A 57,671-nucleotide genomic window follows, 5' to 3' on the forward strand; every position below is an offset into this window, starting at 1 on the left:
TTCTTCACGGCACCGCCATCGACGCGCAGCGTTTTCAGCTCGATGCGGGAGTCTGCTTCCATCGCCGCCAGGACATCCTTCGTCTGATAGGCAAGCGATTCCAGGGTTGCCCGGACGAAATGTTCCTTCGTCGTTCCGCGGGTCAAGCCGAATACTGCTCCTCTGACGTCGCTGTCCCAATAAGGGGTTCCGAGTCCAACGAAGGCCGGAACGACATAAACTCCTTCCGTCGATTCGACCTTTTCGGCATACGCCTCGCTATCGCTGGCGCTTTTCAGCATTCTCAAGCCATCCCGCAGCCATTGAAGTGCCGATCCGGCAACGAAAATACTGCCTTCGAGCGCATATTCCACCTTGCTATTCAAGCCCCAGGCAATCGTCGTCAACAAGCCGTGTTCCGATTTTACCGCCTTTTCCCCGGTATTCATCAGCATGAAACATCCGGTGCCATACGTGTTTTTGCCCATGCCTTCCCCAAAGCAAGCCTGCCCGAACAGCGCTGCCTGCTGGTCACCTGCCGCCCCAGCGATCGGGATTTCCTCCCCGAAGAAATGATAAGGCACCGTTTTTGCATACACTTCAGAGGAAGGCCGAACCTCTGGCAGCATCGACGCTGGAACACCGAGGATGTCGAGGAGCTCTTCGTCCCATTTGAGCTCATGGATATTGAACATCAATGTCCGCGAGGCGTTGCTGTAATCTGTCACGTGGGCCCGGCCGCCGGATAGCTTATAGATCAGCCAAGTATCGATCGTGCCGAACAGAAGCTTCCCTGCTTCCGCCTTCTCCTTCGCGCCCTCCACATGGTCTAGAATCCATTTCACTTTTGTCCCGGAAAAATAAGCGTCAATCAGCAAGCCAGTTTTTTCCCGAAAAAGCTCGTTATGACCGGCGGCCTTCAACTGCTCGCATATTTGGCTTGTCTGCCTAGATTGCCAAACGATCGCATGGTAGACAGGCATTCCCGTTTCTTTATCCCAGACAACGGTCGTTTCCCGCTGATTGGTGATTCCGATTCCCGCTATTTGTTCTGGTTTTACATTCGATTCCGAAAGAACGCTCGCAATAACCGCGAGGATCGAACCCCAGATTTCATTCGCATTATGCTCGACCCAACCAGGCTTGGGAAAAAGCTGGGTAAATTCTTTTTGCGCAACGTGGACGATTTCCCCTTTTTTATTAAAAAGAATGGCCCTCGAGCTCGTCGTCCCCTGGTCCAATGATAAGATAAACGTTTCCATTCCCTATTCCTCCCCCATTAATGAAAAGAGGAGAATCGCTACAGAAACAGCCCCAATGAAAGGATTTGTCTGTGTGATTCTCCCCGACTCCATCACGTTGATTAACTTATTTGCAGTATACCGCAACTAGAAATCGCTTTCAATATTTTTACTGGAAATGGATCCTCTGGATTACTTCCTGATTTCGTATCTGTTTCTTCCTTCTCCTTCACAAATCATCAGACCCTTTTTCGGCTCGACACAGAAATTCAGCTGTCCTTGGGAATTTTTCAGCATTTCCTCCCGCAAGTCATTTGCCCTCTGCTTCCGATCTTGGAAGGTGGACTGCTTCATATTGACGATAAACGTATGATGATAGCTTAAATACACTTCTGTTTTGCGGATTCCAAGTGATCTCGTTTTTTGCACATGTTGAAGCGAAAACCAGACGCAAAAGTCATGATTGTATGACTTCGTCGGAAACAGCCAAATTCCAAGCTGGCAATTGACTTTAATCGGGCACATATGGACATCGCCAAGTATTTCTCTCGCGCTTTTTCGGCCAGCATGAAAATTGGACCCGAGGCCAAGCATCGTTTTGTCGATCACTTCAATCGGTTTTTTATCGACGAGAAAGGTGTGCTCGCCCTCAATTACCCTTGTACATAATTTTCCGTTTTCGTTATACTCTCCAGTCAGCAACACTGTTTGCTGATTCATTTTATACTCCTTTAATAGGCTCATTGGTTAGCCCTCCTTGTTTTAAATTTTTCAACAAAAAGGTATACTAACAGAGTTGGCATACCCAACACCCGTCCTCAGGATCGTCCGCACGACAATGTCCTGAGGATTTTTACCGTTTAAAAATCACATAAAAACCTCCTGTCCTTTTAACAGGGTTACGCAGGTTTATGTCTTGGTGTCGGATTGAACCCCTCTAGGTATTATTATATTAATCTTGGCAATTAAATGTAAATCTGTAATTTTCATTGCCTTCCAATCTAGTACTAATGAAATATTGCCAATTTTTCATTTTATTAGTATAATAAATAGTTCTTCAGGTCTGTATTTGGGCCTGTTTTTTTCGTTTTTTGGCTGTGGAGCGTCCGTATTTGCCTACTTACTCCTATCAACATGTGAAAAATAAGGCCAGAAAAAACTTTTCGACACGCACGGCAAAAATTTCACATTTCTGCCCTATTTTGAACGAAACGGACGTTTGTTGCTCGAAAATTGAGTTTTCGAGCGGTTTTTTGCGTTTTTTTGCGTTTTTGCCAGCCAAAACTCATTTTTCACTATTGGTGTATATGCGATATCCCGCAGTATGGTAAAGCTACCCGGGAATACAATGAACGCGCGCGGTCCCGAAAGGATTGCAAAATGGAAGGCTTTGAACACCTAGCAAAGCAATATGAACCGATGATTCATAAAATTATCTCGTCACTGAACATCTATAAAAATAAGCAAGACTATTTTCACATTGGACTGGTCGGCCTTTGGGAGGCTGCCGAAGCATTTAAGCCGGAAAAAGGCGAATTCACCAATTACGCCTATTCGTACGTAAAAGGCCAAATCCTGAATGAAATGAACCGCACCAACCGGTTTGCCGAAAGGAGCATCTATCAGAAAGAGGAATATTGGGAAACCGTCGAAGATACCCACCCAGATCAACCGCTAGAACTCGAATTCCTGCTCAGCTATTGCCAAGGTCTCACGGAAAAAGAAACAAAGTGGGTCGTGTACACCTGCATTGATTTCCTGTCGATTCGAGAAATCGCCGAGACGGAGAAAGTCTCCCTATCCGCGGTAAAGCAATGGAGAAGCGGCGCAAAAAGGAAGCTTAAAGAGCAGGTATTGACGATTCTGGATTAATGGTGCAATCAAAAAGCCTGAAACCCTTTGCTTAGGTTTCAGGCTTTTTAATTTCTCCCTATAATACGTCCTTCCAGTTGTCCGAAGTCAATTCCAGGAATCTTTTTTTATCCTTATTCTCCAATGCCAAATCGATTTCTTCCACCCTTTTCCGCTCTAAAAACTCATTCTGAACCTTTTCAATAATCTTGTTTGCACCGTTCGTATACCTCGTTTTTTTACGTGTCAAAATCAATTCCGTATTATCCCGAGCATGAATCGAATCCATGGACAGGTTGACATCTTCATTTTGTTTATAGGAATGAGAGTTCTTGTCATTATTCATGATTATCCCTGCCTTTTGTCGTATTGTATTAATTCCTATTTACCCCATTCCGCTGAAAAATAACTCATTATGCTGATTCTTTCCAAACAACCGCCGGAATCATGGGTGAGTTGACAAGATAGGGAGTGGAAAGCGGGAAGCTGACAAGAATTCTGCGTTTTTTTACATATTTTAGGGGAAAGGCCGAAAGTTGTCAAGAATCCGGTGTTATTTTGACAGGTTTGGGGGTGGAGAGAGGAAAATTGTCAAGAAAACACCTTTTTTTTGACAGGTTTGCAGGAGATTGGCCGGAAGTTGTCAAGAATCCGGTGTTATTTTGACAGGTTTGGGGGTGGGAAGCCCAAAGTTGTCAAGAAAACACCTTCATTTTGACAGGTTTGCCGGAGAATAGCACAAACCTGTCAAGAATCTGACGTTATTTTGACAGCTTTGAGGGTGGAAAGCCCAAAGTTGTCAAGAAAACACCTTCATTTTGACAGCTTTGCAGGAGATTGGCCGGAAGTTGTCAAGAATCCGGTGTTATTTTGACAGGTTTGGGGGTGGGAAGCCCAAAGTTGTCAAGAAAACACCTTCATTTTGACAGGTTTGCCGGAGAATAGCACAAACCTGTCAAGAATCTGACGTTATTTTGACAGCTTTGAGGGCGGAAAACTCAATGTTGTCAAGAAAACACCTTTTTTTGACAGGTTTGCAGGTGATTGGCCGAAAGTTGTCAAGAATCCGGTGTTATTTTGACAGCTTTGAGGGTGGAAGGCCCAAAGTTGTCAAGAAAACACCTTCATTTTGACAGCTTTGCAGGTGATTGGCCGAAAGTTGTCAAGAACCCGGTATTATTTTTGACAGCTTTGAGGGTCCAAAGCTCAAAGTTGTCAAGAAAACACCTTTTTTTTGACAGGTTTGCAGGAGATTGGCCCAAAGTTGTCAAGAATCCGCCGAAATGTTTTCCTGTCCACCCCTAGATGCTCTATTCCCCACTATATATTCAAGATTTCCCGGATTTCTTCCTCGCTAATTTTTGCTAGGGCTTGATCTCCATGTTCGATGACTGTTTCGATCAGTTCGCGTTTGCTTTGCTGCAGTTCATATATTTTCTCTTCAATCGTGCCTTGGGAGATTAGCCGGATGACTTGGACGACTTTCTTTTGGCCCATGCGGTGTGCCCGTCCTGCTGCTTGTTCTTCCACGGCCGGGTTCCACCAAAGATCATACAGAATAACCGTGTCTGCCCCGGTCAAATTCAATCCGGTGTTTCCTGCCTTCAACGAAATCAGGAAAATGTCCGCCTCTCCCTCGTTGAATCGATCTACCAACTGGACCCGTTCCTTCGAGGCTGTCTTGCCATCGAGATAGAAAAAGCGGAAGCCTTCCTTGTTCAAGTGGTCGCTGATCATCGACAGCATGCTAGTGAATTGGGAGAAAATTAGCAAGCGTCGCCCATTTTCAACGGCATTGGAGACAATCTCCATTAGTTGCTGCAGCTTCCCTGATTCCCCTTGATAATTGTCCAAAAATAAAGATGGATGGCAGCATAATTGCCGCAGCCTTGTCAAACCGGCGAGAATCTTGATGCGGCTTTTCTGGAATCCTTCTCCATCAAGCGACTCCTTTGCTTCCGCTTGGATTCTGCTTAAGTAAGCAAGGTATAGTTCTTTTTGCTGTTTGGTCAGCTCTGAATAGTTCACACTTTCAATCTTGTCCGGCAATTCCTTGAGGACATCCTTTTTAACCCTCCGCAAAATAAACGGACTCACCATTTTGGCTACTTTTTCAGGTGGAAGCTGACGGAATGCCTTTTGGTTCGGGAAAAAATCAGGCATGATTGTTTGGAAAATGGACCACAGCTCGTCGATGGAGTTCTCGATTGGCGTCCCGCTCAATGCGAAACGGGTTCCAGCACGGACTTCCCTTACTGCCTTGGCCGCTTTCGTGGCATGATTTTTGATCATCTGTGCCTCATCCAAAATCAGCGTCCGGAACTCATACTGTGCATATTGTTCGATATCCTGTCTTAACGTTGGATAAGATGTAATCCAGACATCGAGAGAATCCGCCTCTTTGATCATATCCGTTCTTTCCTGCGGCGAACCAATCATCACCGCCACCTTTAAGGAAGGGGCAAATTTCTGGAATTCATTTTTCCAGTTGTACACTAAGGAAGCTGGAGCAACGATCAGGACAGGCTTATTGTCTTCCGTCCTGTCTTTTTCGGATAAAATAAAGGCGATGCTTTGCAATGTTTTTCCGAGCCCCATATCATCTGCCAGAATTCCGCCAAGGCGATAATGATTCAACGTACTTAACCATTGGAATCCATAGTTTTGATAGTCCCTCAACGTTGCCTCGAGCAGTTTTGGTACATCAAATTCTAGTTGCTCCGGATTTTTCAGCGAACTAAGCAGCCGGCGGAAATGCTTCCCATACTTTGCGTTGCCGCCATTCTCCTTTTTCATCACCTCTTCCAGCTGCATTCCTCGGTATAACGGCAGCTGCAGCGATTCATTTTTCAAATGAGATGGCTTCATATGGAATTCCTGCACCATGGTTTGGATGCTTTCATATTCCTCTGATTCAAGCGAAACAAAAGCGCCATCTGGCAGCCGGTAGTATTTCTTTTTTTCAACCGCCGAGAGCAATATATTCTGTACATCCTTCTGGGCAATTCCTTCGATAGTAAAGCTGACATCCAGCCAATTTCCAGAGGAATTCACCTCAATGTTCGTCACCGGTACTTGTCTGCTCGGCAAAATCAGCGATTTTACAGCATTTGTTAAAAAGATATCTGCATAATCCTCTAGTTTAGGCAGCGTGTCATATAAGAAGTCATATACATTTTCTTCGCCCTTCAAATACAAATCGTTCCCAAAAATCCGCAGGCTGCAGCTTTCAAGGATATTCATGATTGCCTGTTCCTTTCCAGCCTCTCGTATCAAAATCACTTGATTTGGATCTGCATTTTGATCGGGTTGAAATGGATTCAGGATTTTATCACCATAATGGTATTCCAATTGAATTTGCAGAGTTTCATCATCCCAGTCGACAAAAACCTTCGCCTTTAAAGGTTCGTTCGAAATTCGGTTTGTGACCTCATCAGCAATTTTCAATTTGCCAATCCTGTTCATCTTTGGAACGACATGGGAAAGGAAGGGTTCCATTTGTTCGTTGTCAATCATTACTATCGGGTTGCGGTTTAGACTGGCTAAATTCTTCAAATCGCTCATATACCGTTGCTGATCATCTGAAAGTTTATAAAAACGATTGCCCTCTACCAGGTAACCATAAAGCGCAAGGTACTCGCTAAAAAGCAGTTCCGACAAGTCCAATTGATAGGATTGATCGTTCGATCCCTGATTCAAACTTAGAGTAATTGGCAATTCATCCTCGTGAACTTCCACTCCCTCATACGTATCGCCGCCATATTCAAGCCGAACGTTCCCTTCCGCCATTTTCGCTAAGAAGGAATCTGCCAGCATCGGCGAAATCGTAATGCTTCGCTCCTCAGAAACAAAGCCATTTCCGTAGTGCTCCCTCTGCATTTGCTGATAAATTTCCTCGTATTTGACCGATTGCAGCAGCAGCTCAATGATTTCTTTATCTCGCTCTGAAAAACGATGCTCGCTAGGATCATATGTAAAATTTTTGGTAAATTCATATTGACACTGCGTTCGGACCGCATTTAGAAACCCGGTAATTTTCCGGACAACATACGTCTTTTTCGGTCCTGCTTTCATTTCCATCAGCAAAACTCGACTCCCTGAAAATGGTTTATGAATTCTGCAAATCCATTCTACCATCAGCTCTTCTTTGTCTCTGCTTTCTTTCTGAGACAATTCGGGCAGAGACTGATTTGCGAACGCTTCAATAAACTTGTCGGTAATATGTTTCGTATAGATTCTTTGTCTTTCCTCAGCTCGCCTTTTCTCCTCCTCCATCCTTTTCTGTGCTGCTAGCCGAGTGAATTTTTGCTCGAAAGACGGCTCGGGACTTGGAACACGGAATCCAGAACCAGACTCCTGTCCCTGAATTTTAAGCAAAACAGCCGCCACATGCTTGCAAGGGCTTGAATAATTGCCGAACGCTGGACACTCACAGTCGCATTCGATTCCATCTTCATCCATATGAATAGTAACTTGGTAAACCATTGATCCTCTGACGCTCGCCTTCCATAATTCTCTCGCGGGATCAAAAGTCAAGTTTCCCACATAACCCTGTTTATAATAAGCCAGACCACGACGATAAACCGCATCCGTGAATAACTTCCTTATCTCACGCTGTGTTAGTACACTAGACATTGATTTCCTCCCATTATTTGACTACTAGTAATGATAACCTCTCAAAAAAGGAAAATCCCAATTATTGCGATTCTATTATAAACCAGTTAAACACAAAATCGTTAAAAAAAAACAAAAAGAAGGCACAAACCTTTCATTTGTGCCCTGAATGCTAGTTAATTTTTTGAAAAGGTATCTTTCAATATCTTTAATCGTTTTTCGAGTATGTTTATTTTTAGGTGAACTCCTTCATTGTTTTCTTCTCTTTAATTTCCGGTTTCTATCATTCTCATTAAATCTTCCAATGTATGATTCTGCAAAATCATTATCCTTGGCAGTTCATACCTGTCACTCTGATCAGTGCTGAGTCCGCCGCCTACTTTGAATGCGCCTTTAAATCCTAATTCTTCTAAAACGGAGGTGGTATCGGCGTTATAGCTGCCATAAGGATAGGCGAAGGTATTGGTTGTTCTGCCTGTCAGATCTTTAAGGGCCTTGGTTGCTTCATTGATTTCTGTGTATTGCTTCTCTCTGGTTAGATCGGCAAGGGCCGGATGTGTTACTGAATGATTTTGGATGTCTACACCCTTTTCCATTATGGTCAGAAGTTCAGTTGAAGTCATATTCCAGCTGCCATCGACCCAATCTGACACCGTAAATTGAGTGGCTTTCATTCCATACTTCTGCAAGACTGGATACACATATGGATAAAAATCATTTGAATTGTCGTCAAAAGTCAGCAATATAGGCTTCTTTGGCATGGCCGCTTTATTATCAAGAATGTTGAAATATTGCTTCATTGTTAAAGTGCGGTAACCATTTTCATGAAGGTAATCCATATGTTTTTCAAATTCTTCTAGACTGAATTGATAAGGATTATCCGGGTCGGGATCTGGCTTCACGACATGATAAAGCAAAACCGGGATCTCAACCTTTTCAGTTTGTTTTGCGCTGACTGGCAGCTGGTATTGAGTACTCGCAATTAGTAATAAGATCAAAGCCATAAACAGTCCTTTTAATTTTTTCATTAGCCTATTTCTCTCCTAATTTTTGGCCGCCTACACTTTGTTGAACAAAACAACAAAGCGTAGGCAAAAAGCCAAGGAAATGCAATCTACTAAGCTATTTATTCTTTTAGTCAATAATCGCCCAATAAGCCAGTTTTACATTGTACTCGTTATCAAAAACAAATGGTGCGTCGACTCCAACTCCGTCATTGTACTGTTCTGCGCGGTCGTTCAACCAAGTATGATTATCTGCCACTCCCCAGAATGTCACGCTGCTGATCTTGTCTCCCAGACTTTCGTATAGTTCGAACAGCTGGTCATAGCGTTCTGCCTGGCGTTCGAATTCGCTTGCAGGGATATCTTCATAATCTGGATAAGCAGGTCTTGGCGGCCAGCCATAAAGGCTTACATCCAGTTCCGTAATTTGGTTATCAAGGCCTAAATCAGCAAACATGTTGATGGAATCCTCGATTTCGGGAAGTGAAGGCCAGGCGATTTGGATATGTCCTTGATGCCCGACTCCATCGACTGGAACTCCCTCTTCAACCAGTTCCTTCACAAGGGCATATAAGTAATCTCTTTTCGGTTGTACCTCGGTGTTGTAGTCATTGATGTAAAGCTTGGCGTCCTTTGCAGCATAGCGGTTCGCTGTTTTAAACGCAACCTTGATATATTCTTTACCTGTGATTTGATACCAAGGAGATTCGCGTAAGCCCTCGGCGTTTGGCGCATACTCATCGATCACTTCGTTGACTACATCCCATGAGTCCACATCATTTTTATAGCGTTTGACGATCGTTTTAATGTGCGTTTCCAATCGTTTAAGCAATAATTTTTTATTCCTTTCGCGCTGTTTAGGATCTGTTTCATCGACCATCTTGTTTCCTTCTTCATCCAGGAAGAACCATTCAGGAACTTGACTGTGCCACACAAGATTGTGGAAGCGTAGCTCCATGTCATTCTCTTTCGCAAACTGAACAATTTTATCTGCTTCCTCGAAGGTGAACTTCCCTTCTTCAGGCTGAATATTAATCGGTTTCATGACATTTTCGGCGACAATGCTGTTAAAATGGCGCTTTAGTACATCAGCGTCCTTTCCTTCAAGCATGCTAGGTTCAACAGCTGCACCAATATCGAATGAATCTGCATACCTTTCATCCAGTTCCACTTCGACATCCAGGGCACTAATCGGGCCAGCTGCTGCAACATTGGACAATCCGGCAGGTAAAAATAGGGACAAAGCCAGTCCAGTAAGAAATGGTTTACGCAATACTTTTAACATATTAGGAGTTCCCCCGCTTTCTAAAATTATCTTTTTGCATTTTACTCAGTTCTAACGAATGATCCCCCCTCATCAGTTTGCTTGGCCAGGAACAAAAGAAAGGGCTTTCATAAAGGTTTAAAAAAATAGACAGCTGTTACCTGACGTAATAAGATTATATCAGCATCAATCTTTGTTTATCCACTTAATAAACTAATAATTTAAAGTTTTCTTTAAAAATGATAAAATAGGACTAGATGAAAATTGATACTTCACATAACTTATCTGAATAGACATCTTACCCGTTCGTTAGAAAGATATAATAGTAAGGAAATTTAATCCTAGAAAAGAAAGGCGAACCGACCGTGCTGAAACAACTTAAAAAGTGGAACACATTACGCAACCAGATTCTTTTTATCTTTTTGCTTGTCATGGTGATTGTCTTATTGATCGTCAGTCTTTTAACATTAGGACAAGTCTCGGCACTCCTCCAGAACAACGCCGAAACGCAGATCCAGCAAGTAGCGATTGAAGCCAATGGACGAATTGAATCTCTTTACGAGCAGATCAACATGAATTCAAAGCTAGTTATTACAGATGAAGGGGTTCAAAGAATCTTAACGGATGTACATGACGGAAAACAAGTATCTTTTAGCGACAGGCAGCAATTAATGGGGCATATCAACCGGATTATCGGAAATACAGATGGGATTTTTTCCTTTCAATTGTTTTCCGAAAAAAGGCAGCGTGTCCTCCCCCTCGACGACGATGAGTTAATAAACCGTGTAGGTCGGAAATGGATTGAGAAAGCGAACCAGGCTAGAGGACGAATCGTTTGGATTGGTGAAGATCCAAATGATAAAAACTACTACCTCGCCATCCGGAGAGTTAATTTGATGGAAAGACAATATAGAAATGGCGGTTATCTTTTAATCAGTATTAACCGGAGTCATTTCCATTTCGCTAATGAAAAATATGAGAACGACCAGTATTCAATTCTTTTGGATCAAGATCAAAATCCAATCATCCAGAATTATAACGGTGAAATCAAGAGCATAATTGATAGCAAAGAAAACGTCGTGCAACTTCATGAGCGGGACTATATTATAACAAAGCAAACATCAGACCTTACAGGATGGACAGTCTTCATTTTAACCCCTGTAAGCGCGCTAACAGAGGGGATGTCTTGGATCAGGAACGGAATTATTTTATCTGGGTTCGTCGGCCTCATCATTTTTTCCATCAGTTCTTTCTTCCTCTCTACATTGATTACACGACCTATATTACGATTGACAAAAACCATGCAGCGAGCTGGGGATGGGTCATTAACACTGAATCCTGAAGTGTACTCAGTTAACGAAATCAATGAATTGAACAGTACCTATAACCAACTGGTAAAAGAAACGAACCATTTGATGCAGATGGTTTATCAGAAGGAGATATTAAGAAGCCAAAGTGAATTGAAAGCGCTCCAAGCGCAAATCAACCCGCATTTCTTATTTAACACGCTGGACGCGCTTCATTGGTCACTTGATGAAAAAGATGAGGAAGAACTTGCTGAACTTGTGGTCTCCATGTCGGATTTATTCCGTTATACCATTACCAAAGAAACCGATGATGACTGGGTGTACTTGAAAGACGAAATCAAGCACATCAGCGACTATATGGAAATCATGAAAATGCGTTTTGGAGACAGGCTGCAATGGCATGTCTCGGTCCCGGAAAAATATGAGCATGTGAAGATTCCTAAACTAATCATACAGCCTCTGGTAGAAAACGCAGCACTCCATGGAGCTGGAAATAAAACAGGAGACTGCCTGATTTCTGTAGTCGTAGAACCTGTTGAACATGAAAACCAAGAGCGAATTCGTATCATCATAAAAGATGATGGATCCGGGATAGACCAAGAGCGGCTTTCACAGATTGTCCATTCGATTGAAGGTGGCAGTACATCCTCTGAGAGCGGAAAAGGGATAGCCATTTCAAATGTCTATAAACGCTTAAAGCTATACTACCAGAGCATTTCATACACAAACCTTTTGATTGAGAGTGAATTAGATCAGGGAACTCGAATTACGTTCGATCTACCAGTTGAAGGAGGAGATAAAAATGTTCTCTAAAAATATATTGATTGTAGATGATGAGCCCAGAACGAAACAAGGCTTGCAAAGAACATTGGAAAGCTGGAACAACGGCGATTACACAATCCTCTCTGCGGAAAGCGGTGAGGAGGTCTTGCGCATTGCACAGGAAAAGAAGATTCATATTTTACTATCCGATATCCGGATGCCCGAAATGACAGGTCTGCAGTTATTAAAGACACTGAAGGAAAAAGGAATGAGGCCCGTAGTGATTGTCATATCCGCCTATTCCGAATTCGAGTACGCACAGCAAGCATTACAGCTCGGTGTCATCAATTATCTTTTAAAACCCATTGGAAAAAAGAAGCTGATCGAAGCTGTCGAAGATGCTGTGAAAGTCATGGAGAAACAAGAACGGGCAGGCTTGATCGAAAAAGTGGTCGACGAGAAAATCGTCGATGCCAGCAACAAGATGGATTCAACCAAAGATACCATCCGCAAGGCGATTATTTATATCGACCGCAATCTCAAGGAAGAACTCACATTGAAAGATGTTGCTGCCCATGTACACTTGAATTCCAGCTATTTTAGCGTATTATTCAAGGAGCAAGTCGACCTTAATTTCAGTGAATATGTGACCAGAAGAAGAATCCAACGCGCAAAGGAATTAATCCTATCGACGACCCTCCCAATTAATGAAATAGCGGAAGAAGTCGGCTATAAAACCGCAAAGTACTTCAATAAAATTTTCAAGGAATTAGAGGGTATAACACCGAGTGCCTACCGGAAAACAGGAAATGAAAGTGCTTTCTAAAAATAGTAGTATTTTTCCTAAACGCAGTTGCCTTTTTTGATTTTCTCCCTGGTGTTAGACTTTAACTGTAACACGTAGACACACAAACATTGAGGGGGGTTTATGATTGATGAAAAAGAAAGCGTTTTCCTACGGGATGAGCTTGGCATTGGCAGGCGGACTGTTTTTGGCAGGCTGTTCTTCCTCTACTGGTTCCACTAATGATACGAAGGAATCCAGCGGAGATAAAACCGTCGTAAAAATGATGCATCTATGGCCTGAAGGAAGTTCAAATGCACAATACACTATTGTGGATGACATTATCAATGCCTATGAAACAGAACATCCTGATGTAGACATCCAGACCGAAATCCTAGGGAATGAGCAGTACAAAGAGAAAATCAAAGTATTATCTGCTTCAAATGAACTGCCGGATGTCGGGATTACCTGGGCGGCAGGGTATATGAAACCTTTCGTTAATGGAAAGATGTTTGCTCCATTAGATGACATTGCCAAGGAAGAGAATTTCGTTGCCGGTACGCTTGACGCTTTCTCAGTAGACGGGAAGCCATACGCAGTACCTCTTGAACTAAACATCACCCCGGTTTATTACAACAAAGAAATATTCAAAAAGTATAACCTAGAAGTTCCAAAGACATACGATGAATTTCTGAATGTCGTTAAAACACTTTCTGATAACAAGGTTACTCCGATCACTTTAGGTAATAAAGACCGCTGGACTGGATCCATGTGGTATATGTACCTTGCTGACCGCATTGGCGGACCAGAGGCTTTGAACAATGCGATCAATCGTTCTGGAAGCTTTGAAGATCCAACTCTAGTCCAGGCAGCGGAAGAAATTGAAAAGCTTGTCAAAATGGGCGCATTCGTTAAAGGCTACAACGGACTTTCCAACGATGAAGCAAAAGGTTACTTTATGAATGAACAGGCTGCTATGTACTTAATGGCTACCTGGGAACTTCCAAACTATACAACAACTCCTGATGTCTCTCAGGAATTCAAAGATAAAGTTGGTTACTTCAAATTCCCTACCTATGAAGGCGGCAAAGGCGATATTGACAGCTATGTAGGGGGTCCTGGTGTTGGACTGTTCGTTTCTGAACAATCAAAGGTTAAAGACGAAGCGAAAAAATTTGTCTCCTACCTTGTAGAAGAATGGGGCAAGCGTTCAGTTGTAGACGCTGGAGTCATCCCGGCTACAGTCGTTGATACATCCAATGGAGAGCTTCATCCAATGTACATTGACATCCTGAATGACTTAGGGAATGCAACAAACCTGACTTTATATGCAGATGTTCAGATGTCTGCCAGCGTAGCAGATGTACACTTGAATCAGATTCAAGCATTATTCGGCGGACAAACAACTCCTGAAGAGTTTGCAAAAACGCAAGAAGAAGCACTTGCTGCTGAGAAATAATACTTGCTTAGAAAGAGGGCATATTGCTGATGAATATGCCCTCTTCATTATAAGAAAGGATGGCGGCTAACCAACATGAAAAATGTTATGTCGAATAAATACGTGATCGCCCTTTACACACTTCCAGCATTACTTCTAATACTCGCCCTTATCTATATTCCAATTGTACTATCAGGCTATTACGGCTTCATGCAATGGGACGGAATCGGTGAGATGACCTTTATCGGGTTTGATAATTACATTACCCTTGTACAGGATAAAATGTTCTGGACAAGTACCTATCATTCTTTTCTCTTAGCCATTTTTTCCACAGCAAGCTTATTGCTGTACTTGGCAATCTCCCTGGTTTTAGCGAGTAAAATCAAAGGTGCGGATTTATTGAGAAAGATATACTTAATCCCTATGTTATTATCCTCTGTCGCTATCGCTCAGCTATGGATGAAGATTTTTGATCCAACGAATGGTATGGCCAATAAATTACTTGAAATGTTTGGGGTGGAAAATACACCAATTTGGCTGGCTGATCCCGACATTGCGCTTTATGCCATCTTCATTCCGATTATCTGGCAGTTTGCGGGATTTTATATTCTTATTTATTATGCTGCATTAAAGAATGTCCCTGACGAAATCATTGAAGCAGCAAAAATTGATGGAGCAAGCTCTTTGCAGATTGCCTATAAGATAAAGCTGCCATTGATATCCGGAGTTTTTAAAGTGACCATCATGCTCGCAGTAGTCGGTTCACTGAAATATTTTGACTTGATTTATGTTATGACAGGCGGAGGGCCTAACGGAGCCAGCGAGGTAATGGCTTCCTATATGTACAAAGAAGCATTTAAATTGAATAATTTCGGTTATGGCAGTGCAATAGGGTTTGGACTATTAGTGATCGCACTCATCATGACTTTTTTAATTTCGAAACTAACGAAATCTAAAGATGATGTTCAATTTTAAGGGAGTGAAACATAATGAACGAGGTTAGCACACAACCAGCAGCAACGACCCTTACCACACCCCAAAAAACAAAGAAATCTTACTTGAACAAAATCGGATTTGGATTTCTTTATCTAATATTAGGGTTATTTGCTGTAATTCAAATTTATCCATTAGTATGGCTTTTGTTCTTTTCACTAAAAACCAATCAGGAAGTTTTCGGGATGTCTCCTTTCTCGTTGCCACAGGATCCGCAGTGGGGTAACTATACAAAGGCCTGGACTTCAGGCAATATCGGGGTCTATTTTTTCAATAGCGTATGGATCACCCTGTTATCCGTTGTCCTTACGATCATCCTGGCCAGTTTCGTGACATTTGCTGTTACACGTATGACTTGGAAGCTAAGCGGCCTTGTTCTTGGACTATTCCTGGTCGCTTACATGATTCCTTTGCATTCGACGATCATACCTTTGTTTAATATGTACAACAAAGCTAACTTAATTAATAGCCCTGTATCGATTGTCTTATCGTATACAGCCTTCAATCTGCCTTTGACGATTATGATTCTGTTAGGCTTTTATCGCACCTTCCCACGGGAAATTGAAGAAGCTGCGGTTATGGACGGATGCTCGGTCCACAGAATTTTCTTCCAGATTACCCTGCCGATGACCGTACCTGTCTTGTCAACAACTGCAATCATCAATATGATCTACAACTGGAATGAGTTCGTGTTTGTTAACACCTTCATCAGTTCAGACAAATGGAAGACCCTGACGGTTGGGATCAATAACTTCGTAGGACAATATCTAACAGATTGGGGAGCGATCGGGGCAACTCTAGTAATCAGTATAGTACCAATTCTTTTAGCCTTCTTGTTCTTAAGTGACAAGATTGTTGAGGGGATGGCAGCTGGATCTGTTAAGGGTTGATATGGGAGAAGACAGCTACAAAAGGATTTTAACAAGACCTTTTGATATCTGTCTTTTTTTATACGGCCAAAAAAGTGTGCTTATTCTCGCTTCACGGGCACATGTTTGCCTTTTTTATGACCGTTAAACACCCCAATGTCCTCATTAGGTCACAACTAATATTTTTACTCAGTTACCCTTCTTTTCCTGTCCATTTTTCCGAAAACGAGATAGGCGACGGACATGATGATGGCTGCCGTGAGACTACCCCCAAAAAAGAAACCTAAAGCGGGGATTAATTTAACCACGAATAATACTGCAACAACTCCTGCGATCATCACGATATTTTCAATTGGGCTGATCAGCATCATCAGGAATGAGTTTTTAACCATCTGGAACCACTTCAACTCAAAATGGACATATACCGGGAATAGATACAAAATAGTCATGATGCTGGCAAACATAAACAAATAGATGGAAATTTGAATAGCACTAATAAAACCGTTTCCTGATCTTTCAACAAAGACCAAGTTAAAAACAATCAGCCCAACGACTGTATCTACTAGTAATCCAAATCCATTGCTGCGGAAAAACTCCGATTTCCAGGTTGTCCAAAAGGTCCGGAAGATCGGGATATCGGACTCTCCTTTCAGCCATTTACGGATGATTGTAAACATCGCAATCGTTGCCGGGAAGAATCCCAAGACAATGAGACCAGCGAGTGAGAACCCAATCCAAAGAATATTTATATAGGCAAATTTCGTAATCCATTCAGTAGCTGCAAAAGCCCGGTTTGCCAGTGAATTCATCTAATCCCTCCAACGACATATATATCCCTTTTCAGCACAATCAAAAAGCTGTGCAACTGAAGGAAAACAGGCTAAAACCAGTGTTCTTATCCGAATTAGCCCCTTTCTAACATTATAAAACAGTTTGACCAAGCATCCACCACCGAAAATCAAAAAAGAAAGCACAAAATTAATATTTGTGCCCCGACTGCGCATTGATTTATTTAGTAAGGATTTCATTCAGGCTCTGAGATACCCTTATGCAACCCTTTCCTTCTTCATAAGGGTACCGTCGACTGGTTTCTCTGAGTTGATTCAGATTATAAAATGCTATCAGTACGGCCCTCTGATAAAGTCCATCACGTTCTCTTGATAAAAACGCTGGGTTGTCTGCAGTTCTTCTTCTGTGAATGGTGTTGTTTCGAGAGCGCCGAGATTGTCCTTTACTTGAGCCGCGTTTTTAAAGCCTGGAATGATACAAGTGATCTCCTTTTGATCGAGAATCCAACGCAGTGCGGCGCTCGCCATCGATTGGCGACCTTCGGCAATCCACTTCAGCTGGTCGGCCAGTTCCACACCTTTTTTGAACCCAAGACCCGCAAATGTTTCGCCAACATTAAACGCCTCTCCATTTTCATTAAAACGGCGATGATCATCCTCTTCAAATACATGCCCAGCTGAAAATTTACCAGTTAGCAGCCCACTAGCTAGCGGCAGCCTCACCAGCAGCCCTACTCCTTTTCGATAAGCTTCAGGGATCAATGTCTCCAGCGGCTTCTGCCGGAACATATTAAAAATGATCTGCAGGCTTTTCACATTTGGATTTTCCATGCTGATCAGCCCCTCTTCCACCGTTTCGACACTGACTCCATAATGGCGGATCTTCCCTTCCTCCTGGAGACGGTCGAGCACGTCAAACACACTACCATCCCGCAAAATCTCAGTAGCCGGGCAATGAATCTGATACAAGTCAATGGATTCCCTGTTCAAACGACGGAGACTATCTTCGCAATAAGATCTGACAGTTTCATAGCTATAGTTTTTCGGATCGTGTATATCACCCTTGCGGCAAAATTTTGTCGCGATATGGATCTGGTCTTCCTTGCCTTTGGTAGCCTTCGCTAACAACTCTTCACTATGACCGTCACCATATACATCGGCTGTATCAAAAAAATTGACACCATGATCAATCGCGTACTCCAGCGACCTTAACGCTTCTTGATCATTCGTCTTGCCCCATGAACCTCCAATTGCCCATGTCCCAAAACTCACTTCACTGATCTTGATTCCAGTATTTCCTAATTCACGGTAATTCATTTCATCATCTCCTTATTCCAATCCAAATTTATATCTTGTGATCGATGAATACATTTCCCCTTTTTCCAGAACCATCGATGGAAAGTTAGGGTGATGGATGCTATCAGGATAGGCTTGTGTTTCCAGACAGATTCCCAAGTACTTTCTGGAAAGAACACCTCTGAAGTCTCCTTCCGCTTTTAGAGAATTCCCCGAGTACACGACAACAGCATGTTCATCTGTTTCAACCGTCAGGGTACGCCCGCTTTCTGGGTCCTTCAGTACAATCTCTTTATCATGGTTATCATCCAATATAAATGGATGATCATATCCGTTTCCTACGAGAATATTTTGGGGATGGTCCGATTCAGCCCCCGCTTTTATTTTACCACCTTTCGTAAAATCAAAAGATGTATCGTTGACATCTAATATACTGCCGGTCGGCAGGAATTCCTCGTCCAGCTCAAGAAAACGCGAACTTTTTAGATACAACGAATGATTTAAAACATCCCGTTTCAGGTTACCACTCAAATTAAAATAGGAATGATTTGTGGCAGTAAGCAGCGTTTTTTGATCTGTTTGCGCCCGATACTGGATCGATAATTCATTGTCATTATTCAGCCTGTATGTCACTTCTATGTACAGATTTCCCGGATAGCCTTCCTCTCCGTCCCTGCTTAAATAGGAAAACAGAACACCATCGTCAATGAACTTTGCATCCCAGACTACCTTGTCAAAGCCCTTTAATCCGCCATGGAGATGGTTGGTGTTATCATTTTGGGCCAGAGTGAAGTTTTTCCCATCCAGTTCAAAACTGCCGCCATTGATTCGTCCAGCCACCCTCCCAACGATAGCACCGAGGAAGTAAGGGTCGTTCAGATACTCATCAAGCGTGTCATGGCCGAGAACAATATTTTCAAATTTCCCATCTCGATCCGGAACTTTCATTTTGGTGATAATACAGCCATAATTAATGGCCGTCACTTCCATCCCATGGTCATTTGTCAAAGTAAATGAATAGACAGGCTGGCTGCTGATTTGTCCATATGTTTCTTGCAAAACTTCCACAGCAAAATCCTCCTCTCTTTTTTAAAGGCTCTTTTCTCAAACTTTGTTGCTATTGACTACAAAATAGGATTGAATGACCTATCTTTCTTCGCAAAGCACTCTTTCATGAGAAAGCGCATGCCAACTTTATACCGACCTGCAAAACGGCTTTATATTTCGCTACAATCGGCTTTAGGATTTTAACAACAATCTTTACGAGTACAGCCTTTTTAAAAAGAAAGCCCCACATTACGCGGGGGAGCGTGTAACAAGATTATTTTCTGAATTCTCTTAACTGGTCATTAAGCGTCTTAGTTTGTGTGTATACATTCTGATAAATCGAAAAGAGTTTCTTATATTGTACAACATTTTCCTGAATTGGCTCATAGGTTTTAGAGACTCGAATGAATGCTTCGGCGCACTCCTTCAGTGATGGAAACCAGCCGCAGCCATATGCAGCGAGCATTGCCGCTCCCATTCCAGGTCCCTGTTCACTTGCCAGCTTTTCAATTTTAGCATTGAAAATATCGGCCTGCATTTGCAGCCACGTTTCGTTTTTAGCTCCGCCTCCGATAGAGATGATTGAGTCAATCGTCTTTCCGCTACTTCTGAAGATCTCAATGGATTCATTCAGGGAGAATGTGATTCCCTCAAGCACTGCCCGTGCAAAGTGCTTGCGCTCATGTGAAGCATCAATGCCAACAAAGCTGCCGCGGATGGCTGAGTCGGCATGCGGCGTTCTCTCCCCGACGATATAAGGAGTAAATAACAGCCCATTGCTTCCGGCTGGTACCTCATTCACTCCTCCTAAGAACTGCTCAAATTCTTCCTGTTGTCCAAAGGTATCCTTGAACCAGCTTAGACTGTAACCCGCTGCCAACGTCACGCCCATCGTGTAATAAGCATTCTCTTCTCCATGATTAAAATAATGAACTTTTCCTGCAAAATCGAGGTCATTTCTTTCTTCATAAGATAGAATAACACCAGAGCTGCCGATACTGCACATGCTTTTTCCTTCCGATAAAATCCCAGAGCCAATCGCGCCGCAAGCATTATCAGCACCGCCTGCAAACACTTTTGTTCCTTCTAATAACCCGGTTTCCTTCGCAAATTCAGATGAAATATTGCCAACGAAATCATGGGATTCCACCAATGGAGGACAAAACTCAGCAGAAAGTCCAAATGCCTTGAGTATCTCCAGGCTCCATTGACGCTCAGCCACGTTCAACAATAAAGTCCCGGCAGCATCCGAGTATTCCATCTGGACTTCCCCGGTAATGCGATAACGCAAATAATCCTTAGGAAGCAAAAAAGTGCTTGCACGTTCAAATACCTGCGGCTCATTTTCTTTTACCCAGAGGATCTTTGGCAAAGTGAAACCTTCCAACGCAGGATTCTTCGTTACCTCCAGCAGCCTCTCTCTGCCAACAACACTGTAAATCTCCTCACATTGCTTAGTAGTTCTCGTATCATTCCATAAAATCGCATTCCTTAATACCTTATGGTTTTCGTCCAATAAGACAAGTCCATGCATTTGCCCGGAAAAACTGATGCCTTCTATTTCATTGACATCTCCATCAAATTGCTCTAATAGTTCAGCAAGCCCCTCAGTGGTTTTATCCACCCATTCCTCAGGGTTCTGTTCACTGTAACCAGACCTTTCAATAATAAGGGGATAAGATTTGGATACTTCCCTGCTCACTTCTCCATTTTGATTAACAAGCAAGATTTTGACCGCACTTGTACCAAGGTCCACACCGATGACGTATTTCATCGAGATCCTCTCCTATTCTATGAAAATGGGGCTGTCTAACCAGGCTGGTCCTCATTTCGAGGATTTAGCACTTCGTTTTTTAGACAACCCCAATGTTTATGTTTTCAAATCAGGAACATTAAACTCTTACACTTGAAAGTGTTTCTAGTAAATATTGATTGATTAACGCTTTTAGGCGTTCTGTTCTGCCAGATTGATTTTTAATTTCCGTTAATTGATGGGCATATTCTTCAAGCTCACGGAAGTTTGTTTTACCCTCTGCGATTTTCAAGCCAATTCCTGTAGTATAGCTGCTGTATCGTTCTTCAATGAAGCTATCAAGCACTTTATCTTCAATTAATTTGTTTGCCACTTTTAGACCGACTGCAAAAGCATCCATTCCTGCAATGTGAGCGTAGAAAAGATCATCAGCCTCAAATGAACCTCTTCTTACTTTTGCGTCGAAGTTCAGTCCGCCGCTTCCCAATCCGCCATTTTTCAGAATCTCATACATTGCCAGTGTGTTTGTATACAAATCTGTTGGGAATTCATCTGTATCCCAGCCAAGCAGTGTATCACCCTGGTTGGCATCCACTGAACCAAGCATTCCATTAATCCGAGCCGTTCTTAGTTCATGCTCAAAAGTATGGCCGGCAAGTGTAGCGTGGTTCGCTTCAATATTGAACTTGAAGTAGTCTGTAAGATCATATTTTTGCAAGAATGCAAGACCAGTAGCCACATCAAAGTCGTATTGGTGTTTAGTAGGTTCTTTTGGTTTTGGCTCAATTAGAAATGGAATATTCAAACCAATCTCCTTTGAATAATCGACTGCCATATGGAAGAAACGGGCCAGGTTATCCTGCTCTAGCTTCATGTCCGTATTAAGCAATGTTTCGTAACCTTCACGTCCGCCCCAAAATACATAGTTTTCTGCACCGAGTTCTTTTGCTACTTCAAGGCCTTTTTTCACCTTAGCCGCAGAGTATGCGAATACATCAGCATTTGGAGAAGTCGCAGCACCATGAGTATATCTTGGATTAGTAAACATATTAGCCGTGTTCCAAAGCAATTTCGTCTTGCTTGTTTTCATGTATTCTTTAATCATTGAAACAATTTCTTCCTGGTTTTCGTTTGTTTCTTTTAAAGTGCTGCCTTCTGGAGCAATGTCCACATCGTGAAAAGCAAAAAATGGAACATTCAATTTATCAAAAAGTTCAAAAGCAGCTTCAACACGAGCTTTTGCCAAATCCATGCCCTGTAAACTGTTCCATGAACGAACTGCAGTCCCAACACCGAATGGATCAGAACCATTCGCTGTAAACGTATGCCAATAGGCAACTGAAAAACGAAGAAGCTCTTCCATTGATTTTCCATTAATTTTTTCTTCTGGATTATAATATTTAAATGCAAAAGGATTGTTGGAACGAGGACCCTCAAATTGGATTTTGTTCACTGAATCAAAATAAGCCATGCCGTATTTCCTCCCTGATTTTTGTTTAGAAATCATTCATGTAAATGCTTACAAAATAGGTTTTTAAAAAATTGATTTATCCTATTACAAATCAAATTATAACACCACAAACTTTGTTTGTCTATATGATAAACTAAGATAAAGCGATGATACTTTTTATATTTTAGTGTAGGATTAGCGTTACTAATTAAGGTTTATCACTTAAAAAGAATTTGATTTTTCACCAGTCTCCAAAAGTTTGTATGTTTAGAAAACTAAGTTTATGATAAAATTAAATTACTATTGAATAAGGAGCTATAATTTAGTGGGAATCTTAACGTGGAATCAGCATGTTGTAAAGAAAAACAATAAAGCACTTGTCCTCAGTTTGATTATTGAAAAAGAGACTATTTCCAGAGCAGACATTGCCAATGTAACAGGCTTAAACAAGACAACCGTCTCTTCTTTAGTCACCGAACTATTAGAGGATGAGCTGATTTACGAATCTGGACCGGGGATTTCAAGCGGCGGCCGGCGACCGGTCCTCCTCCATTTTAACAGGAATACTGGCTATTCGATCGGTGTTGATATCGGTGTTAACTATATATTGTCAGTGCTAACCGATTTAAAAGGGAAGATTATCATCGAGAAAAGCCAAAGCGTGAACCGGACCTCCTATGCCGCCATTATCAGTACTGTCCAAACAATGATCCAATCCCTGATGGATGAGATGCCAGACAGCAGATATGGCATTGTTGGAATTGGAGTAGGTGTCCCTGGAATTGTAAACAAACAAGGCTCCGTTCTACTTGCTCCAAATTTAGGCTGGACTAACATCCAATTAAAAGAGGACTTGGAAAAAATCTCTAACATGCCAATCATCATCGAAAATGAAGCAAATGCCGGAGCTGTCGGTGAGCAGCAATTTGGCGCTGGACAGGACTATGAAAACATCCTTTATGTCAGTGCCGGAATCGGAATTGGTGTCGGAATTATTTTAAACAAAGAGCTATACCGGGGGAAAAGCGGGTTTTCAGGTGAAATGGGACATATGATTTTAGAAATGAACGGAAAACGCTGTAACTGTCGCAGCAGAGGATGTTGGGAAGCCTATGCATCTGAACACGCTTTGCTGGAAATGGCTGGAGAAAATATTGACTCATTGGAGTCCTTGATTGACTATGCTAAAAATGGAGAAAAATCAGCAATCGAGCTTTTTGAAAAGATTGGACAGTACTTAGGGTTTGGTATCAATAATATTATTAATACCTTCAATCCCGATCAGGTGATCATTGGAAACCGTTTAGCCTTGATCAGAGAATGGATCGAGGAGCCTATTCGTAAAACGATTGAAAATCATACACTTGCATACCACCAAAAGGAGATGCATCTGGAGTTTTCAATGCTTGGAAAATATTCAACCGCCTTAGGAATGTCCGCTTTTGTGGTAGACAATTTTATAAAAGCTGGAGAAATACAGAATTGCTAAAATAAAACCCGATTCAGTTTTGAATCGGGTTTTTCGTCTGTAGAATTTTATCGATCACCATAAGGATCAATCGTTTGAATCGTTCCATCTTCATTATATTTTAGTTCAGTGAATTTCACAGACCGTTTATGGTTAACGCCTTCGGACATCGAACAGTCATGATAGAACAAATACCACTTTTCTTTGAATTGAACAATCGAATGGTGGGTTGTCCAGCCGCTGACAGGTGTAAGAATCGTGCCTTTATAGACAAATGGCCCTTGTGGATTCTCGCTGACAGCGTAAACAATTTTATGAGTCGTGCCGGTAGAATAAGAAAGATAATAAAGTCCATTGTATTTATGGACCCATGGCCCCTCAAAATATCTGCGGTTCTCATCACCTGCAAGAATCGGATTGCCATTTTCATCAATAATGGAGATTTCATGTGGCTCCACTTTGAAATTCAGCAAATCATCCGTTAATTCAGCAACAATTGGTCCTAAAGCAGGTTCCGTCGGTGCTGGGCCTTCAGCATCAGGTATGAACTCGCCTGTTTGCCACTTTTCAAGCTGTCCTCCCCAGAGGCCGCCAAAATAAATATAAGCTCTGTCATCCTCATCCACTAACACCGCCGGGTCAATGCTGAAGCTTCCAGGAATATAATTTGGCTCAGGTTTGAAAGGCCCTGCAGGACTTTGGCTCGTCGCCACACCAATTCTGAAGATTCCCTCTTGATCTCGCGCCGGGAAAAATAAATAATAGGTGTTATTTTTATATGCGGCATCTGGAGCCCAAAGCTGCTTGCTTGCCCAAGGAATATCTTTCAGATGAAGCACTTCCCCATGGTCAATACATGAAGCATCGGCATCTTCCATCGAAAGGACATGGTAATCCTCCATCTTATACTGGTCCCCATTATCATTCGAAGGCTCATCATGATCAAGATCATGCGATGGATAAATATAAAGCTTCCCTTCAAATACATGCGCCGAAGGATCTGCCGTAAAAATATGCGTAACTAAAGGTTCATTCTGCTTAGAATTTTTCAAACTGATAACCTCCATGTACATATTGATAGACATGGGGAGGTTTCCCTTCCATGTCCCAAGAAAAGTTTTGTGTACCCAATCTTTATAATAAAGTTATCTTCTCATTCTTTTCCAAAGATGAATAGCAGGCATCAATAACACGCATATTGGCGATGGTTTTTTCTGCTGGATAAATCAAAGGTTTCTTTTCGAGGATTGCTTCTGAAAAATGATCTATTTCAGCTAAATAAATGTCTCCTTCAATCTGCTCAATTCTTTGCTGACCAGCGGATTCAACCGTTATTGTTCCTACACCGTCACTGACATCCGGACGGAAAGCTCTTGGTACGAAAACTCTTCCCTTTGTGCCTACAACCTCATATTCATTTCTGAATGAAGCTTCAAAGCTGCAATCAAAAACACCTTGAATACCTTGATCGAATTCCATGTATCCCACAGCTGAAACATCCACACCTGTATCTGGATCTTGCTTGCCACGCACATGGATATTCACAGGCTCGGCTTCTAACATAGTCCTCATTGCATGGATACAATAGCAGCCAACATCATAAATACTGCCGCCACCCAAACTTCTATCCATTCGGATGTTCGTGTCACGGTCCTCCATATAAAAGGAGAAACTGCTTTTCATCAGCTTTACTTCCCCGATTTCTCCTGAGGCAATGATCTCCTTCACACGCTTATGCTGAGGATGAAATTGATACATAAAGGCTTCCATAAATAATACCTTTTGTTCCTCGCAGTACCTCTTCATCTCGATCACTTCCCCTGCTGTTAACGCTGCCGGCTTTTCACAAAGAATATGCTTGCCATGCCTGGCTGCTTCGAGAACCCATTTCCGGTGTAGACTGTTAGGCAGGGGAATATAGACAGCATCGATATTCGGATCTTGCAGCAGTTCTTCATACGTTTCATATGCTCTCGGAATATTCAGTTCCGCAGCTGCCGCTTCCGCTTTGCCATTAGAGCTTGCAATCGCTTCAACCTCTGATATAGCCGATCTTTGAATTGCAGGAATGACTTGTGTTTGGGCAATGTTTGCGGTACTGAGGATTCCCCATTTAATTTTTCGCATGGAACATTCCTCCCTTTATTATACGACCTATCAATAAGAATTTTATTAGAAACTTTGCAGCAAAGTTTCTGAAATCGATAACCATCTTTTTACGATCAATCAATCGGACCAACTTAGCCGCTACACTAAATCTGACCTTCTTATAAAAGTCATGCAAACTGGCCCTGTCTATTTCTTGCTTGAAATATCAATCCAAACCGCAACAATCAAAATTAAGCCTTTCACAATATATTGCCAGAAGGTTTCGATGTTCATCATGCTCATCCCGTTATCAATACTTGCCATGATCAATGCACCGATTAGCGCTCCAACAATTTTACCTTTGCCGCCAATCAAGCTTGTTCCGCCAATGACACAGGCTGCAATGGCATCAAGCTCATACATGTTTCCTGCGCTTACTGTTGCGGCGTTCAATCTGCTTGTCAATAAAACACCTGAAACTCCGGCAAGGGCACCCATGGTGATAAAAACCCAGAGTGTGTTCTTTTTAATATTAATACCGGAAAGCGCAGCTGCTTCCTGATTACCGCCAATTGCATATACATATCTTCCAAATGCTGTTTTATTGGAGATGAAAATAAAGATTCCCGCCAGTACAACTACAATCAAAATAGGAAGCGGAATCCCCAGATAGCGGTTTAACATATAAGTAATCAATAGAATGAAGAACGAATAGGCGGAAATCTTCCCATAATCCAATTTAGCAGACGGCAGCATCAGCCCCATGCTCTCTCTCTTCTTTCGGTTTCTGGCAGTCCAAAAGAATAACAAGGCAATGCTGATGATTGCAAGAATGTACCCTGGAATATAAGGGAAATAGCTGTTTCCGATTTCTTTAAAGCTCGCATTCATCGGAGCAACAGTCTGCCCTTTGCTGAGACCAATTAAAATTCCGCGGAAGATTAACATCCCGCCAAGGGTAACGATGAAGGCTGGTACGGCCCTGTAGGCGACCCACCATCCCTGCCATAAACCAAAGACTGCTCCAATCACTACTGCAGCAAGCACTGCCATCAAAGTGTTCCAGTCATACCATACTTGTAGAATCGCAGCGATGCCACCTGTCAAACCGACTAATGAACCCACAGATAAATCAATATGACCAGCCACAATAATTAAAGTCATCCCAATGGCAAGAACCGCAATCACGGACATTTGAGTAAATAAGTTTGATATATTGCGTGAAGATAAGAACTCGCCGCCTGTAAAAAAGCCAAAAATAATCGCTATTAAAACTAATGCTATGATAAGAGTGTACGCTTGCAAGTCAAACTTGAAGCTGAGCCCTCTATTCACCTTTGCTGTATTCTCAACTGTTGGCAATTGATTCACGTTTCTTCCCTCCTGTTGCATATGTCATGATTTTTTCTTGAGTCGCTTCGTCTCTTGAGAGTTCGCCTGTAATAGTCCCTTCAGACATGACCAGGATCCTGTCTGACATCCCCAGAACTTCCGGCAGCTCGGAAGAAATCATGACAACTCCTACTCCCTGCTGGACAAGTTCATTGATGATTTTGTAAATTTCATATTTCGCCCCAACGTCAATCCCTCTCGTTGGCTCATCCAGGATCAATACTTTAGGGTCATTCAGGATCCATTTACTTAAAACCACTTTCTGCTGGTTCCCTCCACTTAATTGTCCTACTTTCGTTTCTAGGTTCGGGGCTTTCAACTTCATTCTGCTGTTGATTTCAGATGCGTTTTTTATTTCAAGAGCCTGGTCAATCACCTTCAGTTTCATAACCTTATTTAAAGCAGCCAATGTCGTATTCTTGGCAATATCCATGCCCAGGACAAGGCCATATCGCTTACGATCCTCGGATACATAGGCAAGTCCTGCTTTAATGGCATCTGCTGGCTTCTTAATATCCATTACCTTATTATCTATCGAAACAGTGCCCTGCTTCTTTCCTTTCAGCCCGCCAAAAAGACTGATGAATAATTCCGATCTTCCCGCACCCATCAACCCGGCAATTCCTAATATCTCACCTTTTCTCAAGGAAAAAGACACATTATCAATAACCGTTTTTCCGATCTCGTCAATCGCTGAGTAGTTTTGAACCTCAAGGATCTTTTCACTGCTGATGGGATGCGCTTCATAGGGAAACAGCTCTTTTAATTCACGACCTACCATCTTTGTGACGATTTTTTCCTCTGATAGCTGATTAATTGGATCTGTGCTGACTGTCTGACCATCTCTTAAAATCGTGACTGAATCCGCCAGTGTCATTACCTCGCCAAGCTTGTGGGATATGTAGATGCAAGTAACACCTTTTGCTCGGAGATCATTGAGTAGTTTCATCAAAATTTCTACATCGCTTTCAGTCAATGCTGCTGTCGGTTCATCAAGGATCAATATATCGGTTTTTTTTGTCAAAGCCTTCGCTATTTCAATTAGCTGCTGCTTTCCGACTGTCAAATCTCCCACTCTGGTCTGTGGGTCAATACCAAGGCCAATTTGGTCCAGCCATTTTTGTGCTTCCGAATATATCCTGTTCCAATTAATGACTTTTGCTCTCATATAGTCGTGACTCAAGAATAAATTCTCAGCCACAGACATATCCTCAACCAATGCCAGTTCTTGATAAATGATTGCTACACCAGCATCCTGTGATTCTTTGATTGATTTAAACTGAACTTCCTGGCCATTTATTAAAATCTGTCCCTCATATGTACCATGTGGATAGACCCCACTTAAAACTTTCATCAAGGTTGACTTTCCTGCACCATTTTCTCCACAAAGCGCATGTATTTCACCTTTACGGACTGAAAAGGTAACGTTGTCCAAAGCTTTAACTCCGGGAAACTCCTTCGTAATACCCTTCATTTCGAGAGCATAAGATGTCATTTCCAATTCACCACCTAAAGCATAAATTTCGTAGTTTTTTCATGATAGAAAAATCCTGGCGAACAAATTTAAAGCCAGACTGACTGCCTATCATTTGATTTGCCAGGAGTGCTAATGATTCTTCATTCCTTATATTAAGGGCGTGCTGGACGCTCACTTTCAGGAACATTTTTATAAACATCATCATAAGAGTGAAAACCGTCCTTAATGACTGTATCAACAATGTTATCTTTTCCTACCTTGATTGGATCAAGTTTGATAAAAGGTACATCTAGTTTTCCATTATTCACTGTTGAATCAGCTCCAGGTTTTTCCCCCTTAGCCAGTTGTATGGCAACCTCTGCACTTTTCTCGGCAATCGCTTTAATAGGTTTATAGACTGTCATTGTTTGAAGCCCTTCAGCAATGCGCTGAACACCTGCCAAGTCAGCATCTTGACCGGAAATAGCAACCTTACCTGCAAGACCTTGAGCCTCTAGTGCTTGAATCGCCCCACCTGCAGTACTATCATTTGAGGCAACCACCACATCAATATCATTCTTATTGGCAGTTAAAGCGTTCTCCATGATTTTAAGAGCCTCGTTTGCGTCCCAGCCTTTTGCCCACTGGTCACCAACGATTTCAATTTCACCTTTATCAACAAGCGGCTGGATGATATTCATTTGGCCCTCTCTGAACATTTTTGCATTATTGTCAGTTGGGGAGCCGCCCATCAAGAAATACTTTCCTGTTGGCACTTTTTCTACTAAATACTCTGCCTGCATTTCTCCTACTCTTACATTATCAAAGGAAACATAAGCATCAATATCAGTACCATTTATTAATCGGTCATAAGCAAGAACAGGTATCCCTTCAGCTTTTGCCTGATCCACTACTGTTGTAAGAGCATCAGAGTTGATTGCGATAATGACAAGTGCATCAATGCCTTGAGAAATCATGTTCTGAATCTGTGAAACTTGTTTTGCCTCATCACCATTTGCCGATTGAACCAATACTTCTGCACCTAATCCCTCAGCTTTATCAACAAAGAAATCTCTGTCATGCTGCCAGCGTTCTAATGTTAAATCGGAGACCGACAGTCCTATTCTTAGCTTGCCATCTCCCTTGTTTTTAACGTCATTACTACTAGCACTATTGCTGCCAGCATCCTGTCCACAGGCAGAAACAACTAACATTAAAAGAAATACAAACATTATCGTAAGAAAACCCTTACATTTTTTCATAAACCATTTTCCTCTCTTATTTTTAAATTTTAAGATACATTAATTTTAACAATTTCATCTTTGTTTGTCTATAAGATAAACAAACTTTTTTGTATTTCATATGCCCTTTAATTAAGATACGATTTTATTTTTTTAATTCCCTAACTTAACATATCAAAAAATTATCCTACAAATAGAAATAACTTATAAAAACCATTGCCGCCAATGTTAACATGGTATGTATGGAGAGGACATTATTCACAAAATTCTTGTCTTTCTCTCCCTCCCTCATGAAAATCGGTATAACAAACGGCGGAGGGAGAACAAACATCATGTAAATGGCAGCCTGGTATTCTGAACCAAGATTAAGCACTTTCTTTACCAAGACCTCGGAAATTAGGTATCCAATAAAAGCCCAAAAACTCATTCTTATCACAATTGCCATTCCGATCATTTTTAAATGGGTTCGTTCAAAAATCAGTTCATATCCAATTACAATGCAAATTAACGGTGTAGTCACATTACCAATAAGCTCAAGCGTCTGAAGTAAGGAATTAGTTAAAGATGTTTCATATAACCAGGTGCTCACTCCAATTTTATTGACCAAAACACCAAGAATGATTGCCAGAATGATCGGATTTTTGAAGAAAGCAGAGAAATGTACAGGCATGTTCTCATTACCATCGCGATGTTTGATAAGGATGCTTGCAAGGATAAAAAAGACAAAAATAACCTGACCCAGGTCAACGATTGCAAATTTTATGATTTGATCTTTCCCAAAGAACAAAGCAAAAATCGAATATCCTAGCATTCCAGCTTCAAACCCTGAAAGAAGTAGCGGAAAATAAGTTGATTCTATTTTTAGCACTTTTTTTAATGCATAACCCACAAGTAGCATAAAAACACAGGCGAAAAATACCGTTACTATAATAACCAAGTGGTCAAGATGAACTTCCGTTTTAGAAAATGATAAAAATATCAGCGATGGCAAAGAAACATTTATAATCAATTTTTTTAAATCTGCAATGGTGTCTACCTTTAAGAAACCACTCTTTCTCATGAGGTAACCTGCGATAAAAAGAATGATAATAGACAACATTTTGGATGCAATATCAAATATATCCATAGCTTTTTCCTCTTCTCCCTTAAAGGCTGAACAACTGTATATCCTTGACCCGTTCTATAATTCTTGGAATCTTTTCAGCGGATTTTTATATAAAACTAAGTTTTCTCGGTTTGGGTAAATGAACTGCTCAGTTTAAAACAGACAAACAGCTTCCTTAAATCTTTTAATAACGATACACCCTTTCTGCAATCGTTGCACCAAGAGAAGCGGCCTGAAAAAGTTTTCATCTGAGATCATATCGGGTGCACATGGCCTTTGTCAAGGCACCCAATGACCATGTTTTTCTCTCCTGCACCATCGTTTTCTGGGGTTACATATAAATATACATTATTCCGGATTTTTTCCATTATTAAGTGAATTGGTTTCAGCCTGGATATTCATTTAGCAAAAAATCCAAAAGTTTATACCAAAAGGACACCTTTCTTGTCGATTGATGTTTGCTGACAAACAAACTACGGAAGAGGTGTCCTATTGAAGAAGAATACCACATTCCACAATCTGTTTTAAAAAATTATCGTTTATCTCTTTTCAAATACAACTACTAACGATGCCTATTGACTGGCGATCTGAAATGACTGTAAAATATTGTAATTGAATTCTAATACCCTAGCCTAGGGAATGCCAGAATTAATTCGACAGAGTGAACAGTAAGCCCTCAACTTTAATATTAAAAAATACCTGGTTCTCCCATTTTATTTCGACTTCTGGAAGGTGTACACCGTCCCCATGTATTGCATAAACCTTTATGTTTTTGCGTCATGTTTATTAACTTCCGCGATTATTATATCAATTGGTACTTCTATTAATGAATCAACAATCAGGTCTGCACCTGATAAATCCATTGTAATATCTTTATGCTTTACCCCGATGCAGTACATTCCTGCTTTTTTTGCTGCTGTTACTCCGTTGAAGGAGTCTTCGACTACTATGCAGTTTTCTGTAAAACAGCCTAGTTCATTTGCGGCACGGAGAAAAATATCTGGATGAGGTTTTCCGTTTGTAAAATCCTCTCCACTGGTAATCTTGTTAAAATACGTATTTTTTACTTTGCAGTTGCCCTTCTTATCATTAAATTGTTTGCTATATTGTTTCTTCATCTGCTTTCCCAACAGTCGATGCCTCTAAAGATTGAAACAAAAACTCCATTACTTCTTAGTCAAGGAATCGTTCCAACAGTTACCTACTTTCCACGAGTCCGTACAATCTACCAGAATCGAGGGTGTACAAATAACTTTCAGTGAGATCCTGGAAGATTAAACTGAGACGTTATACTTATTTTAGTCATGACCCCCAATAAGCGGGGACATGGGGCATAATTAATTTGGAAAGGCATGAGTGAATTCAACCCACTCATGCCTTATTGATGACATATAATTATTTTTGGCGAACCAAAATCAGACTATGTATTGAACCAGTTCTCCATTACGATCAGTGTATTCTATCTCTGCGCGATTTGAATTTAGATCAATAAACAGCCAACACTGTTCCGCTCCCTTGCTCCACTTAAGTCGAATAGTATCGTCCTTGGATTCGAGGACTTCGAATTCTCCATTGAATGCACCATACTCGTTTCGGAAGCGTATCAGCTTCATTAATCGCTGGACTACCTCTTTTTTAAGTGACTGTTCAATCTCTTCAAGGGTAAAGTTGTGACGGTTGATTTCGCGCCCTTCTCCTGTTCTCTCCACATTCTCGACATCATTTTCACCTGCGAGCATTCCTACGTAATAAACTTGCGGGATGCCTGGGGTAAAGAACTGGATCGCTCTCGCTGCCAAGTACGCATCGTCATCGGCATCAAGGACGGAATAGTAGGAACATCTTATTTGATGCACATCAAACCCGTCTTCTGCCTTATGCTCATCACTCATGATCAAACTCAGGTTCGAGCCCCGATCTAAGGCAACGTCAACCAGTTTTCTTGCTGCTTTCGTATCAATCAAATCATCTAAATCCGGCTTGACAGGAATACCGTCATGGCAATCTAGCATCGTGAACTGTTTATGAGGACGGTCCTTCAAGTAAGCCTTCAAGTCTGTGCTTGATTTATTCACCAATGTATCAAGAACCCTGTATGGCAAAATGAAATCATAAATCCAAAATTCATGGTCTGCTAGCTTGTTTTGAATTAAATAATGGGCATGGACCTCCGGAAGCAATTCAATGTCTAATGATTGCGCGAGTTCCATAATCCAATCAAGGAATTCATAAATATCCGGCTCTACAAAGAAACAGCTTGTTCCTAACTTTTTCACGACATAGCCAACTGCATCTAGACGGACTATTTTCACATTATTTTCTTTGAAATTCTCAAAGAATACTTTAAGCAGTTTCCTAACATGTTCTGATTTGATATCCAGGTCGACTTGTTCTGAAGGATCTGTTTTCCCAAATGTTGTCCACACTGATTCTTCCTCGCCGGTCTCCTCTATTACAAAAGTGGAATAAGGGAGCTCGCGGCGAAGAAACATTTTGTCGATGTCTTCCTGGACTGGCTTACCATCTTTCCAGATTTTATCAAGCGTAATGAACAGATCAGTATACTTGGAATGACGCCCTTTTTTCATGAAGTCCTGAAAATACTCAGATTTCTGGGAAATATGGTTAACCATAAGATCAACAAGTAGATCAAAATTCTCGCCAATCTTTTTGAGATCTTCCCATGTTCCAAACTTCGGTTCTATTTCCAGATAGGTGAGCGGTGCAAATCCTCTATCCCCCGAGGATGGGAACGGAGGGAGAATATGGATACCACCCTTAAAAATATCCTTGAAATACTTTTCCAGGGCATGGTTCAGGGCCTTAAGATCACCACCCAGTGAATCCGGGTAGGTAATAAGCTGCACTTGGTTTTTAACTGCCATTTCCTTTCCTCCTATAATCCGTATAGTTCTTTTAAGTTTTCCAACTTTGGCAGATTTGCCACTGCACCAGTATATTTTAATTTGAAGGCACTGGAAGCAGAACCAAGCTGCAATGCTTCCCTGATAGTGTAGCCTTTAATTAAAGCTGTATAAAAGCCCGACCAGAATGCATCCCCGGCCCCGGTTGTGTCGACTACCTCAGTCGCCAATGAATCTAAACGAATGATTTCCTTTCCATTTGAAACGATTGCTCCATCTTTTCCTAAAGTCATAATGACAAGCTTTGCTCCAAGACCAAAGAATTTCTGGAGCTGGTTTTCAGGGATATCTTTCCCAAACAGACGCTCCGCATCATCTTCAGATGGCTTAATAATATCCACCTTCCTAATGATTGATTTCACATATTCGATACCGTTTTCTCCTTTTTGCCAAATCAAAGGGTGATAGTTAGGATCAAAAGAGATCAAAATTCCATTTTCACTTGCTACTTCCAGTACTTTATTAATAGTTTGCCGAGCTGGTTCCATCGAAATTGGCCAGCAGGAAAAATGAACGATTTTAGAATCAAGCAGGGCTTTTTCTAGTTTTTGCGTATATTCTATCTGATAATCTGCTCCGCGATAAAAGATTGGAATTGGGGTTCCTTTGCTCTTTGTGACAACGACCATACTTGTAGATGTGTCCACTTTCTGGACCAACCCCGATTCAATGCCCTCTTCATTAAGATGATTGATAAGGAACCTCCCCATGCCATCATTTCCGACGGCAGATGCTACTATCGAGTGGATCCCAAGTTTTTTCGCGTTCATGGCAATGTTAGCAGGAGATCCGCCAAAATAGTTCCTATAGGTAGTGGATCCATCTCCTTTCACATACTCATCCGATATCATATCTATAAGGACTTCGCCGATTGTTAAGATATCATTACCTTTTTGTTCGAATTCGATGTTTCTTTCCAATGGTGTATGCATTATTTGTCCTCCAGGCTTTACCTTGAGTGGCTTTAAATTAAACGACTGAAAAAGTCCAGGGTGGCACAAAACCCCTTATTCTTACTTCAATAAATAAACCCTCGTTTCAAATGGTTTAAGTGTAAACTGTTTCTTTAGTTTCTTTGTTGGAATTTGGTAGTTATTCAATACCAATTCACTTGTATCAACACTTTTTTCAGTGCTCGGACATCCACTGAATCATTTACATCCTTGTCCCAGAGCTTGAGGAATTCAAATGGAAAGATCATGTTGAAACAGCCATTTTCTTCCCCTACCCACCGGTCCGCATCAGGAACACCTACTCCACTCGCTTCGCCGACAGTCATCACATCACGGTTGCGAATGGTTCATTTTATTATCCTCTCATCTCTAAGTTGCTTTTTTTACTTGATAGATCCTTGCATGACTCCATTAATGATCGAGCGTTGGCCAATAATATACATCACCAGGATCGGAATGACTGTCAGAAGAATGGCAGGAATCAGCAATTCCCAGTTGTTCATGTACGTACCATTAAAGACCTTCATTTGGACAGGCATTGTATACACATCAGGATGGTTCAAAACGAGTGATGGCAGCAGGTAATCGTTCCAAATCCATAAAACATTCAGGATGGAAATGGTGACAGCAATCGGTTTTAACATCGGAAAAACGATGAGGAAAAATGTTTGCAGTGTACTGCATCCATCAATTTTTGCCGCCTCTTCTACTTCGATAGGTATCGCTTTGATGAACCCATGGAACATGAAGACTGAAAGAGCACTTCCAAATCCAAGGTAAAAGATAATCAATAGCGGAATAGGAATTGCATCTATTAATTGGAGTTTTGCTCCGTAAATATAAATAAGTGGTATCATCAACGATTGGAACGGAATGACCATTGATGCCACCAGCACCGTGAAAAAGAATTTATTGAACTTGGACGGCCTTCTAACCAAATGGTAAGCAGCCATCGCTGAGAAAAAGACGATGAAAAATGTGCTCAAAGTAGTAACGATGAAAGAGTTTGTAAAAGTGACTCCAAAGTTCATTAAATTATAAACCTCAATGAATTGTGAGAAGTCCAATTTTTCCGGCAGTGCGAATGGACTTGTCAATATCTCTCCATTGGACTTAAATGAATTAATGATGAGTAACACAAAAGGAAAGATAAAAGCAACTAACGCAATAATGGACAGCAAGTAAAGGAAGGTTGAAGAAATTATTCTTTGGTTACGCACTATGCCTGCACCTCCATTTTTTTACTCGTATAGACCTGGACACCTGTGACAATCGCGACAATGATGAAGAGAATGATCGCTTCTGCTTGCCCTGTTCCATAGTTTGATTCAATAAATGCTTTATTTACAACATGCATCGAAACCATTTTGGTAGTTCCATATGGACCTCCAGCCGTTAAGGCAAAGTTAAGGTCATAAACCATGAAGGCATTCTTCAGCGACAGGAACACAGTGACAACAAAGGAAGGAACCATCAATGGCAAGGTGACATTTAGAAGTCTTTTGAGCGGGCCAGCACCGTCAATTTTGGCTGCTTCAATCAGCTCCTTTGGCACACTGATCAAACCAGCAATAAAAATAATCATCATGTAGCCAGATGTTTGCCATATAGTAACGATGACAAGAGACCAAAAGGCCATTGTCGGATCGCCAAGCCATCCAAGTTCAAGCCAGCTGATTCCCAATTTCGTTCCCAGTGCCGGCAACGATTGGACAAAAATGAACTGCCAAATATATCCCAGCACCAATCCGCCGATGAGATTTGGCGTAAAATAGGCAGTTCTTAACGTATTCTGAATCCGTAGCCCAGACGTAACAAGGTAAGCCAATCCAAATCCCACAAGATTCACAAAAAACACGGTCGCCACGACAAACCTCACAGTCAGCCACATTGATTTCCAGAATTCCTGGTCGTTTATAGCGCTAATATAATTCAACAGACCTGCGAACTGAACCGGATCTGCAGGTGTATCCATTTTATTGAAGGTAAGAAACAGTCCATATGCAAATGGAATCAAAACAGTCATACTGAAAAATAGTAAAGTCGGACCTAGAAACAAAGCTGAATTGCCAATATCACCAAGATTTTTCCTTTTCTTCATCATGATCACATCCTGTTATTTAGCAAAAAAAGCAGGGGATAATACAATCCGCCGCTTTTTTTGTTATCTGTTTATTCCTTGTTGCTTTTGTAGTAGTTTTCAAATGCTTTTGCAAGGTCAGCTCTTGAGCTTTGCTTCGCAACATACTTTTGGACTTCAGGTCCAAGGATTGTAGTCCAATCACCTGTATTGATATAGTTCGTGCTAAATGGAAGCGTTTTGTTTTCAACAAGAGCATCACTAATGGCAATACCTAGCGGGTTCGTTACTTTATTAGGGTTATTTTTGAATGCAGAAATGATTTGTGATTTATTCACGATGAAATCCTGTCCTGCTTCACCATATACTAGCCAATCCAAGAACTTCTTGGCAGCATCTTGTTGTTCTTCAGTCGCCTTCTTATTGATGACTAGAGCCTGTGTTGGGCCAGCAATAATTTTATTGTTCAAAGGATTTTCAGGGTCGTTGTCTACAGGGACTGGCATGAAACCGAAATCCGATCCTTCTAGAGCCTTCAGTGAATCAAAAGCCCAGTTGCCGTTGAAGAGAATCGCAGAATCCCCATTGCCGACAGCAACGTGGGCAGCATCATAGTACTGGCCTGTTGGACGTTTACCGAACTTGTTATACTCTTCGGAAGCTAAAATATCCATTGTGTTATAGTAGCCGTTCCATACGTCATTCTTCATGTAATCAAATTTTCCGTCTGTTACTTCTTTAAGGACAGTGTTAGGGTCTTCTGATTGATTCAAGAATAATGAGCTGTAGTGGTTTGAAACAGACCATGCTTCAGTCTGGTAGGCAACAGGATATTCGACACCTGATGACTTGATTTTATCCAGCAGCTCTTTAAATTTATCTTGAGTATTAATGGAGTAAGGATCAAACTCTCCTCCGACAGCTTTTTCTACAACTTGCTTGTTATAAACAAGCCCCATTCCCTCGATAGCAAACGGAAAGCCAATTATCGTGCCGTCCTCGCTTTTAATTGCATCATTTGTTTCGTCGTTCCATTTTTCCCCTGATAGGTCCATACCTACATCTTTATATTTATGTGTTGCATCAAATGGAGAAAACATGGCCATTGTTACCGTCTTTCCTGATGCGGTAAGTTTGTCAAAAACATTCATCGGATCTCCGACAGCGACCGACTCAACCTGGACATTGATGTCTTTGTTTTCTGCCATAAAATCCTTTGCAGCTTGTTTGAATTGAGCGTCGATTTCACCTTTACCATTCGTCACAATAATACTGATCTTGCTATCCTTCGATTCGCTTGCACTTTGATCTGAATCGCCAGAACAAGCCGCCAGCGAAAGGGATAAAGCGGTTACAATTCCAACTATAGCCGTCTTTTTGAAGAAGCCTGTATTGCTCTTGAAATGGAACATCTGTAAATCGTCCTCCTTGATTATAAGTTTTCTGCTGAAACCCACATATAAAAATATAAAGCGCTTCCAATTTAAAAAGATTTCTAGATAAGTAGGTTGTATTTTCATCCCCTTTAAGTTTATGAAAAGGTTTTCCTCCTTTTCTTATCTATGATTATATTACAGAGATTACCCTTTTACAACCTTTTTGTGAAAACGATTTCCTCTAAATCGATAATAATTAAACACTTATATCTTTGTTCCCAAATCATCAGCAACTACCTTGACACTATCACGTATGATCAATCTATAATCCAAGTAATTTTCCAGATTGACCGGTTTAAATTCAATTGATTGCAATAAAGTTTCCATTGCTTTCGAACCCATCGTCTCAAAACAAACCTGAACAGTTGTTAATTTGGGCCTCACCAACGTAGCGAGTTCAATATCATCAAAACCTACAATAGAGATATCCTCCGGTATACGATACCCAAGATCTTCCGCACAATTTTTCGCTCCTATCGCAATGGTATCTGAAGCGCAAACCACGGCTGTCGGTATGTCTTCACACTTCAATATTTTTTCCATTGCAAGATAACCATCCTTGGACGAAAAATTGCTTTCACCCACGAATTTAGGATTCACGGATAGATTTTTCCGTTCCATTTCCTCTATGAACCCCCTATACCGCGAATCACCTGCTGACTTGTCAATCAGCGGCCCATGAATCATTCCAATTTTCTCATGGCCACAGCGTATTAAATACCTGACAATTTCTGTAATTGGCCTGTAATTGTCCACATCCACCCATGGTATTGCATGGTCTGTCGTTTTTTGGCCTACCACCACAACCGGGATTTTATTATCTTGAATTAATTGAATATGACGTTCAGACATATCGATGGAGGATAAGATAATGCCATCTACCTGTTTATCCTTAAAAAGCTGAAGGGCATTCAATTCCAAATCAGGATTTAATCTTGTATTACTCAAGATGATATTGTACCCATTCTTGTTTGCAACCCCCTCAATACCGTTGATTAATTCAGCGGAAATATAATTAATCTGCGGAAGAATCACACCGATTAAATTTGTTGACTTACTTATCAAGCCCCTGGCTACGGCATTCGGCCGGAAGTTTGTTTCTCGGATTACCTTCTCAACCTTTTCTTTTATATGATCATTTACCGGTTTACTATTATTTATGACACGGGAAACCGATGAAACAGAGACGCCTGCCATCCTGGCAATATCCTTTATGGTTAAATTCATAATCTGCTAATCCCCTTTTAGGAAAACGTTTTCACATTAAACATATAATTTATTTAAACGATTGTCAATCACATGCCATGGAAAACGGGTCTTGCAACTTTTTATGTGAAAATCCGCTTAATATCCGTTCTAAATCCATTAATGACATATTTAAAAAGCATTAGATACCACCATGGCTACGAATCCGTAGCCACCATCTACAATGAAAATGAATTTCTATTTTCATACAAAGGGTTTTGCATTAAACGAACCTTAATCATGAAAGGCTGCCTTTTTGATACTGCCGTTGTGGTAGCGGAAAAGCACCACCCAAAATTGGCCGGTGCTTTTCACATTTACCTATGTCCTTTTTGCTGCTTGTGCTGAAGGGAAATCAAATGGGTTTCGCCATGTTTTACTTGATTTGCTTTGGTTAATTTGATTTCTTCATCACTTTTCAGATTGGTGAAAGCGATAATGGTGGTGCTGGATGTTGCATGTTCATTGATGTAGTCGATGTCTGCCTGTAACAGTTCTTGTCCCCTGGTTACCTGTTGGCCTTCTTTTACGAACAGATCGAAGCCTTTTCCATCGAGGTTCACCGTGTTGATGCCAACGTGAACCAGTACTTCAAGTCCTTCTTCAGATGTGATCCCAATCGCATGCTTTGTCGGGAAAATCGAAGTGATTTCTCCATTTACTGGTGAGACAACCTTTCCTTTTGAAGGCTCGATTGCGAAACCATCGCCCATCATCTTGCCTGCAAAAACAGGATCCGGAACCTCTGAAAGGGGAATCACCCTTCCTGCCATCGGTGAACCAATTTCACTAAAGTCCACGCTTAACACAGGTGTTACTTTAACCGCTTTTTCTTGCTGATCGCTTTGACCTGCCGCTACTTCCCACAGTTCTTCCTCCAGCGAATCAGATTGGAGCAGTTCATTGATTTCATTTTTATACAGGTCCGAATTCCCACCGAAAATCGCCTGGATATTGTTCTTGATTTTCACTACCCCTGCTGCTCCTAAAGCCTTTAAATCATCTTCTTTCACTTGCTTGATTTCCTTGACTTCTACACGTAAGCGCGTGAAGCAGGCATCGGCTTGCACTATATTCTGTGGCCCGCCTAATGCGGTGATGATGTGCAGCGCCAACTCTTTATTCCTCTCTGCCTTAGATCCTGACTTGCCTTTTTTCTTCGCGTTGTAATCATTTCTGGTGAACAGCTTTGCCTCTTGCCCTCCGCGTCCCGGAGTGGCAATATTCCATTTATTGATCGCGAAGCTGAAGGTAAAATAGTAAATCGCAAAGAACGCGGCACCAAGCACGAAATTCATCCACCATCTCGGTGTTCCAGGTAAAACATTCACAAGGATGAAATCAATCAATCCGGAGCCGCCTGCCCAGCCAAGATGGACATCGAGGATGTAGGCTGCAGCAAATGAAATTCCTGTTAAAATTGCATGCAATACATATAACAAGGGTGCGACAAACAGGAATGTGAACTCAATCGGTTCCGTAATTCCCGTCAGGAAAGCCGTCCCTGCCGCAGCAATCAACATCCCTTTTACGATTGGCTTCTTGTCGGCATCTGCTCGTTTGTACATGGCAAGCGCCGCACCCAGCAAGCCAAACATGATGATTGGGAACTTTCCTGCCATGAAACGTCCAGCTGTTACTTCTACTCCGGCAGCAATTTGTGCAAGGAATAAATACTGGTCACCGGAAACAATTTTCCCGGCAACTTCCGCAGTTCCGCCGAGCCCCGTCCACAGGAATGGTGCATACCAGATGTGATGCAAGCCCGTCGGAATCAGCAACCTCTCAAGTGCGCCGTACAGTCCGATATAAATAGGATTTGTCGCATCAGATGCGATGATTTCAGCCGTTTTGTTGATGACACCTTGGATTGGCGGCCAGATCAGCATCATGGCAAATGCCAAACCGATGGAAGCGAAAACCATGGCAATCCCAACTGAACGATCACCAGCGAAAAAGCCCAGCATTTCTGGCGGCTGAAACTTATGGAACTTGCGATAGATATACACCGCAAGCAGACCAACAACTATACCGCCAAGAACCCCCGTCTCAAGGGTTGGTATTCCCAATGCCATCCCATATTCCCCGCTCTTTGCTGCCATTTCGGGGGTGATGTTCAAGGCAAAAGAAATCGTTTGGTTCATGATGAATATAGCCAAGCAACGCCGCAAGGGCTGCAATACCTGATCCTCCCGATAAGCCAATGGCAATGCCCAATGCAAAAATAATCGGCAGATTGGTAAATAAACTCAGCCCGACCTGAAGCATCCCTTCACTTAATCTGGCTATGACTGGATTCTGCAAGCCTGTGAACTGGTCTGGATCAAGGATAGAATGGGGGCTAGAACGGGGTCTGACCCCCAGCGCTTTACTGCGTTAATTCCCAGGGGGTCTGACCCCCTTGGCCCCCTGGGTGCGGAATAAGAATCTTAAATCAAAAGGCACGAGGCGCAGTTAAAACCGCTCCTTGTGCCTTCTTTTCGTAAAACTTCCGTTTGTTCGCTTAATAAAGTTCCTATTAAATTTTTAGCTTTTTCTATACACTCGCTCTGTTTCAGGTTCAGTAATTTTACCTTTAAAAGCGGCTTTATAAATCTCCCTGATGTCTTTTTCTTCTAATGGAAGAGGGCTTCTGGAGAGCAATCTCTTTTGTTTCGCTCCATCCTGGGTAAGGCTTTCGAGAGCTGAATCAGGGATGTTGAATTCTGATAAAGTTGCGGGGATGCCTACATCTTTTACCAGACGTTCCAGTTCTTCCACACATCTGTAAGAAGCTTCTTCATCTGATAGGAAATCCGAGTTGCCCCCTAATGCATTCAGGATGTTGGCCATTCTAGTTTGACAGCTTTTCCGAATATAACCCATTACGTATGGCAACAGGACCGCGTTTGATTCGCCATGGGCTAAATGGAATTGGCCGCCAAGAGGATATGCAAGTGCATGTACCCCGGCAACTCCTGCGTTAAAGAAGGCAAGACCGGCAATATAGCTTCCATTGCTCATGTCTATTCGAGCCTGTTTGTCGCTTCCGTCTTCAACTGCTTTGCGTAAAGAACGAGAAATCAATCGAATCGCTTGAAGAGCCAGTCCATCTGTTGTTAAGCTCGCATTCACTGATACATATGCTTCGACTGCATGTGTTAGAGCATCAATGCCAGTGGCTGCTGTAACCCGCGCAGGGACGGACAGGGTTAGTTCAGGATCGACAATCGCCACATCTGCGAGCAAGTGATCATGGGTGACAACATCCTTGGTTGTTTCAAGTGAAAGAACGGATATATTAGTTACTTCTGAACCTGTTCCTGAAGTAGTAGGAATGAGGATTTTGGGCAAGCCTTTTTTCTCTATTTTTTTAGTGCCGCTTAGATTCAAATAGTCCGCAGCAGGTCCTTCATGATCGGCCATCACTGCGGCTAGCTTTGCTAGGTCAAGTGCACTTCCGCCGCCAACACCCACGATCATATCAAACTCGCCTTCTCTTGTAAAAGAGACCAGCTTCTCTCCCACCTCAAGTGGAGGCTCTGGGATGACTTCAGTATAGAGAGTCACTTCATAGCCGTTTTCTTTCAAGGGTTCTGTTACTCTATCGACTAGCCCAATCTGTGCAAGCACTGGATCAGTCACGACAAGAATTTTTTTAACCTGGTATTTTTCTATTTCAGGTACAAGGTTTTGAAGTGAACCCCAGCCAGTATAACTTAATGGTGGAAAAACTAATTTTGAAATACTCATATATTACCCTCCCTCGGATAAATGTTGATTTATCACCAGTTTGACCCATTGGTGGTATATCAAAAAATTTCGACACGCTTCCTTACTCATAGTAGCCCTCAGTGGATTTCCGGAATGTTTTAAATTGGTTCGAATCATGCCCAAACCAGACCTGAGAATTAGTTTCATTTGCGATTCTCCGTATTTTTTCAACTGCATTGTTGTAACCAAGTGAGTCATAGATAATTCCTGGCGGCTTTACAGGTGGTCCGAAGCTATCAGCGGTATAGATGGCATCTGAAGCCAAAATAATTCCGCCAGTTTCAGGCATTTCCACATGAAGCCCAAGCATTCCCCATGCATGTCCACTGCCGAAGTTCAGAATACTGATGCCAGGTGCAAGCTTCAGGTTATCCTCTTGACGCTTGATTGTGCGCCACTGAAGATTGTTTTTAATCCAAGCGTCAATATCAGCCCAGACATAGGCTCCTTCTTTTTGATTACGGGCGTAAGTCTGTAGCGTTCCATTCAATTCGTCTTCATGAACGATAATTGTCGCATTTGTAAACATTTCCAGGCATCCAGCATGGTCTAGATGAAGGTGTGAAGCCACCACGTATTTAATTTCTTCAGGACGGACATTTAATTGTTCAAGGCGGTGGTGAAGGTAGCATTCTTCACTCATGGCAATAGGGAACATTTTCTGGGTAGCTTCGCCCCAGCGACCATTTTGTCCCATTGAGTTTGGATTGCAAGCTGTATCAAAGAGGATTTTTCCATCTGGGTGGTCTATCAGTACTGTATATACCGGGAATTCAACAAATTCAGCCGATGCATTGGGGTTGTCTACTGTTGCTGGATTATGCATTGCAATCATCCAATTCTTATCCATTCTCATTCGCCCATTATCCATAACATACAGTTTTGGATTTGGTTTAATAATATTTGTCATTTTGAATCAATCCTCCTACAGTACGGTTTTAATCGTAACGAATTTTAGTTCAGTCATTTCTTCAACAGCATACTTTATTCCTTCACGACCATATCCACTCTCTTTAACTCCACCATATGGCATGTGGTCCAGCCTGAAGGTCGGAATATCATTGATAATCACTCCTCCTGAATGAAGTTGTCTCGCAGCATGAAAGGCATTGGATATATTTTGCGTGTAAATACCGACATTCAGGCCGTATACAGAATCGTTGACAATTTCAATTGCTTCATCAAGCTTACTGTATGGAACAATCGAAACCACAGGTGCAAATGTTTCTTGGCAAGATACGGCCATATCATTTGTTACCTTTGTAAGGACAGTTGGCGGGAAAATAGTTCCTTCTCTTACTCCCCCCAATCCTACCTCGGCACCTTGTTTTTTGGCTTCAGTTATCCAGGATTCGATTCGGTCGACTTCACGCCCGCTGATCATGGCACTGATATCAGTCGTGTCTTCAAGCGGATCTCCAACTTTCAGATTCTTTGCTTCTTCGATAAAACGCTTACAAAAATCATCATAAATATCTTCATGTACATATATGCGTTGTAAAGATATGCAAACCTGCCCGGAAAACGCAAAAGCACCTTCTACACATCTCTTTATGATTTTTTCCAAAGGAATGTCCGGTTCAATTATTAACCCAGAGTTTGATCCGAGTTCAAGTGTCACTTTACGCAAACCGGCTTTTTCTTTGATCAACTTTCCTACCTTTGCACTGCCAGTAAAGGTTACTTTTTTGATTCTGCTGTCTTGAATCAAAGAGTCACTTAATTCACTGCCACTTCCTGTAACGACTTGAAGTGCTCCATCAGGAAGACCAGCCTTTTGAAAAATTTCAGCGATCAACAGGGCACTGAGTGGTGTCTGTTCAGCAGGCTTTAGCACTACAGTATTTCCTGCAGCAAATGCTGGTCCAAGCTTGTGGGCAACAAGATTAAACGGAAAGTTAAATGGACTTATTGCTACGACGACACCTAATGGCTCTCTCCATGTAAAACCTACCCGATTCTCTCCGCCAGGGGCTGCATCCATAGGTATTGTTTCGCCATATATCCGCTTGGCTTCTTCTGCAGCAAATTGATACGTAACAACGGTTCTCTCTATTTCACCTCGTGCTGTACGGATAGGTTTCCCAGCCTCCTTTGCAATAACTTTTGCCATCTCCTCCTTGCGTTCATTTAGAATTTTTACCACATTAAAAAGAATTTCGGAGCGTTTATGTGCTGGCATACTCTTAAATACATGATAGGTAGATTCCGCTCCATCAATCGCTCGCTTTACATCGTCCTTGTTAGCCTTACTAATTTGTGCTAGAGTTTCTCCGCTGTAAGGTGACAGCAGTACATAAGTACTCTCTTTAATTTCATACTTCCCATTAATAAACAATCCTTTTTTTTCCATACTACACCTCCTGCTTATATTTATTGCAAGATTTATGCCAAACAAATAAACGCTTATTTATTCGTAAAATTCAATTAAATGAAATATAATAATGGTGATATACATCACCGTAATTAGCCTAAAATTGCTTAATATATATGGTGATAAAATTCACCAGCTGGTGATGATTCTCACTATTAATCTAGGAGATGAGTAAATGGGTATGTCAGTGATGATTGAACCAGAAGTTATTTTTTCATCTATGCGGAATGGAATCATTGTAGTCGACCAGGATACCAACGTTATGCTTATGAATGCTTCTGCCCAGAAGCTACTTAAGATTCAGGAGAATGAATATGCCGGGGAAAAAATTCACAAGTTTGTGCCCAATACAGAGGTGCAAAAAGTACTTGAGAGTGGCGAAAGTACGATTGGTGTTAAAATGAATATAAATGGTGTTCCTTGCATGGTAAACAGAACACCCATGTACCAGGATGGTCAATTGATTGGTGTTGTGAGTGTCATTCAGGATATTTCCCAGATGGAGCATTACCTGTCTATATTAAAGAATATGGAGAGTATAATCGAGTTTTCTACAGATGGAATCTATGTTGTCAATAAAGATGGAGAAACATTATTGGTGAACTCAGCTTACGAAAACATCACCGGGTTCCAGAGAGAAGAACTAATAGGAAATCATATGGCAAATTTGATGGAAAAAGGTTATTTTGACAAATCCGTTTCTTTGCTCGTCTTAGAGAAGAAAAAGCAAATTTCAATCCTCCAGAATATTGGCGGAAGAAAGGAAGTCATTGTAACAGGGAGCCCGGTGTTTGATGCATCGGGGGATATTCAAATGGTCGTAACGAGTGTCCGTGACATAACCCAACTGAATGAACTAAAGAAAGAATTAAAAAAAGCAAAAAGCTTTTCTGAAATCAGCCAGAACCGCTATTCGTATTCGATGCAAGGAATAGATGAGAGAATTGTATTTACTAGCAGGGAAATGAAAGGAATTATTTCCAAAGTCAGACAGGTGGCAGCTTTTCCGACTAGTATTCTTCTTGCTGGCCCTTCTGGTACTGGTAAAGAGGTAATTGCAAATTTAATCCATCATGAAAGCAACCGGAAGGACAAGCCGTTCATAAAGATAAACTGTGGTGCCATACCAGAACATCTTTTAGAATCAGAGCTTTTTGGTTATGAAAAAGGTGCTTTTACTGGTGCAAGACTTGAGGGGAAAATTGGTTTACTAGAGCTCGCTGACCATGGTACTGTCCTTTTAGACGAGGTAGGTGAATTGCCATTATCATTGCAGGTAAAACTCTTAAGGGTACTGCAGGAAAAACAAATTCAGCGAGTGGGAAGCAGTAAGATAAAACAATTAAATATCAGGATAATTTCTGCAACCAACAGAGATTTAAAAGAATTGGTGGAGCAAGGTAGATTCAGAGAAGACTTATACTATCGTCTCCAGGTAGTTGAATTAAACATACCACCTTTAAGAGAACGGCCAGAAGATATAGAAGTCCTGGTGGAACACTTCTTTACCCATTTTTGCCGACTCTATAATATTGAGAAGTTATTATCCGATGAGACGAAGGCCATACTGCAAAGCTACCATTGGCCGGGGAATGTAAGAGAACTAAAAAATCTTGCTGAAAGCATGGTGGTGTCTGTTCCATCCTTTAAAATAGATCCCGAAGACCTTCCACCGCATTTTCATAAGTTTGCATCACCCGATACATCCCTAAATCTAAAGCAGAGAGTCGAACAATATGAAAAGAGACTTATCCTCGATGCCTTGCAAAAACACAGCTCCATTCGAAAAGCCGCAGAAAATCTCGGAGTCGACCATTCAACAATTGTTAAAAAACTGAAAAAATGGGGATGAGAACGGGACATTGGGACAGAAACTGATGGAACGTTTTCCCATCCTTAAACGACCACCTGTTAAAGCAAGTGGTTATAATTGCTATGACTAAAGTTGTTCGCTAAGACTGAAGTCTTTGTAAGACCTTTTGCTTATGCAAACTAAATTTTGAATAGACTCATTCTTCAATCGAGAATATATCACTCTTTTCATCAGTAAATTGGTTTGCAATATAATTCCTTATTGTTTTTCATCCACTTTTCCAAAAGGGGCACAAAAGTACCAGCTTGCCTAAAAGTTGCTCCCGATTTTTCTTTTTGGAATGGATCTTGAGTAGTCGTGATGATCTCATTCACATTTTCCTTTTACGGTCATTTCTCCTTACAATATTTTTTTGACTCTCCACGAGTCCGTTCAATCTACCCGTATCGAGGGTACACAAATAACTTTCAGTGAGATGCTGGAAGATAAAATTGATGAGCAGCAGGATTGGGAAAAGGTTGAAGTGCGAAATTATCAGCAGGCCTTAAAAGTTGGCGTCGAAACCATCCAAATCGGCTACCCACTTACAGAGCGGCTTATCCGTAATTTACATCAACTCTTGATGGAAAATGCTAGGGGTGCAACAAGTGCCGCTGGTGAGTATCGCAAAATTCAAAATTTTATCGGACCCACTAATGAATTGAAGGACGCATCTTATGTTCCACCAGAGCCGCAGTTGATGGGCCAATATATGACAAACCTTGAAAGGTATATAAATGGTCACCCTTATCTTGAAGAAGACATTGATACCATTCATCCATTGATCAAAGCGGCCATCATCCATGCCCAGTTCGAATCCATCCATCCCTTCCTTGACGGCAATGGCCGACTCGGCAGGATTTTGATTGTTCTTTACTTGCTTCAAACGAAACGAATTGATTCTCCCTTCTTTTTCTTAAGTGAAGAACTTGAACGCGAGAAGTTTCGATATTATGCGATGTTAAATGGTGTTCGTGGAATTGACAAAAAGGAACCTGATTGGAAAAGTTGGATTCACTTCTTCCTCGACGCAACCATCAGAATGTCCGAACACCATTATGAAAAATTGGATCAAGCAGAAAGACTCTATCATCAAGGAATGGGAAAACTTCAGCAACCATCTACTAAAAAAGTATGGGGGGCCCTGTTTACCCATCCAATTGCAACCGTGCATCAATTAGAACAAACGACAGAATTGGCGCCTGCAACCATCCGAAAGAGCCTAGCCCAACTAGTCGAACTAGGCATGATCTTCGGTGACAATCGCAAAAGAAACAGACGCTATTACCAATACGACCTCATTCGAATCATGACCCAATAAGCTAAGACACATAGAACGGGGTCTGGCCCCCAGCGCTTTACTGCGTTAATTGACTGGGGGTCAGACCCCCCCTGGAGGGAAAAAAGAAGTGAAGGCGAATGCCTTACACTTCTTTTTTCCTATCCTCATTTCCTTACTTCTTGATTAATTCAAGTTCAACGGGGATGAATTTTTCTACTTTGGTACCTTTTTTTACTTGGATTGCTGTGTCAACGGCCTGTTGTCCGATCAAATCTGGCTTTTGGGCTACAGTTGCGGCCATTGTGCCTTCTTCGACAGCTTTTACTGCATCGTCTGTTGCATCGAATCCAACAACGATGACGTTTTCAAGACCGGCAGCTTTCAATGCTTCTACTGCGCCAAGTGCCATTTCATCATTATGAGCGAATACAGCTTGGATATCTTTGTTGCTTTGCAGGAGGTTTTCCATGACAGAAAGTCCTTGTGAACGGTCAAAATTTGCTGGTTGTTTTGCTACTACTTCAATTCCGCTTGCTGTTGCAATTGCTTCATTGAAACCCTTGCCACGCTCACGTGCTGCGGAGGAACCTGGGATCCCTTCTAATTCAATTACTTTTCCTGATCCACCTAGCGCTTCAGCCAGATATTCTCCAGCCATCTTACCACCAGCTGTGTTGTCAGATGCAATATGAGCAACTACTTCGCCGCCTTCTGCACTTCTGTCAACTGTAATAACCGGGATACCTGCATTATTTGCTGACTCGATTGCTGCCGTAATTGCCGCTGAATCGGTTGGATTGATCAACAGAACATCAATACCTTTTTGAATTAAGTCTTCCACATCACTTACTTGTTTTGCGGGATCGTTTTGAGCATCTACAGTCGTTATGTCAATTCCTTCTTCTTTCGCTTTCTTCTCTGCTCCTTCTTTTAACGTAACAAAGAACGGGTTGTTTAACGTGGAGATGGAAAGTCCGATTTTTACCTTTTCATCTGTTGTAGGCCCCGAGTTTTTGCTGCTTTCATCAGAGCCTTTGCTTGTTTGGTCAAGTGAGCAGCCAGCCATGAACACTGAAGCTATTAATGCAAGAAATAAACCTTTAAATAGACTTTTCATTTCTTATTCCTCCTAAATTTTTTTATTATTAAGCCGCTTTTTTGCGGTCTAACAATACTGCTAGCAAAATAACTCCACCCTTTACAACTTGCTGGTAAAAAGAAGATACATTAAGCAAGTTTAAGCCGTTATTCAATACTCCAATAATCAAAGCACCGGCTAGGGTTCCAAAAATCCAGCCTCTGCCTCCTGAAAGGCTGGTACCACCTAAAACAACTGCAGCGATTGCATCGAGTTCATAGGATACACCAGCAGTCGGCTGTGCTGAATTCAATCTTGAGGTTAAAACTGTACCTGCGAGAGCCGCAAGCAATCCAGTAAGGGAATAGACACCGATTTTAATGCGGTCGACCCTTAACCCAGATAATAGAGAAGCTTCTTCGTTTCCGCCAATTGCGTATACCCCACGGCCAAATGTCGTCTTTTTAAGGATAAAATATAAAATTGCATACGCGATCAGCATCGTGATGACCGGAAATGGAATTCCTAAAAAATAACCTTTTCCAAGCATTTGGAAAGTTACAGCATCAGAAAGTCCAGTAATTGGACGACCCTCTGTATAAACAAGAGTGAATCCTCGGTAGATTGTCATCGTTGCCAGTGTTGCAATGAACGGAGCAACTTTTCCTTTGGTAATGATCAGACCGTTTGCCGCACCCATAGCTGCACCAGATATAAGGCCAATCAGTAACGCGAGAATTGGATCAATTCCTCCTGCCAGCATGCCTGCTGTCAAAGCTGAAGACAATGCGAGAATCGAGCCCACCGATAAATCAATTCCACCGGTCAAAATAACAAATGTCATTCCAAATGCAATCAAGGCATTAATAGAAACCTGGCGCAAGACATTAAATATATTATTCACAGTCAAAAAGTCTGAGCTCATGACTGATAGAATAATAGAGATTAAAATAAGTCCAATTAGTGGTCCAAGCTTTTGAAAAACATTATATTTTTTCATGAGTTTTCCCTCCTGTGGCGGCCTGCATGATTTTTTCCTGATCAGCTTCTTCCCTGTTTAGCATTCCAGTCAGTTTTCCTTCATGGATCACCATGATTCGGTCACTCATACCAAGAATTTCAGGCAGTTCAGATGATACCATGATGATGGCAACCCCTTTTTCTGTAAGTTGATTCATGATTGTGTAAATTTCCTTTTTAGCTCCTACATCCACTCCGCGTGTCGGTTCATCCAAAATCAGAATCTGTGGATCGATGCCAAGCCATTTGCCGATGACTACTTTCTGCTGATTTCCCCCGCTTAAAGACTTGACGGCCTGCTCTCCACCAGATGTTTTGATTTTAAGCTTCTCAATCATTGCCTTTACATAATCTGCCTCTTTTTTGTCAGCTGTAATTCCTCTGTTGGAAAATCTCTGCAAATTAGTCAAAACCAAATTCTCACGGACACTCAGACTGAGAACCAGGCCTTCATCTTTTCGGTCTTCTGTTATAAAGCCGATGCCAGCTTTTATCGCATCATAAGGACGTTTTATTTTGACTTCCTTGCCATCTAAAAAAATTCTGCCGGATTTAATCGACCTTTTTCCAAATATCGCTTCCATGATTTCCGTCCTGCCGGCCCCCATAAGTCCAGCGACCCCCAAAATTTCTCCGCTTTTTACAGAAAAGGAAATATCATAAAATGCATTCGCTGCCGTAAAATTTTCCACTCGAATTCGTTCTTCGCCAGGCTTGGCGATTCTTGGAGGAAAGCGCTCGCCAAGTTCTCTCCCAACCATCATTTTAACGATTTCTTCAAAATTCGTTTCTTTAATCTGCTTTGTGCCGACGGATTGGCCGTCACGTAAGACCGTGATCCGGTCACACATCGTGAATATTTCTTCCATTCTATGAGAGATATAGACAATGCCTACTCCCTGCTCCCTAAGCTTGTTCATTACCTCGAAAAGAACTTCAATCTCACGGTCAGTTAGTGCCGCCGTAGGCTCATCCATTATTAGAACTTCAGAATTTGTGGCCACAGCCCTCGCGATTTCAATCATTTGCTGCTGGCCTACAGACAGACTCCCTGCTTCTTGATCTGGGTCGAGTCCCACTCCCAGCCTTTCAAGATAATCCCTCGTTTTACGTTTCATTTCTCTCGTTTTTATCAACCCAGTCTTTCCATGTGTCAATTCCTTTCCGAGAAACATATTCTCGGCTACTGTCAGATAAGGAATAATGTTAAGCTCCTGGTGGATCACGGTAATTCCAGATAGCTCCGCTTCCTTGGCAGACTTAAAATTGACCAGGTTTCCTTTTACTTCAATGGCACCTTCATCTTTTTGGTAAATGCCAGTCAAAATTTTCATGAGCGTGGATTTCCCAGCCCCATTCTCACCCATCAGTGCATGAATCTCACCTTTTTCAAGTGCAAAATCGACCTTATTCAAAACCTGAACCGGGCCAAACGATTTTGTAATCCCTTTCATTTTAATGAACTCCATTAAAAAATCACCCCTGCATGCAAAATGATGTTTGCATATGGCGTTGCTTCTCCCGTTCGGATCACCGCTTTTGCTTGTCCTGTTTTCTTCTTGAATTCTTCATGAGTTACCGCCTGAATCTGACCTTTACTAAACTTCTTTTCAATGAAAGTCAGCACTTTAGGATTGTTCTCTTGAATTTCTTCAGCAATAGTGACTTGTTCAACCTCCATGTCTTCAAGAATGGCATCAAGCGTTTCGATAAACCCAGGCATCCCAATTTTCAGAGAGATATCAATTTTTTTCACACCATCAGGAACAGGCAAACCGCAATCCGCGATCACAATAGTATCTGTATGTCCCAAGTTAGCGAGGACTTCTGCTATATGACTGTTCAGAATTCCTTGCTTTTTCATGCTGAATCCCCCTTCCTTTTCCGCAAAAATTCTTCTACTTCTGTCCTTGTTGGCATTCCTGATTGTGCTCCTAGTTTTGTAACGGATAGGGCGCCGGCTGCTGCTGCGATTTTGCTAGCTTCTGTGATCGTTTTCCCCTCGAGGATTGCGACGGCAAATGCTCCATTAAATGTATCGCCTGCACCTGTGGTATCGACTGTCTCAACTTTGAAGCTGTCTTGTTGGCATTCTAGTCCTTTTTCGTAAAAGGTGACTCCTTTTGAGCCTTTGGTTATGATCAATTTTTCTCTTAGTGCAATGGGGTCCTTTACAGACGCCAGCAAGAGTTCTGCTTCATATTCATTTGGTGTTATATAGTCGACATTCTCAATCAATTCTTCTCGGAGAGGCTGAAAAGGCGCCGGGTTAAGGATTATCTGCTTCTCGTGTTTTTTTGCAATTTGAACGGCCATTTCTACGGACTCTATCGGAATTTCCAGTTGCAACAATAGTAGATCACTTGCTGCTATTTTCCCTTCCATGCTGTTAACAAGTTCCGGTGTAACCATGTTATTAGCACCCGGGACAACAATAATGGAGTTATCACCACCCGATAAAACGATGGTAGCGACACCTGTTCTTCCATGTGTAACCGGTTTCACATTACTTACATCAATTTGCTGTTTGCGCAAATAATCGATATACTCGTGCCCAAAAGCATCGTCCCCCACTAATCCGATCATATGGACTTCTGCTCCCATTTTTGCAGCGGCGACAGCCTGATTCGCCCCTTTGCCCCCAGGAATAGTGAAAAATTGTTGACCGAGTACGGTCTCTCCCATGTTTGGAACAATATCCGTCTGGGTGACTAAATCCATATTAATACTGCCGATGACAGTGATTTTTTTGGTCATGGAACATGCCCCTTTCTATGTTTGTGTGGAGCGTTTCACTAGTAGTTCAACTTGAAACGTAATTTCCTTCTGGTGAATCGGCTTTCCTTCTATTAAATCTAGCAGCATTGCCGCTGCGGTTGAACCCATTTGATAAACTGGTTGTGAAACCGTTGTCAATTCTGGCGTTATTATATCCCCAAACTCAATCCCGTCAAATCCAACCACTTTTAGCTGCTCGGGAACTTTATAGCCGAGGAGTTCAGCTGCTTTAATCACCCCAATGGCCATTACGTCATTGCCAGCAAAAATCCCATCTATATCAGGATAGTTTGTTAACAATTTAAAAGCTGCCCGCTTGGCTGATTCGATTTGGTATTCCGCGGGAATAATCAAATTTTCATCATACAAGCCAACTTCACTGACAACATCTTTATACCCTTGTAATCGATCTCTCGCATTCGCGATATTTTCAGGTCCGCTGATATGAGCTATCTTCCCACACCCACACTCTAGCAAATGCCGCGTTGCCTTTTGAGCACCTTCGTAATTATTGCAGGTAACATAGGGAAGCGAGGAATCCAAAGGTCGATCTAAAGCAATAATCGGAAAATGGTACTGGGATAAATGTTCTGGTTTCAGGGTATTGGATACGACCAAGACTCCATCCACATATTTTTGCTGTAACCTATCAAAATAGCGAATTTCCTTTTCAATCTTGCCATCGCTATTACAAAGAAATACGGTAAAATCCGCTTCACTCGTCACATCTTCCACTGCCCTTGCCAACTGAGGGAAAAAAGGGTTATTGATATCCGGGACAATAAGTCCAATCGTCTTGGATTGTTTTTTAAATAAACTGCGCGCCACGGAGTTTGGTTTAAAATTCATTTCCTCGATTGCAGCTAATACCGTTTTTCGCGTGTCTTCTTTGACATATCCACTATCATTTAACACCCTGGATACAGTTGCCACTGAGACTCCCACTCTTTTAGCCACATCTCTCATCGTAACCAATCTTATTCGCTCCGTTTCCTTACGCTCTATTAATGTAACCGGTTACACACAGTATAATGTCTCTCTTTCATTTGGTCAAGAGATTTTTGCGCTGAATTTCATCTTGTCAGAATTTCGTAACACTTTTTGTCATACAGTATAAAAAGCTTGTAATCAAGTTTTTAAAGGGGGAAACGTTCGAATGGCTGAAACGAAGAAAAATCGTTGGTTGATTGCCGCTGCGGCTGTGGGGATTCATATTTCGATTGGTTCTGTTTATGCTTGGAGCAATTTTACGAACCCGCTGAAAAATTTGTTTGGCTGGTCGGATTCGGAAGTGGCGCTTACCTTTAGTATCGCGATTTTGTTTTTGGGTCTTTCTGCTGCGTTTTTGGGTCATTTTGTGGAAAAGCATGGTCCGAGGAAGGCTGGGCTGCTTGCGGCTACTTTTTTTGGAATTGGGATTGCGGGTTCGGGAATTGCCGTCCTGTTAGGCTCCAAAATTCTCCTTTATCTGTTTTATGGGGTTTTAGGCGGGATCGGACTTGGAGTTGGCTATATTGCACCGGTTTCAACGCTGGTAAAATGGTTCCCTGACCGGCGTGGGCTTGCTACGGGGCTTGCGATTATGGGCTTTGGCTTTGCTGCGGCGATTTCGAGCCCCATTATGAACAGTTTGATTGAAAGCGTTGGCGTCGCGAGCACATTTTTTATTTTAGGAAGCGCTTACTTCATTTTAATGGCGGCATCGTCTTTGTATTTGGAGAAACCGCCGGAGGGCTGGATGCCGAATGGCTATAAGGAAAAAATTGAGTCTGGTGCAGCAAAGTCCGCAACAGATCTTTCCCAGCTAACTGCGAACGAGGCGGTAAAAACAACCCGGTTCTGGTATTTATGGTTGATGCTGTTTATCAATGTCACCTGCGGAATTGCGATTTTGGCGGTGGCAAAACCGCTCGCGATGGAATCGATCGGAATTGGGACAGCGGCGGCGGCGGCGATGGTCGGGGCAATTGGAATTTTTAACGGTCTTGGCCGAATTGGCTGGGCATCGATTTCTGACTTCATAGGCCGTCCGAATACGTATACGACTTTCTTCGTCCTGCAAATTGGATTGTTTTTCATGCTGCCACACACAACGAATGCCATCCTTTTCCAGGTCATGCTTGCGGTCATTTATACGTGCTATGGCGGTGGCTTTGCGTCTATCCCCGCCTATATCGGCGATTTATTTGGCACAAAGCAGCTCGGTGCCATCCATGGCTATATTTTGACAGCATGGGCAGCGGCCGGTCTCGTGGGGCCGATGTTCGCCGCTTATATAAAAGATACAACCGGTTCGTATGCTGGCAGCTTATCGATTTTTGCAGGGTTATTCGTCGCCGCCTTCATCATTTCCCTGCTAATCCGAGTGGATATGGCGAAGCTTCGTAAACAAAATGAATCGGAAATAACAGCATAGCTAGTTTTGCTTGCGGACGGGAGGGGCGAATGATCGTGACACAGACAAGAACGAACCGAACCATTACCCGTTATCTAAATGGGAAGATTGAAAAAGTGGACGACGTTGTTGCGACGGAAAAACCGTTTACGATCAAATTGAATGAAAAAGAGTTTGCTACTTTCGTCTGCACAGCGGAATATATCGAGGATATGGTAATCGGATTTTTGGCTTCAGAAGGGGTCATTAGGAAATTCACCGATATCGATGATGTATGGACACAGGAAAAAGAAGGATTTGTGCATGTGAAAACGAATTATACCAACGCCTTTTATGAAAAATTTCACTCGAAGCGGTATATCACCTCCTGCTGCGGCAAAAGCAGGCAAGGATTTGTTTTTTTTAACGATGCGAAATTATCGCACCATTTTAAACAGGTAAATGTTCAATTAACCTATCAGGATTGTTTTCGTTTAATGGAAGAGATGCAAACTCGGTCAGCTGTTTTTCAGGAAACAGGCGGGGTCCACAACGCAGCACTTTGTACGAGAGATGGGGTCCTGCTGTCCCGCCTGGATATTGGACGGCACAATGCCCTTGATAAAATATACGGTCATTGCCTGCGTTATCAAGTTCCTTTGGAGGATAAAATCATTGTTTTCAGCGGACGGATCTCCTCTGAAATCGTCACAAAGGTTGCCAAAATCGGCTGTGAGATTGTTTTATCAAAATCTGCACCGACCGAAATGGCGCTGGAGCTTGCCGAAGAACTCGGAATGACGACGGTAGGATTTATTCGCAACAGCTCTTTGAACGTCTATACTAGGCCAGATCGGATTGTAGAAGAAATTGATTAAGGGAGGTAGAAAATCGGCATGCAGGATCAAGTAGAAACAATTTGCGGTTTTTGCGGTACGGGCTGCGGTCTGCTCGTTGAAACAGAAGATAACAAGATTAGCAAAGTAAAAGGATATAAGGAAAACCCTTCGAGCCATGGGGAAACATGTGTGAAAGGCGCTCTCGGCTGGGGATATCTCCGTAGCGACCGGAGGCTGACTCAGCCGCTGATCCGAAAAAATGGTGAGTTAACACCAGCCAGTTGGGAGGAAGCGCTACATCTGATAGCCACTAAATTTTCACAAATAAAAGAAAACCACGGAGCAGATGCCTTTGGCTGCTTCAGCTCCTCGAGATCCACCAATGAATTAAATTATCTCGCGGGAAAATTCATGCGTACCGTCATCGGCACGAATAATATCGACAGCTGCAACCGAACTTGACACGCTCCAAGCGTCACCGGTCTGGTGACTG

General features: G+C 41.9%; 47 protein-coding genes and 2 pseudogenes (2 of these 49 cut by a window edge). 13 read left to right on the forward strand and 36 right to left on the reverse strand.

Annotated features, from left to right (window positions below; genetic code table 11):
- On the reverse strand, window positions 1-1,241 hold the 5' portion of the coding sequence (gene glpK, locus J2S25_RS01835; RefSeq protein WP_307191067.1) for a glycerol kinase GlpK. 250 nt of this gene lie to the left of the window's left edge; 1,241 of the gene's 1,491 nt are visible here — the first part of the coding sequence; it begins with the start codon at window positions 1,239-1,241; the stop codon falls past the left edge of the window.
- Between the two features lie 171 nt (window positions 1,242-1,412).
- The gene (locus tag J2S25_RS01840; protein ID WP_044390244.1) at window positions 1,413-1,964 is read right to left on the reverse strand and encodes a competence protein ComK; all 552 of its coding nucleotides are present in this window, start codon (window positions 1,962-1,964) and stop codon (window positions 1,413-1,415) included.
- Window positions 1,965-2,600: 636 nt separating this feature from the next.
- On the opposite strand from J2S25_RS01840, the gene J2S25_RS01845 reads away from it, so the two are divergent.
- A complete protein-coding gene (locus J2S25_RS01845) occupies window positions 2,601-3,092 on the forward strand; it encodes a sigma-70 family RNA polymerase sigma factor (protein WP_044390242.1) in 492 nt (163 codons plus the stop codon).
- 58 nt (window positions 3,093-3,150) lie between these two features.
- Here J2S25_RS01845 and J2S25_RS01850 read toward each other — a convergent pair whose 3' ends face one another.
- The 4 genes from J2S25_RS01850 to J2S25_RS01865 form a co-directional block, all read right to left on the reverse strand.
- A complete protein-coding gene (locus tag J2S25_RS01850; protein ID WP_307191068.1) occupies window positions 3,151-3,417 on the reverse strand; it encodes an IDEAL domain-containing protein in 267 nt (88 codons plus the stop codon).
- Between the two features lie 974 nt (window positions 3,418-4,391).
- Complete coding sequence (locus J2S25_RS01855; RefSeq protein WP_307191069.1) at window positions 4,392-7,706, reverse strand: DEAD/DEAH box helicase; 3,315 nt, start codon at window positions 7,704-7,706, stop codon at window positions 4,392-4,394.
- Window positions 7,707-7,951: 245 nt separating this feature from the next.
- On the reverse strand, window positions 7,952-8,713 hold the full coding sequence (locus tag J2S25_RS01860) for a polysaccharide deacetylase family protein (RefSeq protein ID WP_307191070.1): 762 nt from the start codon (window positions 8,711-8,713) through the stop codon (window positions 7,952-7,954).
- Window positions 8,714-8,819: 106 nt separating this feature from the next.
- A complete protein-coding gene (locus J2S25_RS01865) occupies window positions 8,820-9,974 on the reverse strand; it encodes an endo-1,4-beta-xylanase (protein WP_307191071.1) in 1,155 nt (384 codons plus the stop codon).
- Between the two features lie 344 nt (window positions 9,975-10,318).
- Here J2S25_RS01865 and J2S25_RS01870 point away from each other — a divergent pair, with 344 nt between their 5' ends.
- The 5 genes from J2S25_RS01870 (at window position 10,319) to J2S25_RS01890 (ending at window position 16,127) form a co-directional block, all read left to right on the forward strand.
- Window positions 10,319-12,073 (forward strand): sensor histidine kinase, encoded by a 1,755-nt coding sequence (locus J2S25_RS01870; RefSeq protein ID WP_307191072.1) that lies wholly within the window; start codon window positions 10,319-10,321, stop codon window positions 12,071-12,073.
- On the forward strand, window positions 12,063-12,848 hold the full coding sequence (locus J2S25_RS01875) for a response regulator transcription factor (RefSeq protein WP_307191073.1): 786 nt from the start codon (window positions 12,063-12,065) through the stop codon (window positions 12,846-12,848). Before J2S25_RS01870 ends, J2S25_RS01875 begins: the two co-directional genes overlap by 11 nt.
- A 109-nt stretch (window positions 12,849-12,957) precedes the next feature.
- Entirely contained in the window at window positions 12,958-14,265 is a 1,308-nt protein-coding gene (locus J2S25_RS01880) for an extracellular solute-binding protein (protein WP_307191177.1), read from the forward strand.
- Between the two features lie 75 nt (window positions 14,266-14,340).
- On the forward strand, window positions 14,341-15,219 hold the full coding sequence (locus J2S25_RS01885; RefSeq protein WP_307191074.1) for a carbohydrate ABC transporter permease: 879 nt from the start codon (window positions 14,341-14,343) through the stop codon (window positions 15,217-15,219).
- 14 nt (window positions 15,220-15,233) lie between these two features.
- Window positions 15,234-16,127, forward strand: coding sequence for a carbohydrate ABC transporter permease (locus J2S25_RS01890; protein ID WP_307191075.1), 894 nt, complete (start codon window positions 15,234-15,236; stop codon window positions 16,125-16,127).
- Between the two features lie 164 nt (window positions 16,128-16,291).
- Here the strand turns inward: J2S25_RS01890 and J2S25_RS01895 are convergent, their stop codons facing one another.
- The 5 genes from J2S25_RS01895 to xylA all read right to left on the reverse strand — a co-directional run bounded on the left by J2S25_RS01895 (window position 16,292) and on the right by xylA (window position 22,461).
- Window positions 16,292-16,915: a YesL family protein gene (locus J2S25_RS01895; protein WP_307191076.1), complete on the reverse strand. Its 624-nt coding sequence runs from the start codon at window positions 16,913-16,915 to the stop codon at window positions 16,292-16,294.
- Window positions 16,916-17,227: 312 nt separating this feature from the next.
- Window positions 17,228-18,211 (reverse strand): aldo/keto reductase, encoded by a 984-nt coding sequence (locus tag J2S25_RS01900; RefSeq protein WP_307191077.1) that lies wholly within the window; start codon window positions 18,209-18,211, stop codon window positions 17,228-17,230.
- Window positions 18,212-18,223: 12 nt separating this feature from the next.
- On the reverse strand, window positions 18,224-19,258 hold the full coding sequence (locus J2S25_RS01905; protein WP_307191078.1) for an aldose epimerase family protein: 1,035 nt from the start codon (window positions 19,256-19,258) through the stop codon (window positions 18,224-18,226).
- A gap of 253 nt (window positions 19,259-19,511) precedes the next feature.
- The gene (gene xylB, locus J2S25_RS01910) at window positions 19,512-21,011 is read right to left on the reverse strand and encodes a xylulokinase (protein ID WP_307191079.1); all 1,500 of its coding nucleotides are present in this window, start codon (window positions 21,009-21,011) and stop codon (window positions 19,512-19,514) included.
- 118 nt (window positions 21,012-21,129) lie between these two features.
- A complete protein-coding gene (gene xylA, locus J2S25_RS01915; protein ID WP_307191080.1) occupies window positions 21,130-22,461 on the reverse strand; it encodes a xylose isomerase in 1,332 nt (443 codons plus the stop codon).
- A 304-nt stretch (window positions 22,462-22,765) separates the two neighbouring features.
- On the opposite strand from xylA, the gene J2S25_RS01920 reads away from it, so the two are divergent.
- Window positions 22,766-23,929, forward strand: coding sequence for an ROK family transcriptional regulator (locus J2S25_RS01920; protein ID WP_307191081.1), 1,164 nt, complete (start codon window positions 22,766-22,768; stop codon window positions 23,927-23,929).
- A gap of 47 nt (window positions 23,930-23,976) precedes the next feature.
- On the opposite strand, the gene J2S25_RS01925 is transcribed toward J2S25_RS01920, so the two are convergent.
- From J2S25_RS01925 to J2S25_RS02015, 19 genes and pseudogenes are all read right to left on the reverse strand, one after another.
- Window positions 23,977-24,960 carry a glycoside hydrolase family 43 protein gene (locus tag J2S25_RS01925; protein ID WP_307191082.1) on the reverse strand — a complete coding sequence of 328 codons (984 nt, stop codon included), beginning with the start codon at window positions 24,958-24,960 and terminating at the stop codon, window positions 23,977-23,979.
- An 82-nt stretch (window positions 24,961-25,042) separates the two neighbouring features.
- On the reverse strand, window positions 25,043-26,035 hold the full coding sequence (locus J2S25_RS01930; RefSeq protein ID WP_307191083.1) for a Gfo/Idh/MocA family protein: 993 nt from the start codon (window positions 26,033-26,035) through the stop codon (window positions 25,043-25,045).
- 168 nt (window positions 26,036-26,203) lie between these two features.
- Complete coding sequence (locus J2S25_RS01935; protein ID WP_307191178.1) at window positions 26,204-27,358, reverse strand: sugar ABC transporter permease; 1,155 nt, start codon at window positions 27,356-27,358, stop codon at window positions 26,204-26,206.
- Window positions 27,345-28,883 (reverse strand): xylose ABC transporter ATP-binding protein, encoded by a 1,539-nt coding sequence (locus tag J2S25_RS01940; RefSeq protein WP_307191084.1) that lies wholly within the window; start codon window positions 28,881-28,883, stop codon window positions 27,345-27,347. The genes J2S25_RS01935 and J2S25_RS01940 overlap by 14 nt, the downstream gene beginning before the upstream one ends.
- Window positions 28,884-29,017: 134 nt before the next feature.
- Window positions 29,018-30,106 (reverse strand): D-xylose ABC transporter substrate-binding protein, encoded by a 1,089-nt coding sequence (xylF, locus tag J2S25_RS01945; RefSeq protein WP_307191085.1) that lies wholly within the window; start codon window positions 30,104-30,106, stop codon window positions 29,018-29,020.
- Window positions 30,107-30,272: 166 nt separating this feature from the next.
- Window positions 30,273-31,211, reverse strand: a complete 939-nt coding sequence (locus tag J2S25_RS01950) for an AEC family transporter (RefSeq protein WP_307191086.1) — start codon at window positions 31,209-31,211, stop codon at window positions 30,273-30,275.
- Between the two features lie 743 nt (window positions 31,212-31,954).
- The gene (locus J2S25_RS01955; protein WP_307191087.1) at window positions 31,955-32,320 is read right to left on the reverse strand and encodes an HAD family hydrolase; all 366 of its coding nucleotides are present in this window, start codon (window positions 32,318-32,320) and stop codon (window positions 31,955-31,957) included.
- Window positions 32,321-32,605: 285 nt separating this feature from the next.
- On the reverse strand, window positions 32,606-34,075 hold the full coding sequence (gtfA, locus tag J2S25_RS01960; RefSeq protein ID WP_307191088.1) for a sucrose phosphorylase: 1,470 nt from the start codon (window positions 34,073-34,075) through the stop codon (window positions 32,606-32,608).
- An 11-nt stretch (window positions 34,076-34,086) separates the two neighbouring features.
- On the reverse strand, window positions 34,087-35,046 hold the full coding sequence (locus tag J2S25_RS01965; protein ID WP_307191089.1) for a carbohydrate kinase family protein: 960 nt from the start codon (window positions 35,044-35,046) through the stop codon (window positions 34,087-34,089).
- 185 nt (window positions 35,047-35,231) lie between these two features.
- Window positions 35,232-35,414, reverse strand: a pseudogene (locus tag J2S25_RS01970) (glucohydrolase); the annotation flags it as partial.
- Between the two features lie 36 nt (window positions 35,415-35,450).
- Window positions 35,451-36,287: a carbohydrate ABC transporter permease gene (locus tag J2S25_RS01975; protein ID WP_052806933.1), complete on the reverse strand. Its 837-nt coding sequence runs from the start codon at window positions 36,285-36,287 to the stop codon at window positions 35,451-35,453.
- Complete coding sequence (locus tag J2S25_RS01980; protein ID WP_307191090.1) at window positions 36,287-37,171, reverse strand: carbohydrate ABC transporter permease; 885 nt, start codon at window positions 37,169-37,171, stop codon at window positions 36,287-36,289. The genes J2S25_RS01975 and J2S25_RS01980 overlap by 1 nt, the downstream gene beginning before the upstream one ends.
- Window positions 37,172-37,239: 68 nt before the next feature.
- Window positions 37,240-38,559, reverse strand: a complete 1,320-nt coding sequence (locus tag J2S25_RS01985) for an ABC transporter substrate-binding protein (protein ID WP_307191091.1) — start codon at window positions 38,557-38,559, stop codon at window positions 37,240-37,242.
- A 228-nt stretch (window positions 38,560-38,787) separates the two neighbouring features.
- Window positions 38,788-39,810: a LacI family DNA-binding transcriptional regulator gene (locus J2S25_RS01990; RefSeq protein ID WP_307191092.1), complete on the reverse strand. Its 1,023-nt coding sequence runs from the start codon at window positions 39,808-39,810 to the stop codon at window positions 38,788-38,790.
- A gap of 335 nt (window positions 39,811-40,145) precedes the next feature.
- A complete protein-coding gene (locus J2S25_RS01995; protein ID WP_369293524.1) occupies window positions 40,146-41,903 on the reverse strand; it encodes a PTS sugar transporter subunit IIABC in 1,758 nt (585 codons plus the stop codon).
- A complete protein-coding gene (locus J2S25_RS02000; RefSeq protein ID WP_307191094.1) occupies window positions 41,878-42,132 on the reverse strand; it encodes a PTS transporter subunit EIIC in 255 nt (84 codons plus the stop codon). Before J2S25_RS02000 ends, J2S25_RS01995 begins: the two co-directional genes overlap by 26 nt.
- 222 nt (window positions 42,133-42,354) lie before the next feature.
- Window positions 42,355-43,560, reverse strand: a complete 1,206-nt coding sequence (locus J2S25_RS02005; protein ID WP_044391011.1) for an iron-containing alcohol dehydrogenase — start codon at window positions 43,558-43,560, stop codon at window positions 42,355-42,357.
- A gap of 82 nt (window positions 43,561-43,642) precedes the next feature.
- Complete coding sequence (gene ahlS / locus J2S25_RS02010; protein ID WP_044391009.1) at window positions 43,643-44,491, reverse strand: AhlS family quorum-quenching N-acyl homoserine lactonase; 849 nt, start codon at window positions 44,489-44,491, stop codon at window positions 43,643-43,645.
- A 15-nt stretch (window positions 44,492-44,506) separates the two neighbouring features.
- A complete protein-coding gene (locus J2S25_RS02015; protein ID WP_044391007.1) occupies window positions 44,507-45,934 on the reverse strand; it encodes an aldehyde dehydrogenase family protein in 1,428 nt (475 codons plus the stop codon).
- Between the two features lie 196 nt (window positions 45,935-46,130).
- On the opposite strand from J2S25_RS02015, the gene J2S25_RS02020 reads away from it, so the two are divergent.
- Both J2S25_RS02020 and J2S25_RS02025 read left to right on the forward strand, forming a co-directional pair.
- Window positions 46,131-47,807 carry a sigma-54 interaction domain-containing protein gene (locus J2S25_RS02020; protein WP_431305957.1) on the forward strand — a complete coding sequence of 559 codons (1,677 nt, stop codon included), beginning with the start codon at window positions 46,131-46,133 and terminating at the stop codon, window positions 47,805-47,807.
- A gap of 373 nt (window positions 47,808-48,180) precedes the next feature.
- A complete protein-coding gene (locus J2S25_RS02025; protein ID WP_307191095.1) occupies window positions 48,181-49,128 on the forward strand; it encodes a Fic family protein in 948 nt (315 codons plus the stop codon).
- 133 nt (window positions 49,129-49,261) lie between these two features.
- Here J2S25_RS02025 and rbsB read toward each other — a convergent pair whose 3' ends face one another.
- The 6 genes from rbsB to J2S25_RS02055 are packed head-to-tail and all read right to left on the reverse strand — an operon-like array spanning window position 49,262 to window position 54,940.
- Entirely contained in the window at window positions 49,262-50,206 is a 945-nt protein-coding gene (rbsB, locus tag J2S25_RS02030) for a ribose ABC transporter substrate-binding protein RbsB (protein WP_307191096.1), read from the reverse strand.
- 28 nt (window positions 50,207-50,234) lie between these two features.
- Window positions 50,235-51,167 (reverse strand): ABC transporter permease subunit, encoded by a 933-nt coding sequence (locus J2S25_RS02035; protein WP_307191097.1) that lies wholly within the window; start codon window positions 51,165-51,167, stop codon window positions 50,235-50,237.
- The gene (locus J2S25_RS02040; protein ID WP_044391002.1) at window positions 51,154-52,656 is read right to left on the reverse strand and encodes a sugar ABC transporter ATP-binding protein; all 1,503 of its coding nucleotides are present in this window, start codon (window positions 52,654-52,656) and stop codon (window positions 51,154-51,156) included. The genes J2S25_RS02035 and J2S25_RS02040 overlap by 14 nt, the downstream gene beginning before the upstream one ends.
- Window positions 52,656-53,051, reverse strand: a complete 396-nt coding sequence (rbsD, locus tag J2S25_RS02045) for a D-ribose pyranase (RefSeq protein ID WP_307191098.1) — start codon at window positions 53,049-53,051, stop codon at window positions 52,656-52,658. The genes J2S25_RS02040 and rbsD overlap by 1 nt, the downstream gene beginning before the upstream one ends.
- Window positions 53,048-53,944, reverse strand: a complete 897-nt coding sequence (gene rbsK, locus J2S25_RS02050; RefSeq protein ID WP_307191099.1) for a ribokinase — start codon at window positions 53,942-53,944, stop codon at window positions 53,048-53,050. Before rbsK ends, rbsD begins: the two co-directional genes overlap by 4 nt.
- 15 nt (window positions 53,945-53,959) lie before the next feature.
- A complete protein-coding gene (locus J2S25_RS02055) occupies window positions 53,960-54,940 on the reverse strand; it encodes a LacI family DNA-binding transcriptional regulator (protein ID WP_044392703.1) in 981 nt (326 codons plus the stop codon).
- Window positions 54,941-55,121: 181 nt separating this feature from the next.
- Here J2S25_RS02055 and J2S25_RS02060 point away from each other — a divergent pair, with 181 nt between their 5' ends.
- From J2S25_RS02060 to fdhF, 4 genes and pseudogenes are all read left to right on the forward strand, one after another.
- Window positions 55,122-56,381, forward strand: a complete 1,260-nt coding sequence (locus J2S25_RS02060) for an L-lactate MFS transporter (protein ID WP_307191100.1) — start codon at window positions 55,122-55,124, stop codon at window positions 56,379-56,381.
- A 35-nt stretch (window positions 56,382-56,416) separates the two neighbouring features.
- Complete coding sequence (fdhD, locus tag J2S25_RS02065) at window positions 56,417-57,217, forward strand: formate dehydrogenase accessory sulfurtransferase FdhD (RefSeq protein WP_439117479.1); 801 nt, start codon at window positions 56,417-56,419, stop codon at window positions 57,215-57,217.
- Window positions 57,218-57,235: 18 nt separating this feature from the next.
- A pseudogene (locus J2S25_RS20010) lies at window positions 57,236-57,385 on the forward strand (hypothetical protein); the annotation flags it as partial.
- Window positions 57,368-57,671, forward strand: partial view of a formate dehydrogenase subunit alpha gene (fdhF, locus tag J2S25_RS20015; protein WP_336623591.1) — the 5' end (the start) only. Its footprint extends 1,604 nt past the window's final position; only the first 304 of its 1,908 coding nucleotides appear in the window; it begins with the start codon at window positions 57,368-57,370; the stop codon falls past the right edge of the window. The pseudogene J2S25_RS20010 and the gene fdhF, both read left to right, overlap by 18 nt.

The organism is Mesobacillus stamsii, from assembly GCF_030814065.1.
In the GTDB taxonomy this organism is placed as follows: Bacteria; Bacillota; Bacilli; order Bacillales; family Cytobacillaceae; genus Mesobacillus; species Mesobacillus stamsii.

Coding starts and splice junctions, on each gene's coding strand:
- J2S25_RS01840 (WP_044390244.1), bottom strand. CDS start 1,964: ATGAGCCTATTAAAGGAGTATAAAATGAATCAGCAAACAGTGTTGCTG.
- J2S25_RS01845 (WP_044390242.1), top strand. CDS start 2,601: ATGGAAGGCTTTGAACACCTAGCAAAGCAATATGAACCGATGATTCAT.
- J2S25_RS01850 (WP_307191068.1), bottom strand. CDS start 3,417: ATGAATAATGACAAGAACTCTCATTCCTATAAACAAAATGAAGATGTC.
- J2S25_RS01855 (WP_307191069.1), bottom strand. CDS start 7,706: ATGTCTAGTGTACTAACACAGCGTGAGATAAGGAAGTTATTCACGGAT.
- J2S25_RS01860 (WP_307191070.1), bottom strand. CDS start 8,713: ATGAAAAAATTAAAAGGACTGTTTATGGCTTTGATCTTATTACTAATT.
- J2S25_RS01865 (WP_307191071.1), bottom strand. CDS start 9,974: ATGTTAAAAGTATTGCGTAAACCATTTCTTACTGGACTGGCTTTGTCC.
- J2S25_RS01875 (WP_307191073.1), top strand. CDS start 12,063: ATGTTCTCTAAAAATATATTGATTGTAGATGATGAGCCCAGAACGAAA.
- J2S25_RS01880 (WP_307191177.1), top strand. CDS start 12,958: ATGAAAAAGAAAGCGTTTTCCTACGGGATGAGCTTGGCATTGGCAGGC.
- J2S25_RS01885 (WP_307191074.1), top strand. CDS start 14,341: ATGAAAAATGTTATGTCGAATAAATACGTGATCGCCCTTTACACACTT.
- J2S25_RS01890 (WP_307191075.1), top strand. CDS start 15,234: ATGAACGAGGTTAGCACACAACCAGCAGCAACGACCCTTACCACACCC.
- J2S25_RS01895 (WP_307191076.1), bottom strand. CDS start 16,915: ATGAATTCACTGGCAAACCGGGCTTTTGCAGCTACTGAATGGATTACG.
- J2S25_RS01900 (WP_307191077.1), bottom strand. CDS start 18,211: ATGAATTACCGTGAATTAGGAAATACTGGAATCAAGATCAGTGAAGTG.
- xylB (WP_307191079.1), bottom strand. CDS start 21,011: ATGAAATACGTCATCGGTGTGGACCTTGGTACAAGTGCGGTCAAAATC.
- xylA (WP_307191080.1), bottom strand. CDS start 22,461: ATGGCTTATTTTGATTCAGTGAACAAAATCCAATTTGAGGGTCCTCGT.
- J2S25_RS01930 (WP_307191083.1), bottom strand. CDS start 26,035: ATGCGAAAAATTAAATGGGGAATCCTCAGTACCGCAAACATTGCCCAA.
- J2S25_RS01940 (WP_307191084.1), bottom strand. CDS start 28,883: ATGACATCTTATGCTCTCGAAATGAAGGGTATTACGAAGGAGTTTCCC.
- xylF (WP_307191085.1), bottom strand. CDS start 30,106: ATGAAAAAATGTAAGGGTTTTCTTACGATAATGTTTGTATTTCTTTTA.
- J2S25_RS01950 (WP_307191086.1), bottom strand. CDS start 31,211: ATGGATATATTTGATATTGCATCCAAAATGTTGTCTATTATCATTCTT.
- gtfA (WP_307191088.1), bottom strand. CDS start 34,075: ATGGCAGTTAAAAACCAAGTGCAGCTTATTACCTACCCGGATTCACTG.
- J2S25_RS01965 (WP_307191089.1), bottom strand. CDS start 35,046: ATGCATACACCATTGGAAAGAAACATCGAATTCGAACAAAAAGGTAAT.
- J2S25_RS01980 (WP_307191090.1), bottom strand. CDS start 37,171: ATGATGAAGAAAAGGAAAAATCTTGGTGATATTGGCAATTCAGCTTTG.
- J2S25_RS01985 (WP_307191091.1), bottom strand. CDS start 38,559: ATGTTCCATTTCAAGAGCAATACAGGCTTCTTCAAAAAGACGGCTATA.
- J2S25_RS01990 (WP_307191092.1), bottom strand. CDS start 39,810: ATGAATTTAACCATAAAGGATATTGCCAGGATGGCAGGCGTCTCTGTT.
- J2S25_RS01995 (WP_369293524.1), bottom strand. CDS start 41,903: ATGGCATTGGGAATACCAACCCTTGAGACGGGGGTTCTTGGCGGTATA.
- J2S25_RS02005 (WP_044391011.1), bottom strand. CDS start 43,560: ATGAGTATTTCAAAATTAGTTTTTCCACCATTAAGTTATACTGGCTGG.
- ahlS (WP_044391009.1), bottom strand. CDS start 44,491: ATGACAAATATTATTAAACCAAATCCAAAACTGTATGTTATGGATAAT.
- J2S25_RS02015 (WP_044391007.1), bottom strand. CDS start 45,934: ATGGAAAAAAAAGGATTGTTTATTAATGGGAAGTATGAAATTAAAGAG.
- J2S25_RS02020 (WP_431305957.1), top strand. CDS start 46,131: ATGGGTATGTCAGTGATGATTGAACCAGAAGTTATTTTTTCATCTATG.
- rbsB (WP_307191096.1), bottom strand. CDS start 50,206: ATGAAAAGTCTATTTAAAGGTTTATTTCTTGCATTAATAGCTTCAGTG.
- J2S25_RS02035 (WP_307191097.1), bottom strand. CDS start 51,167: ATGAAAAAATATAATGTTTTTCAAAAGCTTGGACCACTAATTGGACTT.
- J2S25_RS02040 (WP_044391002.1), bottom strand. CDS start 52,656: ATGGAGTTCATTAAAATGAAAGGGATTACAAAATCGTTTGGCCCGGTT.
- rbsD (WP_307191098.1), bottom strand. CDS start 53,051: ATGAAAAAGCAAGGAATTCTGAACAGTCATATAGCAGAAGTCCTCGCT.
- rbsK (WP_307191099.1), bottom strand. CDS start 53,944: ATGACCAAAAAAATCACTGTCATCGGCAGTATTAATATGGATTTAGTC.
- J2S25_RS02060 (WP_307191100.1), top strand. CDS start 55,122: ATGGCTGAAACGAAGAAAAATCGTTGGTTGATTGCCGCTGCGGCTGTG.